This is a genomic window from Acetobacter suratthaniensis (assembly GCF_017377745.1).
Taxonomy (GTDB): Bacteria; Pseudomonadota; Alphaproteobacteria; order Acetobacterales; family Acetobacteraceae; genus Acetobacter; species Acetobacter suratthaniensis.
Genome location: NZ_JAFVMG010000001.1, coordinates 687,637 through 745,307, shown reverse-complemented (window position 1 = coordinate 745,307; position 57,671 = coordinate 687,637). Strand labels below are relative to the sequence as shown.

Below are 57,671 nucleotides of genomic sequence, written 5' to 3'. Positions count from 1 at the left end.
TTTGGAGTAAAGCTCGCTGGCCTGCTCCGCCAGCCGAGAGGGCAGGTTAAGTGGGCCGATCAGTGTCGTCGGGCCAACCCTGACTGTTTCTCCCGGTTTTGTGCCTTCGCAGTTACCGCCGCCTTCGGCACCCATATCAACAATAACGGCGCCGGGTTTCATGCCTGCAATCTGCTCGGCATCAATCAGACGGGGCGCCTTGCGACCGGGAACCGCCGCAGTGGTCACAATCAGGTCCGCCTTGGCGATGTGCTCGGTCAGTACTGCACGCACCTTGGCTTTTTCTTCCGCCGTCAGTTCACGGGCATAGCCTCCCTGACCGGTGGCATCCACGCCGGTATCGACAAATTTCGCACCGAGGGAGCGGGCCTCATCACGCGTTTCGGGGCGTACATCATACCCTTCGGTTATGGCCCCCAACCGGCGGGCGGTTGCCAAGGCCTGCAACCCGGCCACACCCAGCCCCATAACCAGAACCTGTGCAGCACGCAGGGAGCCCACGGCCGTTGTCATCATGGGCAGGATCTTGGGCATACTGACCGAACCAAGAAGCACGGCGTAATATCCGGCAAGCGTCGCCTGACTGGAGAGCGCATCCATAGCCTGTGCGCGGCTGATACGGGGCACCTGCTCCATGGCAAAGGTCGTAATTTTTCCGTCACGCAGCGTCTTGGTCAGTTCGACATTATTCCGACCGTACAGGAACGATACCAGAATAGCGCCGGGCTTCATGGCGCGCACGACATCAAGCGCTGGCGGTTCAACCGCCAGAACGATATCCGCGGCATTCAGCATAGCCGCCCGATCGGGCTGGATCGTCACATTCTGATAACTGGCATCAGGGTAGGAAGAAGCCTCTCCCGCGCCAGCCTCAAGCAGCAGGTCGCATCCCAGCTTGGCAATGCGCGGGACAACAGAGGGCACAAGGGCAACACGACGTTCCTGCGCTCCGCTTTCCTTGATAACGGCGACTTTTATACCCATGACGGTTTTCCTGTAGCAAATACATCAAGACGCAGTGGGCCATGCCATACGACAGGTTTTTTTCTTTTATTGCAGGCCACACTTTACTGATCACCCTGTCGCCCGGGCGCTGCCAGACACTGGCAAAATATCGGCAGGCCGACCTTGATATAAATCAACGAATACGGTTGCAGCCGGTTGCTCTGCTACAAACCCAAGGGTCATTATCACACGTAAGGGGTTACAGTTTTATGGCAGGCCCCACCGCTCAATATTGTGACATGACGTTATGCAGAACCTGCCTCATCGCCCTTGCGTGGCCTACGGGACAGTGCCAGAGTCATACAAAGCTGTAGACTACAAAGAATCCCAAGAAAAACGCTGCCGCTAAAAAAACCGTTCTTTAAGGAATAAACCATGTTCAGGCACATAAAGACTGTGTGCATTATCCTGGCTGCCCTGATTGTGGTCGGGTTGGGAATGTGGGGCGCTGAAATTCTGCTGGATAATTATAAGAACCAGCAATGGGATCAATTCATAGAGCAGGCCCATTGCCGGGTAATCGGTGAAAAACCCAAAGAAGGTTTCTTTTCTTCCGCCCAGACCATTTACAGATGCGATAACACAGGCATTTATTACCGTAACAAGCAATAATGCCTCTCCAACATAACTGAATCCGTGTTGACAGGCCCCATAGCGCAGGGCGTTAACTCACGCCTATGGGCCAGCTTTTTCCATCCAGATAACAACGGCACAGGCGTACTGTATGCGCCAGCCAACCGCTCCCCAGACTGCGCACCATATCCGTTTGCGCATGAGAGCCTACCCAAGCTGTCAGCTGCGTGCGCCGCTGCACGAAAAGGGCGGGGAGGATGCCGCGATCCTCTTCCGACAGCGGGGCAATCCGTTCATAACCATCAAGCCAGTGTTCCACCCATGCCGAAGCAGCGGGATGATGTTCTTCAAAACTGATAGCCGCTGCCAGATCGTGCATGTACCAACCTAAGCCACAATCATCAAAATCAATGATCCGCGTGCCGGATGGGTGCAGGATCAGGTTTGTCAGACGCAGGTCTGAATGGATCAGGCCATATCGTTCCCCCGCCATGCCGTAAGCTGCCAGCTCCTGCCCAGCCTGCTGCATGGCCTGAGCAATAATATGCCTGTCAGCAGCCGACAGGCCGGGGGTCTCCTGCCAGTTCCCCCAATGCCCTGCCGGCCCCACCATGGTTTCATGATCCCATACGAGCCGCCTGAACGGCTCTGGCCGAGACCAGTCACGACTATGCTGATGCAACCGGGCCGTGAGCGCCCCCAACTGCCGAAACGAAAGCGGATCAACGCAGGCGGTCGGGGTTTCCCCTTCAAGCCAATGGAAAAGCACAGCGTGTCTCTGGCTACCATCAGGGGCAGGCAGCGTCAGCACCCGATGCCCCTCGCAATCCATCACGGGCTGAGGCACAGGAATATCGGTATCGCGCTGCAAGGCTTCCAGCCAGGCCAGTTCACTTTCAATATCCACAAGCGCATGATAACCGGGACGATGAATACGCAGCGCATAACGCTGTGTCGCGGTTTCTACACGAAATGTAGCGTTTTCAGAACGTGTCACCAAGGTAATCTGCGCCCCGAAACACAACGGGTAACGCGCCATAGCCTGATGGGCCATATGCGTCAGGCTGCTATCATCCAACGGGTCTGCATGCAAAGAGGCCATGATGCCCCACGGGCTCCCTGTCTCATGATTTGAAGCACGAACAAAATCATTTGCTCTTGCCGGTCTTTTCAGCACAGTAGGCTAGGGTATACGCCCGTGACAAGGAAAGTTATTCCGGTTAAAAAACAAAAATCGGTAACCTGCCTAGATACTCCTGCTGCCTCTCTCTGGCACAAAAGGAAAAACTTCCCATGATTCCGCGTTCCACCATCATGGATACCAACAGTTTTCAGCCGGATAATGCGGCCTCACTGGATGACAAAACACGAGGCCTGATCAACCGGCGTTCAGTTCTGGGGGATGCTTACCGACTGTTCTACCGCACCCCGGTTCATCTGGTGCGGGGGCAGGGGCAATATCTGTGGGATGCCGATGGCACACAATATCTCGATGTTTACAATAACGTTGCCAGTCTCGGGCATTGCCACCCTGCGGTAGTCGCAGCCGTGCACGACCAGATGCAGGCGCTCAACACCCATACCCGCTATCTGCATGAGCGTATTCTGGATTATTCCGATGCTATTCTGGCCACCATGCCAGAGCAGATAGACCGCGTCATGTATATGTGCACTGGCTCCGAAGCCAATGATCTGGCCATTCGGATCGCCCGCGCCCATACGGGGGGAACCGGCCTTATCGTCACACGGGAAGCCTATCATGGCACCAGCGCCCTGACATCGGGCGCCTCACCTGCATTGGGGGGAGCGCAGCCTGTAGATGCCACAACATGGCTGGTGCCTGCGCCGGATGCTTATCGGGTTGATGAACCCGATACAGGCGCATGGTTTGCCGCACGCATTCAGGCCTGTATTGACGATATGGCCTCTAAAGGCGTGAAATTTGCCGGGTTTCTTGCGGATAGTATTTTTTCATCTGATGGGGTTCTGCCGGGAAAGCCCGGTTTTTTGCAGGCCGCGCTACAGACAGTCCACAGCAATGGCGGCGTTTTTATCGCTGATGAAGTGCAACCGGGTTTTGCCAGAACAGGTGAATCCTTCTGGGGCTTTGGCCGACACGGTCTTGTGCCCGATATTGTCACAACCGGAAAACCCATGGGCAATGGCATGCCGGTTTCCGGCCTGATGGCCAAAGCCTCAGTGCTGGCCTCCTTTAGCGCAAGCACACCATATTTCAATACATTCGGCGGCAATCCGGTTTCCATTGCTGCTGCACAGGCCGTGCTGAATGTGATCCATGATGAAAACCTTCTCGAACATAGCCGAAATGTCGGTCAAAGGCTCCTATCTGAACTCCGCGCCCTGCAGAGCAGACACTCTTGTATTGGAGATGTACGCGGGGCCGGTCTGTTTATCGGGCTGGAACTGGTAACCAACCGCCAGACAAAAGAACCTGCCCGCGCGCTGGCTTTAGATCTGATCGAAGCCCTGCGCAATGCGCACGTGCTGACATCCGTGGCCGGGCCATACGGCAATATTCTCAAACTACGCCCGCCGCTGGCTTTCCAAAATCATGACATAGACTGGCTGGTAGGCGCACTCGATCAGTGCCTGAGCCACCTGAACGCGTAACATAAAAAAAAGGCCGGGAGCCTCATGGGCTACCCGGCCTGCACGCCATCAGGGGCGATTATTTGGCGTAAATCTGATCGAAGATACCGCCATCGGCAAAATGTTTTTTCTGGACACTCTGCCATCCACCAAGGCTGGCAATATCGAACGTGTCCGTATGCGGGAAAGACGCAGCCGTTTCTGCCTTAACCGCCGGATCCACAGGCCGGAAGTAATGGCGAGCCCCGATATGCTGCCCCTCAGGAGAGAACAGGAAGTCCAGATACGCGCGCGCCACATCTGTTGTCCCATGCGCCTGAGCATTTTTGTCCACAACGGCCACAGGGGGTTCAGTCAGAATGGTTTTGGGGGGAACGACAATATCGAACTTGTCCGGCCCCAGTTCGCGCGTTGCCAGCAGGGCTTCGTTTTCCCATGCCAGCAGAACATCACCCAATCCACGCTGAACGAAGCTGTTGGTCGCCCCACGTGCACCGGTATCGAGCACAGGCACATGAGCATAGAGCGACTTCAGATATTCACGCGCCGTTGCTTCCGAGCCACCGGGCTGCTGCAACGCCCAGCCCCATGCCGCCAGATAATTCCACCGCGCCCCGCCTGAAGTCTTGGGGTTGGGGGTAATAACCTGCACATCGCCACGGATCAGATCGGGCCAGTCGTGAATGTTTTTGGGATTACCTTTGCGCACCAGAAAAACGATGGTGCTGGTATAGGGCGTTGAGTTATGTGGCAGGCGCTTCTGCCAGTCTGCCGCCAGCAGGCCTTTTTGCGCCAGAATGTCGATATCATAGGCAAGGCCCAATGTTACGACATCAGCCGGGGCACCATCCAGAACGGAACGGGCCTGCGCACCCGAACCACCATGAGAGGAGCGTACGCGCACCACATCGCCCGGGTGCTCCTGCGTCCAATGCGTGCTGAATGCCTTGCCAACATCAGCATAGAGTTCACGGGTGGGATCATAGGAAACATTCAGCAAGGAATAGGACGCTGCCTGAGCCTGACGCCCGACCAGACTGCCAGCGACCAACCCCGCGCCAAGCGCAAAACCACCACGGAAAACGGAACGACGTGTAATACCAGAAAACTGTGTCATGGGAGTATGCTCCACGAGAATGCGTTTACAAAAAATATTTTGGAAAGCAGGAACTCAGAAGGCGGCCTGCACACGCCCGACCACGGCATTGCCTGTCGTGCCGAACAGGTTGACGGTAGCCTTTGTATTGGGGTCACGAGAGATAATGAAACGCTGATAATCCAGCATGAAACGGAAATGACGGTTGGGGTACCAGTTCAGCCCGCCTTCCCATGTTGTCTGCTGGTTACCTGTCTCTCCATCACGCAGGTTGGTTACGCTCCAGCGACCGGAAAGCTCAAGCGCACCCCAGTGATTGTGGGCAGGATCAAAGTCGTACACCACACCCGGCGTCGTAAACGCGCCGATTTTTTCGTTATAGGCACGCGGGTTGCCAAGCAGCGTATAGTTTGCGGCAACATACCACCCGTCAAACCCGAAAGAGCGCAGCACCGATGGCGCCTCGACAGATGCGCCCTGCTGCACACCAATATGGTAGTATTCACTTTTAAGCAGGAAACGCTTCCAACGTAGCGCAAGCTGCGGCCCGGCAGCCCATATCTGCGAAACATTGGACAGGACGCCCGATGTCAGCAGACTGGTTTCACCCAAAGGAATATTCGTGTTGTCCGAAGCGGTATAACGACGTCCCTTGCTGCCGTTATTCACCTTAAAGGCCGCCGTGGCGCCGACCCCGGCAAACACATCAATATCCTTGGTGACATAAGGACGGCCGACAGCACGCACGACCGCACCGGTCTGGCTGTCGGTTATGGTGTTATCCTTGCTACGATCACCATATTTCTGGCCGGTGAAATAACCTGCAACCAGCCAGCGTTTTTCGTAATGTTCGCCACCAACACTGAATCGGCCTACACCACCAGCAATATTACGCACGAGGTCAACAATGGCCGGGCGCTCCAGAAACTCAAACGCCCCTGAACGCTCGGCACTTTCTTCTTCCATTCTGGGCTGGAAATAACCGATTGTCAGCGTGGTATGCCGCAGGCCTGTGTAATTGACGTTGGCTTCAAACAAGCTGGCTGAACCATCAAACGTGCTTGAACCGAAATCCGGGGTCACGTTGACGACCCAATCCTTATAACGCCATGAGAAATACAGGCGCAGTCGGCGGGCATTCTGGGTGAAATTATTGAAATTACCACCAGCGCGCGAGGGGCTCACACCCATGAAGCCACCAAAATCTTCCTGAGCCAACAAGCCGATGGAAAACGCATAGGCTTTGTCATCAGAGGCAATGGTCGGGCGTCCGTTCGGGAAACCGATCTGGATCCCGCCAACATGCACGCTTTCTTCCTTGGAGGACGCAGCCTTGAAGTCTTTCCATGACATGGCCGGGCCTTCGGGTACAGCAACACGGCTTTCCGCAAGGGTGCGTGGCCCCGTATGTACAGGCGCTGGTTCATTGAAAACCGGCTGAGGTTCATCAGCCCCCGCCACACGCAAATGCCGCGGCACATGCTTGTGCGGGGTTTCACTCACCGGACTGGTCTGTTCGTATTTGGCCACCCGGGACTGCAGGCGATGGATTTCGCTTCTCATGCTTTGCATTTCACGCCGCAAAGCAACCATTTCAGGGTCGCTCGAAGCCTGTGCGGAAACAGGAGAGAAAAAAAGAGCGGATGCGGCGCTACCCAAAAGCACACTGGAGCGGGAAAAAAGACGCATGGCGAGTTCTTTATGAATAGTGGTCTTTCGCCTGATCCATCAGGCATCATGAACCGTATTGTCTGACAATATCTTTCGCGGAAACTGTAGCTCCGCGTTAATCACCCAGCATATGGGCTCAGCGGCAACACATGCCCTGAACAAATGCCGGGGCAGGCTGGTGGCGCATAATCTGTGCGAACAGAATATCCATCTCCTGAATACTTCCTTAATTTTATGGCGCGAAACAGAGTGTGTTCGCCTGCCGTCCTGAGCGATTTCAATCACCCATGCCCGTGCAAGTCAATAATTTACGATGGAAATATGTGTCATTAATAATACGCGTTTATTGGGTGTATATAAAAAGACACACTTTTCTGGATGAGGGCATCCCGTAGGATGCGCATAAACCAGAGCAAACACCCAAAATCGACATTGGGTCGCACTTTAAATGCTCATAAAAAACGTAAATTATATGGCTATATATGACACTGCCCGGCTTATTCACGCAGCGAGCAGACGCACCTTGCCTGTTGCCACCAACTGATCCAGCGGGAGAGGGCGGCTCAACAAAAAGCCCTGTATTTCATCACAGCCTTCAGCTGCAAGAAAAGCAAACTGCTCTTCCGTTTCCACGCCTTCGGCCAGCACCGAAGCCTGCAAGCTATGGCCAAGGAAAATAACAGCGCGGATAATAGCTCTGTCCGTTTCGTTACTAAGAGCATTCTGCACAAACAGCTTGTCCAGCTTGATCCGGTCGAACACAATATCGCGGATCAACCCAAGGGATGAATGGCCGGTGCCATAATCATCTACGGCGATAGAAACACCCATATCCTTAAGTTCGTACAAAATGGCCCTGGCACGTGCCATATCTGTAAAAATAGCCGTTTCTGTCAGCTCAAGCTCCAGCCTTGATGCCGCAAGCCCGGTTGTTTCCAGCACCTCGCGCACCAGCCCCGGCAGATCATGATGATGAAACTGCTCGGCGGACACATTGACACTGATACGGTAAGGCTGCTCCCACTGGCTTGCAGCATGGCAGGCCGTGCGCAGCACCCACTCGCCGATTTCCTGTATCAGTCCGGTTTCTTCCGCGACGGGTATGAACACCACAGGCGAAATTGCGCCCAACATTGGGTGCTCCCAGCGCAAGAGCGCTTCAAACCCCACAATGGTTTTATCGCTAATCTGCTTTTGTGCTTGATAGCACAGGCTAAGCTGGTTGCGCGCAATAGCGTGGCGCAGTTCATCAACGATATTGAGCCTATGCCTGAGCGCCTGATCCATGGCGGGATCGTAATAGCAGACATCCTGCTGATCCGAACTTCTGGCACAGTTCATGGCCAGTTCGGCCCTGGTCAGCAGCGCATCCCGGCCGGGCGCACCATCAACCCAAAAAGCGACACCAAAATTGGCACCAACCGCAACACTACCACCCTGCAAGCGCACAGGGCGGGCCAGAACTCGGCGCATACGCGCCAGAAAATCCATAACGCCGCGCTGACTGGAAAACGAACAGCAGGCAAAAAACTTGTCGCCCCCGGCATGGGCTATAAATTCGCCCTTTTTTTCATCCATGCAGTGCCGCAGCCGCCGCCCTAACACGCGCAGGATTTCGTCGCCTACTGAATGGCCTCTGTCGTCATTAATCTCCTTGAACCGGTCAAGGTCGATCATGAGCAGCGCCTTGCGCCCGATAGGCTGCTGGCGGGTAGAAAGATTTTTTTCCATCCACTCCGAAAAAGCCTGCCGATTGGGCAGACCTGTCAGAGCATCTGTCAGGCAGCGCGGGGAAACCGGCAGCATAGCTCTGCGCCGGGTACGATGATGCAAACCAAAATAGGCTGCCCCGGATACGCAGGGCGAAAGCACCAGCCCTGCGATCGACAGCGCCTCAACTGGGTACACCATGTTTGCCATACTTTCAGTCGGGGTCGTATCGCTGCATTACGACCCGATTACACACAGGATGTGACTATACATAATACGCAAAATATTAAAATGGTATTTCCATTTTAAATAAAAATATTATCAATGCAGTGAACTTTTTTAATAAAATACTTATAAGTTATTTACTTTGCATTATGAGCTTTAAACTCATTGCATCAAAATATTTATTTGGTTTTTACGCTTTTTCAATTTTGTTTAGAAATAATTATCACACAGTCAACAAATCTATCTTCCAAGCCACGCCACCATTTTACAGATATGCCTCATACACTCTGACAACAGTCTTAAATCATATGCCGCCAAACGCTCTCGGAAAAAAACTTTAACAGTTTATGAAAATTTTCGGCAATTTTAAGGAAAATAGAGCGCTTGTAAATCAGCACTTTATAAAAAAGCATACCCGCAGGATCACATCCGTAAAAACGGGTTTCTATCATGACAATGGAAAGTGACAGGCGACTGTGCGCCCATCATCCAGCTTGCGCAAAACTGGAACGTTTGTGCCGCACGAGAGTTGCGCAACAGGGCAACGCTTATGAAAACGGCAACCTGCCTGCCTTACGGTAGGGCTAGGAACATCTCCCCCCAACAAAAGTGGACGCGGCGCCCCAACGACCGGGCGCGGCACAGCCTGCATCAAGGCGCGCGTATAAGGATGCGCAGGTCGATGCAAGACAACATCAGTCACCCCGGTTTCCACAATAGCTCCCAGATACATGACAGCCACATGCGTTGAAAGCTGGCGCACCACAGCCAGATCATGCGCAATAAAAAGATAGGTCAGTCCCAGTTGCTCACGCAGGTCTGCAAACAAATTCACAACCTGAGCCTGCACCGATACATCCAGCGCCGAGACCGGCTCATCCGCGACAAGCAGCCGGGGAGAGAGCGCCAGCGCCCTTGCGATATTGATGCGCTGGCGCTGCCCCCCAGAGAATTCATGCGGATAACGATTAAGGGCTACGAGAGGGAGCGCCACCAGATCCATCAGCTCGGACAGGCGCTCCGCAATCTCCGTTGCGGAACGCCGCTTCCCGTCCGGTCGGCGATGCACTTTTAACGGCTCCGCCAGAAGGTCTCCTACCCGCCGCCTCGGATTGAGAGAGGCATGAGAGTCCTGAAAAACCATTTGCATGCGCTGCCTTACAGGACGCAGCGCCGCCTCACCAACGTGGGTAATATCCTGACCTTCAAAAACAATCTGTCCGTCAGAGACATCCATCAACCGAAGCAGGCACCGCCCAAGCGTGGACTTTCCGCATCCTGATTCCCCTACCAACCCCAGCACTTCGCCAGCATGCACTGTCAGGGAAACACCATCCACCGCATGAACCTTGCGCCCATCCGCCAGCCCATAGGTTTTGACCAGATTATGTGCTGACAGCACTATGGCAGAAGGTGCCATATCAACGCGCACAGGTAACAGGGGAGGCCAACCCGCCACCGGACAAAATACAAGCCGCCAGATGCTCAGCCCCCACATCACGCAATGCCTGTGGCTGAGCGCAGATTGCCTGCGCAAAAGAGCATCGAGGCAGGAAAGCGCACCCTGCGGGCCGTTGTGCCGGAACGGGCGGCGCGCCAGCAATAGCAGGCAAGCGACAAGGCCGCTCCCCGCTCAACGGTGGAATAGAGGCCAGCAGGGCGGCTGTATAAGGATGTGCAGGACTGACAAACACATCCCGCGCCCGACCAGTTTCAGCAACCCGCCCCGCGTAAAAAACTGCAACCGAATCACAGGTTTCGGCTACAACGCCCATGTCATGGGTAATCATCAGCACTGAAGAACCATGCTCTTCACGCAGGCCACGAAGCAGGTCCAGTATCTGGGCCTGCACGGTTACATCCAGCGCGGTTGTCGGTTCATCAGCAATCAGAAGCTGCGGTTTGCAGGACAAGGCCATGGCAATCATGGCCCGCTGGCGTAGCCCCCCCGAAAGCTGATGAGGATAGCTATCCGCCGTTCTTTGCGGATCAGGCACGCCCATATCAGCCAGCAGCCCAAGCGTCCGTTGCCGCGCCTGCCTGCGCGGGAGCGCCTCATGTACCATGATCTGCTCATCAATCTGCCAGCCTACGGTATAGACCGGGGTAAAAGCCGTCATGGGGTCCTGAAACACCATGGCGATGGAACGCCCCCTCAATTTCCTGAAATGTCGGGGGGCAAGGCCAACCAGCTCCTGCCCCCGAAAACGGATAGAGCCTTCCACCCTCATACCGGGGCTATCGAGTAACCCCATGAGCGCCATGGCGGTAACCGATTTACCGCAGCCGGATTCACCCACCAGCCCCATGATCTCACGCTCATGCACCGCAAAGGAAACACGCTCCACCAGCGGCACAATCCGCCCACCAGCACGAAAGCCCACGCTGAGTTCACGCACATCCAGCAGGGGGCCACAATGCGCCATTAGATGGCAACCGGATCCAGCAACGGGATACCACAAAGCTTGGAGAGTGTCTGACGGTAAGTCTGAACCGAAGCGGGATACTGCACCCCACGAATAAGAGACAGACTGTGCAGCGCAGCAAAAAGATCAATGTCGTCATAGGACAGAACGCCATTAACCGCATTGGGGCTCTGCACAAGAGGGGCAAGCTCCTGCACCCAAGCTGTAAGGGCCGCCACCGCTTCCTCAGAGTTTTCCAGCACTGTAACAAAAGGTGCGGACGACTTTTCCTTATGAGTCAGGAAATAGGCGCGCGCTGCTGTCGTGGCAAACTCAGGGAAGGGAGCCATAGCCGCACGGGGCAGAAACTCCCGATAAAGCAGGCCACGCCCACGATCCATCCACGCTGCAACGGCTGCATTGCGTGCGCCAGTCAGAACCGGTGCGCCGCGTCCGTCGATCAACGCCACAATATCAAGGCTTTCGGGCATAAACTGTCCACCGGTCTGCAAAATAGGGACGACCTTTCGCCCCACCATGTCAACCGGAGCCTGCTCATCGTCATTCATCAGCACCACAAGCTGAACAGGGCTACCTTTCAGGCCAAAAATCATTCTGGCTTTAATGCAGAAAGGGCAATGCTCGTACACATAAAGCGTGTCCAATTTCCGTCTCCCATCTGCTGTCGTCTTTATTATACCCAGATAGCCTGTTTAGTGCGTTCCCTAACCTATCGCCAAGAGAGGATCGAACGCCGCAAACACCTGACGACGAAAAAACATACTGATGCGGGCAGGAATTAACGGCCAAAATCGGTCAGAAATTCGAGAAATTTTTTTAATGCGATGCTTTTCTTTTTGCGCGCCATGACCACGCCCACTTCCTTTTTTTCCACAAATTCTGGAATGGAAATAAACCTGATATTCTCGTGCCCGCTCAGGTTGGAAAAAAATGGAACAATCGCAACACCTGCCTCTTTGGCCACCATATCCAGAATGAGGCCGATCTCCTCTGTCTGGGCGATGTCATGCACTGTCAGGTTCTGCGCCTTAAGAAAAGCATCCACCTTATCCCCCGCAAAAGAGCGGCAGGCATAACGGATGAGCGGATAAGTCTGAAGAATGTGCCGCCAGGGCAGGGGGCCGGTGCTTTGCGGTACAGCAAGTACGTAGGGTTGTGCGTGCAGCAGACGCCACTCAAGATTTTGCATCAGATGCGCTTCTGGCCGCGCCATGATGGCCATATCAAGCCCGCCCTCCGCCAACCGTGCAAGCAGGGCCTGCTCCCGATCAACCGTGACGGAAAAATGGACTTCTGAAAAAACCTTTAGAAACTCCTCCATGGCCATTGCCAGCAGCGAGGCATAGCCCGCAGAGGCCACACCAATTTCGAGATCCCCCTTGATTGCCTCGTTCCGGGCAATATCGCGCATGCGCTCATACCGCGCGACAATCTCCCGCGCCTGCTCCATGGCAACAACACCGGCGCGGCTCAAACGGACAGAACGGCCCGTGCGCTCAAAAAGCGCGTAACCAAAATCCTGCTCCAGCCGCCGAATCTGCGCGCTGATGGCAGATTGTGTCAGTCCGATCCGCTCTGCGGTTGCCGCAAAATTTTCAAGCTGCCCGGCGACAAGGAAGGTACGAAGCTCGGTGATCATGAGGATGCTTTGTAAAAAAAATTTCACACAAAGAAAAAATTTCCATCTTAAGTATAATTTTTTAATAAATAATTCTCAATAAAAACTATTCGGAACAATACAATAAAATATTTTAGATTAAATTTATTTTTATTGTTATTTCTGAAGCAGATCGCGCGTTTGACTTCCATCAATCCGCATCCAACCACAGCATGGATAATACACAAAAAGCCACATCATCATCGTGAATATTGCGCACACCCAATATCTCAGCCACAAAAAAAATGCTCAATCAAACCTAAATGCGACATTACCGCACGGCATGCGACATAATGGTCGCATGTCGCAGCAAGTGCGATCAGCCGGGCAAAACATGAGAGAAAACCAAGGATTTCTGCCAAACAGCACTATTGTCATCGCGCGACCAAGAGAGAACCTTCTCGTTTCGTGATAAATTTACAACAACACGAAAAATAGCAGCCGATTTTTAGTCGTCCGATTAAAAAAACACCGAAAACCACGGTTTTCCCTCATTTCGACTGGCATCTTTGTGTTGCTGTTCCGAAACAAAACCGCTAGCGTTCAATTATCGGAGCACCCGAGCCAAATCTTGGAGAGAACCCCATTATTTGTTGAGAGAAGATTTTCTTTCAGCCTTTACGGGGCAACGCCAAAGCAAGGCAGAAGGTTCCTGGCCACACTCTGAAACCGGGAAAGGTTGATAAACGTGCATAAAGTTGTGAAGCAACAACGGAAACTGAAGCTGGCTCTTTGTATTGGCAGTCTGTTTACAGCCGTGCCATCCGCTGTCTTCGCGCAGATTCCCGATCAGCCTCTGAACGACGCTGAGCGCCCCATGGTGTCTCTCGCGCCGGCAGAACAGGACAAGATTGTGGAAGAGAAGGCTCAGACGGGCAACATCTTCAAGCGCAAGCCGGGTGCAAAGCACTCCTACTGGGACAACCTTGAAGGCCATTTGACAGTCGAAGCCGGTGTCACGGGCAACCCTTGGACCAGTTCAGGCCGCAACTTCGGGCAGTTCTATGCCGATCGCGCCAATACCGTAACCATGAACCAGATCATGGGATCTCTCTCCCACCCGGTGGAAGAGATCGGTCATGGCTATGGCATCGGTTTTGTGTTTGAAAGCATGTATGGTTCGGACGGTCGCTTCGATCCGACAATCGGCATGGCTTCGGGTGCGCTCAACGGCCTGTACCAGTGGGTGCCCACTCAGGCGCATATCGACTTCAAGCTGCCCTGGATTTTCAAAAACGGCATTGATGTCCAGATTGGTCAGATGTACGGCCTGATGGGCTCTGAAGGCACAGGCGCACTGACACGGCCCTTCTATACCTTCAACTATGCATCTGATTACATCGTACCGTTCGAAACGATCGGTATCGTTGCGACCATGCACCTGACCGACCACATGGACTGGATTTTGGGCATTGATGCCGGTAACTCCACGTCCTTTGGCCAGTCCGGCAACAACAACCGTCCCAAGGGTTACTTCGGCTTTGCCTGGAACAACCTGATGGATGGCAAGCTGAACATGCATATCATCGGTCACTTCGGGCCGCAGCAAAACAACAGCCTTGCGAAATATTCTCCCAGCTGTGGTGGCAACTCGGGCAATCTCGGCGTTATCCCAAGCTGCACCGTCAGCGCGGGGCTTGGTCCCGATGCGAATGGTTTGATGCAGTATAATGCAGACTTCCTGGCATCATATAAAATCAACGACAAAATGACCGTCACTGTTGATGGCACTTACCTGCATGATGATGCCTTGCGGGATGACGTTTATGGCGTCACCACTTACTTCGCTTATGACCTGAATCCGAACCTGACTTTCAATGCTCGTGGCGAAATTCTCCGTGACAATACGGGCGGCACGATTGTTGAATATTCGAGCTTCACCTCCTTCACACGAGCAATCTCGAACCAGCCTTATCCTTACTACGGCGCTGCACCGACAACATATGGCGAACTGACTGTGGGAGCGACCTATCGCCCCGACTTCATCAACCGTCACGTCTCGTTTGGTCAGTTCACATTCCGGCCGGAAATCCGTCTGGACAAGTCGCTCAATGGCACCCACCCGTTCAACCAGGCTCCGAGCGGTGGTTTCCAGCAGGGCGTTGTCAACAACGGTATGGATAACATGCTGTGGTTCAACGCCGATGCGATCTGGAACTTCTGATCAGGTCTCTCTGATCTGACGCCAGATAAAGTAATAAAGCCCGCTCCGGGAAACCGGAGCGGGCTTTATACTTTCCGCGCAGGGAACAAAAGGGCAGGGGTAATCCCTGCCCAAAAATGTCAGTCAGCCTGTAGGGCTTCGCGCTTCATTTCCAGTTCCAGCCAGCGCTCCTCACAATCCGCAAGCGAAGCTTCAGCCCCCTGCAACGCGGCGGTATATTGTTCAAAACGGGCAGGGTCGCGGCTATAGAGTGTTGCATCCTGTAGCTTCTCGCGCAGGTCCACAATCCGCCCTTCAAGCTGCGCCATTTCTTCCGGCAAGCGGTCCAGTGCGTACTGATCTTTATAACTCAGTTTTTTCGCGGCACTCCGTGAGGGCGCTCCCCCTTTAGGGCTGGCTACCGGTGCCACAACCGCTTCTGCTGTCAGGGGCTTCTGCTGCCGCTGCACAAGCATATCGCTGTAACCGCCAGCGTATTCGATCCATTCGCCGCCCCCTTCTGTCGCCACCACAGATGTCGCGACCCGATCAAGAAAGTCGCGATCATGGCTGACCAGCAGAACAGTGCCTTCGTAGGTGGACAACATATCCTGAAGGATATCGAGTGTTTCAAGATCGAGATCATTCGTTGGCTCATCCAGCACCAACAGACTGGAGGGCTTGGCCAGCGCACAAGCCAGCATAAGTCGGCCGCGCTCCCCACCCGAAAGAGCGCCGACTGGCGTGCGGGCCTGCTCTGGGCGGAACAGGAAGTCTTTCATATACCCGATGACATGCCGCTTTTCAGAGCCGACCTGCACCATGTCGCCACCGCCCTCAGTCAGCGTATCTGCCAGAGTGCGTGACGGGTCGAGCGCTCGGCGCTGCTGGTCGAGTGTCACCATTTCAAGCGATGGCCCGCGCATAATTTTTCCGCTATCGGGTTCTTCCTGCCCGGTCAGCAGGCGCAGCAGGGTTGTTTTTCCAGCGCCATTCGCCCCCACAATACCCAGCCGGTCGCCTCGGAGCACACGCAGGTCAAGATTGCGAACGACCTGTTTCTCGCCCCACGTCTTGTTAACTTCCTCAGCGACAGCCACAAGCTTGCTTGATGGGCCTGCCATCTGTGCGTTGAGCGTAATAGTGCCCGCTGCCCGCACGGTTTCACGCCGTGTCGCACGCAGGCCAGCCAGTTCGCGTACGCGCCGGACATTGCGCTTGCGTCGGGCGGTCACACCATAGCGCATCCAGTCTTCTTCACGCGCGATTTGCCGGTTGAGCTTGTGAGCATCACGCTCCTCCTGCTCCAGCAACTCCTCACGCCATGCTTCAAAACGGGCGAAGCCCTCATCCAGCCTGCGGCTGATACCGCGATCAAGCCAGATAACCGACCGCGATAGCGTGGCCAGCAGACGACGGTCATGACTGATGATAACCAGGGCCGTACCGAGTTCCAACAACTCACGCTCGAGCCATTCGATGCTGGGCATATCCAGATGGTTGGTTGGTTCATCCAGCAGCAGTACATCCGGAGCGGCAGCCAGCACCCCTGCAATAGCGCAACGGCGCACCTCACCACCCGAAAGGGTAGAGGTATTTTCCTGTCCGCTCAGCCCCAATGCCCCCAACATGGCCGTAGCCCGCCACTCCTGCTGAGGGTCGGCAATCTGCGCAAGCACATAATCAAGCGTCGTTGGGTGAGTGCTCAGGTCTGGTTCTTGTGGCAGGTAGCTGAGACGAGCCCCCGGTTGCAGGAACACCACACCTGAATCAGGCTGGATCTGCCCCGCGGCTATTTTAAGCAAGGTGGATTTGCCAGACCCGTTCCGCCCGACAAGACACAGCCTTTCACCCCGCCCGACGGCAAAGCCAGCTCCAGCAAGCAACGGCTTGCCGCCAAGGGTAAGGGAGATGTCCTGCAAGGACAGAAGAGGGGGTGCCGCCATGAAAGTATCGCCTGCCGGTAACGGGTTCTGTGACTACAAACCCGCCCGGCACCTGATGTTTCAGGCCTGGGTCAGGCTCGCACTGCTTACGGCCTGATAGGTCGCCACGGCAAGGGTCAGCGGATCAAAAGGCTTTGTTATGACAAAGCAGGGCTCCATGGTCTCGCCGGTCAGCAGACGCTCAGGATAGGCTGTTACATATATGACCGGCACTTCAAAACCGGTGGTAATTTCCATGACAGCAGCCATACCATCACCGCCGGGGCCGAGGTTGATATCAGCCAGAACCAGACCCGGTCGGGTCTTAAGAGCAATCTGCACCGCATCGGCCTGCGTGTGTGCAACACCAGCAACCTTATGCCCGCATTGCAGGACAAGCTGTTCGATATCCATGGCGATAATCGGCTCATCCTCGATAATCAGCACGGATGTCTGCACCCCTTTGTGCAGTTGGGCCTGAGCCTCATCCAGTTCGGCCCGAGCCGTGTCTGAAGAAATTTCCAACACCTGTGCTGCCACATCCACCGCAACTTCTTCCAGCGTAGTCAGAAGCAACAACTGGCGCTGACGTAAGGAAAGCGCGCTGGCATAGGGCGCCCGGGCGTGGGAGGCGGGCTCATATTGCCGTGAAATTGCCCAATAAAGCTGCTGCAGGGGGGAAAGCCCATCCATAGGCCGCTGCAGGGACAACCCGCGCAGGCTTTCCGCTACCAGCAGATCTCCTGCTGGCTGGCTACCCGTTAGCGCCCGCGCATAACGTCTGCCATAAGGGAGGGCCTGAATCAGGCCGTCTCGTAGCGACTCTGACATGGCGATTCTCCTGCTGCAAAGGGTCAAGACATTTATATTCGTTGACGCAATGATGACACGGCAAGCACTCTGCTGAAAGAGGTATCCGCTCTGACACATGACACCAACCCGCCATTTCCGCTGTCTTCACAGGCATTTCGGGCCGAACTTATGGCTCTTGTGCCTGCTTTGCGGGGCTTTGCACGCTTTTGCGCGCGCGATCCCGCTTTGGCGGACGATCTGGTGCAGGAAACGGTTTTGCGCGCCCTGTCGAACATGCACAGCTTCCAGCCCGGGCCTGACAGCAATATGCGGGGCTGGTGCTTCACGATCCTGCGTAACCTTTTTCTCCAACAGGTCCGGCGCGGAAAAAAAGAAACTGCGCTCCTTCAACATTATGCCCATGACGCCAACACGGCCACTCATGATGAAGGCGGACAGGCGGACAGCCTGAACGAACTCGAACAGCTTTTATGGCAACTCTCCCCCCTGTTGCGCGAGGCTCTGGTTCTGATTGGCGCACAGGAAATGACATACGCGCAGGCCGCAGCCATATGTGGTGTTGGAATCGGCACAATGAAAGCCCGCGTTTCGCGCGCACGGGCCACGCTACGCACCCTGCTGGATGAAACGCGACCGGGACAGGATAAAACGCTTACGGAGTAAGGAGGTGCGCCTCCGTTCAAAATATTTTTTTGCCGCATGTAACCTTTGCGCCGTGCCGGGCATTTCTTTTCCAGAAGGAACGAAATTCCGGAGAACACAACAATGTCGGATACCTTTCACGACCAGATCGTTAATATTCTGCCAAAGCTGCGCGTGCAGGCTCTGGCACTAACCCGCAACCGCGCCATGGCTGAAGATTTGGTGCAGGACGCTGTCTGCAATGCGCTTTCCGCACAGGCGAGCTTCATTCCCGGCACGAATTTTGGTGCATGGATGCACCGTATTCTCAGAAACCGCTTTATTTCAGACCTGCGCAAAAAGCGCGAAACAACCGATATTGATGATACGCCCCAGTCCCTGCTGGCCGTTGGTGCCCGGCATGATGACCGCCTGGCCCTGCAGGAGCTTGATGCCGCTCTGGCCCGGCTGCCTGATGACCAGCGCGAAGCGCTGGTGCTGGGCGTGCTGGAAGGCATGAGCTATCAGGAACTGGCCGAAATTTCGGGCTGCGCCGTAGGTACTGCCAAAAGCCGAGTGTTTCGCGCACGCCGCCAGCTTGAAACATGGCTGACAGCGGATTCGCCTGCTACGGGTCGACGTGAAAATGTGAAAAATATGGCGGGAAAAGGACTTCCTCGCGAAAAAAAATGCCTCAGCCCCGTGCGAAACGGACTGAAGCATGGCACACTTGAACAAAGCAGAACCGGCGCTGTAGCGGCGGGGATCTAACACCATGGCCAGAGCAGGGCTCCAAACCAGAGAAGTTGTGGCATTCTGCGCCCCGGGGGCGGGGTGGGGCAATTCGGCACCACCGGAAGAGCACAGGCTGGAGTTCAGGTTGAGAACACGCATGACAGACACGCCTCCCGCCCGAAAAACAAAAAAAAAGCAGGGCGATCAGGCCTTTGATGTCTGGCTCAAGCGTGGCCTGCACCAATTGTTTGATGATGTTGTGAATGAACCCATGCCGGAAGAACTGCTTCGCCTTATTCAGGAAGATCGCGAAAAGCAGGACTGAGGGTCTTTGAAATTTTTTCTATGCCTGTTCGTCGTCATCAGGCACTTCATGCAAAGTATGCTGGCGATGCCCGGACGGTTTTTTAGCACCACAAGCGCACGCATGCGCATGCTGATCTGTCTTTCCGCTATCCCGGTCATGGTTATCGCCTCCACGCTGGCGCTCCGTAATTACCGCGAACTCATGACCGGTAGTGCCCAGAGAGCTGTCGATGCCATTCAAAATCTGGATCAGCAGTTCCTGCATGATACAGACAGGCTACGCAGCGCACTGGAAACCATCGGCAACATGGATCTGACCCCCGATCAGATCGTGCATGCTCTGAAACTGGCCGAAACCATCAGCGGTCAGCGTTACTGCTCTCTTTCCATTCTGGATGAAGGCGGCAAGGTCATCGCCGCTGTAGCACCGCAGGGGCCGTCCTGCGCGGATGTCGGGCAACTTGCCCCACCGGGCACGGTACATGGCACCCTGCTTGAAGCCGTACAGAAAAGCGGCAACACGGAAGATAACGGCGCTTTTCTGCGGATTACTGTGCCCGCACAGTTTCTCGATGTGCCGGAATCTCATGGCTATCTGATGGGCATTATCCAGATTTCGCGCCCCAGCACCTATCTACGCAACAGTTCGGGGTGGGAGGTTTTCTCTGACAATGCCAACCCCGTACAGGCATGGCTGCTCATGCATAACGGGGAGCTGACGCCAGTCTGCACAGACTGTCGATGGGAAACACCACCACCCGATCTCGTCAGAACATTGCAGGAACAGCTCGAGATCAAGGGCCACGGCACGGTTTCCCTGTCCTCTCCCCAAGGGGGGTATGCGCTCGGCCCCATTGCCGGTGGGGCTGATATCCTGATCGCGACCCAGAGAACCCCTCTGGAAAAAGAAGCCCTGCGCAACATGGTATTCCAGATTGCAGCCATTCTGTTTGCTCTGGCTGCCGGTCTGGTCGGGGTTACTCTGGCAGCCAATATCGTGCTCGTCTGGCCGCTACGCAGGCTCACCTATTCTGTGCAGAAATGGCAGATGGAGGGAGTGTTTGATGCCCGCATAACCCGCAGCATGCCGCTTGAACTGCAAAGGCTTGGGCAGGCTTTCACCAGAGCAACGCGCAGGCTTTCCCGGCAGGAAAACCGCCTGAAGAAAGCCGTCGCGCATCAGGCGTTGCTGATGAAAGAAATCCACCACCGCGTCAAAAACAACCTTCAGATTGTTGCATCGCTGCTGAATTTGCAGGCCAACCAGATATCCAACCCCGAAGCGCGCGCGGAATTCGCCCTTGCGCGTGACCGAATTCGCGCTCTGGCTACGCTACACCGCACTCTTTACGCGGAAGATACGCTCACCAGCCTGAACATGGCGGTTTTTCTGAAGGAACTGTGTGAGCAGACCCTCCATATCGCAGGCGCGTATGAGGAAGGGCGGGTCACGCTCGATATCGCCTGTGATAATTTCTGGATGGACCCGGATCAGGCCGTTCCGCTGGCGCTCATTGTCACGGAACTGGTGACAAATGCCATAAAATACGCCTTCCCCGACAAGCGGCGCGGCACCATCACCATGCGCCTGCACCGTGATGAGCATCAAGTCACCCTCTATATAGGTGACGATGGCGTGGGTTTTGACCTGAATGAGGAATCTCGCTCTCAGGGGATTGGCCTGCGGTTGATCCAAGGGTTTGTGCGCCAGTTGCGTGGCGTCATGGATTATTCCGGCCGTGATGGCGTTCAGTTTACCCTGACCATCCCGATGAAAGAGGATGATAACGCCGCCGAGCATGACAGACCGTAGAGCCTGATCGTCTCTTTCATACCCCCTTTGCACCAGTTTATGACATTACGGACTGGTGAGGGCATATCGAGGGCGATATAAAGGCGGCCCATGAGTACTGAAAAAGCAGCATTACGCGGCTGGACACGCGCGCAGACACGGCTGGGCAAGGCTGCGGCGCGCCCCGTCGTCTGTTACGGGCTGCTCTCCAGCCTTACAGGCATTGGCCAAATCTGGTGTGTGGCTGTCATTCTGGCCCACGCCCTGACAGGCTGGCGCACAGGTGCGGCCACAGGGGCTTTCCCTGTCTGGCCTTTTGTCCTGTTTCCCGCTCTTGCCCTGACAAGAGCGCTCCTGACGATTCGAATGGACATCAGCGCCGCGCGTGCTGGCATAATAGCCCGCCGCCGCCTACGCGCCTCTGTTCTGGCCTCAGTGCTCACAGGTGGCCCGGCTCTTTTACGCCGCACGTCCAGCGGGGCTTTGGCCATGACCGTGGTTGACCGCATTGAAGCGCTGGACGGCTTCTTCGGTCACTGGATCCCGGCCTCCACATTATGGATTGCAACGCCTCTCGCCATTCTCGTGCCTGTCGGGCTCGTACAACCCCGTGCCGCCCTTGTGCTTGGCCTATGCGGGCTTGTTGTCCCGGTCGGGCAGGCTCTATTCGGCATTGGAGCCGCCGTGGCTTCACGCAATCAGTTTCTGGCCATGACGCGCCTCCAATCCCGTTTTCTTGACCGTGTTCGCGGCATTGCCACAATCGTACTGGCTGGCCGGGCGGAGGATGAAACCCGCAAGCTAGCGCAGGCTGCCGAGGAACTACGTGTCCGCACCATGAAAGTGCTGCGGGTTGCTTTCCTGTCCTCAGCCACGATCGACTGCGCCATGGTCACAGCCCTTATCCTGCTGGCTATCATGGAAGGCAGAATTGCCCTGAGCATGCAGGCACAGGGCTTTGCTCCGGGCTTTGAGCACAGCGTAACCGCCGGACTATTCGCGCTACTGGTGGTGCCGGAGTTCTTTGCCCCGTTGCGCGCGCTGGCGCTGGCCTATCAGGATCGCGCCCACGCCCAAGGTGCCGCATCCGCCATTCTTGACCTGCCAGAAGCCCGTGCCGTACCCGCGCCCGATGGTGCCCGCACAGTTCAGGCACATGGCATTATGCTGGCGTTTGATAATGTCAGCTTTACATGGGACCCCGCCCGAGGCCCAGCACTCCAGCATATCAGCTTTACTGTTCCGGCAGGAGAAACCCTTGTGCTGGCGGGGGCTTCCGGTTCGGGAAAATCCACCATCATGGAACTGCTGCTGGGCTTTATCGAACCTGATGAAGGCCGCATTTTGCTCAACGGCGCACCGCTGGCTACCATCGTACCGGATGCGCTCTCGCGCATGGTGTCATGGATCGGGCAACGGCCCGTGCTCTTTGCGGGTACCCTGCGCGACAATATTCTGTTCGCCCGGCCTGATGCCGATGAAGAATCTCTGAACGCTGCAATCCGCTCGGCATCGGTCGATACATTCCTCAAAGACCTGCCCGATGGACTTGAAACGCGCATAGGGGAGGGCGGTTTCGGCCTGTCTGGCGGTCAGGCCCAGCGGATCGCCATTGCCCGTGCCTATCTGAAAAATACACCTGTCCTGCTGCTCGATGAGCCAACGGCCCATCTTGATCCCGCCACCGAAAAGAACGTGTTTGAAAGCCTGCAGCGTCTGGCTGTCGGTCGTACGGTGGTGCTGGCTACGCATTCCGCCGTGGCGCATCTGTTCAAAGGGCGGCGGATAGACCTGCAGCACGGCCAAATCATTAACAGGCAGGGAGCATCCCGGGCATGAGCGCGGATACAAACAGCGCCCCGCGCACCAGATCGGCCCCACTTTCTGACCGTCAGGCCATCCTGAGCATTTTTCACCTCTGGCGCGGCCAGTCCATACGCCTGCTGATCGGCTGTGGCCTTGCCCTTATGGGCCTGCTATGCGCCCTGCTGCTCATGCGCGCATCGGGCCTGCGGTTGGCCGGTTGTGTGCTGGGTGAGCTGGTGGTCACCACAGTTTTGCTAAAATGGGTGGGTGCCGGGCGCGTGATCCTGCGCTATTCCGAACGGCTTTTTGCCCATGACGCCATGTTTCGCGCCCTTGCTGCGCTGCGCGTCTGGTTTTTCCGCTCTCTGGCGCGCGGAGCGGCTGCGGGGCTTGGGTTCCGACGCGCTGGCGACATGCTTTCTCGCCTTGTCTCTGATATTGGCACACTCGACGGACTTTATCTGCGGATTGTCATCCCATTTACCTGCGCCTGCCTGACACTTCCTGTGCTTGTTGTCATGATTGGCGGCAGCAGCCCCGCTCTTGCTAGCGTTATTGGCGTTCTATTTGCTTTCTGTGCCTTTGTCGTACCGTGGGCTGTCGCCCGTAGCGGGCGAGAGGGAGCGGCGCGCCTGACCCATGATCTGGCTCATTTGCGCATATCGGTTCTGGATCTGGTTTCCGGCCTGCGTGAAATTCGGGCCTTTGGCGCGGAAGGGCGTATGCTCGCCCATGTGCAGGCGGCTGATTCTTCCCTGCTCAAAAGCCAGATGGTGCAGGCCCGCCGTATGGCTTTGGCCAGCGCTGGAGCCTTTATTGCCTCCCAGCTCGCCACATTCCTTATCCTCCTCGCCATTGCGGGCATTATTTTCCCCATTTCTCCGCTCCGTGGGGTGGCTGCACTGTTTCTGACGGTTGCCGCCTTTGAGAGTGCTGCAACCCTGACACGAGCAGGCTTGCAGGCCGGTGCCATGGGAGCGGCCGCCCGCCGTGTTGTCGAAGTTGCAACAACAGCCCCCCCCATGCCTGCGGCGCAGCAACGCAAAAATGTACCACAGGGCACTGACATCCGTTTTGAGGGTATCCGGTTTCGCTGGAATGATGACAGGCCGTGGATTTTTGATGGCCTGACACTCGATATCCCGGCTGGTAGCCGGATTGCCCTGCTGGGGCCGTCCGGGGCAGGCAAGTCCAGTCTGGCTGCTCTGCTCCTGCGTGCCGCCACCCCACAGGCGGGCCATATCACCCTCGGCGGGGTGGATATCAGCCAGATTCACCCCGATGCACTGCGGGCGCAGATGGCATGGCTATCACAAGCCACCCATCTGTTTGATGACACGATCCGCGCCAACCTGTTGCTGGGCAGACCGGACGCATCGGAAGACGATCTCTGGAAAGCACTGGAACAGGCCGCCATTGCCGATGTCGTGCGGAACCTGCCTGAAGGGCTGGATACCTGGCTGGGAGAAGGCGGCCTGCGCCTGTCAGGCGGGCAGGGAAGGCGTATTGCACTCGCCCGTACTCTGCTGACCCGAGCCCCCATTCTGGTGCTGGATGAGCCCGCCACCGGTCTGGATGCCCAGACCGAGCAGGAGTTCCTGACCACGCTCAATGCTGTGACCGTTGGCCGCACAGTAATCCTGATCGCACACAGGCTGACCGGCGTTGAAAAACTCGACAGGATCTGGCGTCTTTCAGGCGGGCTTGCCAAAGCTGCCGTAGCCTAGGCCGGAATGTTGGACGACATCCCCCCTGCTTCAACCGAACCGGTTGACAATTTACCCGATTACTCCGGGCCGTGGCGTGATCGGTTTACCGATAAGACCCCACAGGAAGTTCTGCAGGCCGTTTTTGGTTTTCATGACTTCCGCAGCCTTCAGGCGCAGGCCGTGGACAGCGTCATGCGCGGTCATGACACGCTGGTACTCATGCCTACGGGGGGAGGCAAAAGCGTATGCTACCAGATACCCGCTTTGTGCCGCTCCGGCATGGGGCTGGTGATCTCGCCCCTGATCGCCCTGATGGATGATCAGGTTGCAGCCCTGCGCCAGTTGGGTCTGAAGGCAGCGGCCCTGCATTCCGAGCTTGAAGCCCATGAGGCCTCGCAAATCCGCGCGGACATGGCGACCGGCCGCTTGGATATTCTCTACATCTCGCCCGAACGCCTGCTCTCCTCTGGCACGCTGGACAGGCTGACGCGTATCCCGCTGTCTGTCATTGCTATTGACGAGGCCCATTGCATTTCAGCCTGGGGGCATGAGTTCAGGCCTGAATACCGTGCCCTGACAGCGCTTCCACGGCACTTTCCCGCCGTGCCACGCATTGCCCTGACGGCTACCGCCGATGAGCGGACGCGAGAAGATATTCTGACCGCGCTGGATATGCCGCAGGCCGAAATTCTGGTCTCCAGCTTTCACCGGCCCAACCTGAATATCGCAGCCCTACCCAAAGGCTCCGAGATTAAACAGCTTACGAGCGTGCTGGAACGCCATAGAGACGCAGCAAGCATCGTCTATTGCGGCAGTCGGGCCAGAACGGAGCGGATTGCGGCCTCCCTACAGGAAAAAGGCTGGGCCGCACTGGCCTATCATGCGGGGTTATCACCGCAGGAAAAACGGGCAGCCCTGCTCCGTTTCCGTTCAGGCGAACCGTTGGTTATCGTTGCCACCGTCGCTTTTGGCATGGGCATAGACCGCCCAGATGTAAGGTCTGTCATCCATCTGGACATGCCAGCATCGCCCGAAGCCTATTACCAGCAGATCGGGCGTGCCGGGCGTGATGGCCTGCCATCTGAAACCGTACTGCTTTACGGGGGCGAGGATATGGCCCGCGCCCGCTACTGGCTGGATCAGTCAGCAGCACCTGAGTCTGAAAAACGCATCATGAGCGCGCGGCTTGAAGCCATGATTGCCCTGACCGAAACCACCGGTTGCCGCACACGGGCCTTGCTGCACTGCTTTGGCGAAGAACTGGAACAGCCCTGCGGCCATTGCGACAACTGCCTCCACCCGGTTCTGACTTTCGACGGCACAGAAGCCGCCCGCAAGCTCCTGTCCGCCGTTTACCGGACAGGAGAATGCTTTGGCGCACTGCATGTTATCAGTGTGCTGCGGGGCCGGATGACAGAAGGCGTGCAAAAACATGGACATGACAAGCTCTCGGTCTGGGGCATCGGCCAGAAAGAGAGCGAAACCTACTGGCGCAGCATCACCCGTCAGCTCATTGCCAGAGGGGCGCTGAAAACCGAAGGACGGTTTGGTGGGCTGACCCTCAACCAGCCTGTCGCCCGGCCTATCCTGCGCGGAGAAGAAGCCATCCACCTCAGGGCCGATCCCCTGCGCCCGACAGCCGAACAGAATACCCGGCGCACGGGTGGCGCGGGCGATGGCCCCGAGCTTGAACCGGAAAGCCAGGCCCTGTTCAACGCCCTGCGCAAATGGCGCCGGGAAGAAGCTCAGGAACAGGAAATTCCGCCTTATGTCATTTTCCACGATTCCGTCCTGCGGGACATCGCAATGGAAAAACCGCAGGATCTTGATATGCTGGGCGACATAAAAGGGGTCGGGCGCTCCAAACTCGAACGCTATGGCGAGGCCGTGCTGGACGTCCTTGCCATGCATGGGCTGTAACAGCAGTCCACTATGGACGCATCAGGCCAAACCCCTTATCTGATAGGTTTCTAACGTTTCACGCCTCGTCGGGAAATGCTCTGGGCACCAGCCTAAGGAAAGGGTGTCATCATCATGCGTTGTCCCTTCTGCGGACACCACGACAGTCAGGTTAAAGACAGCCGCCCGAACGAGGAAGGCTCGGCCATCCGGCGCAGGCGGGCCTGCCTTTCCTGCGGGCAGCGTTTCAGCACGGTTGAACGCGTACAGCTTCGCGAACTTGTTATCGTCAAACATGACGGCCGCCGAACTCCGTTCGAACGCGAAAAGCTCGTACGCTCGATCCGCATCGCCCTGCGTAAACGCCCGGTTTCGGAAGAGCAGATCGAACAGATTGTTACCGGCATTGTCCGCCAGCTTGAAGCCAGCGGCGAAACCGAAGTCACGACTGCGCAAGTAGGGGAACTGGCCATGGATGCCCTCAAGGAAGTTGACAGTGTCGGGTATGTCCGCTTCGCCAGCGTTTACAGGGATTTTCGTGAGGCGCGGGATTTCTCGGAAATTCTCAACCTGATGGAAACCCATCCGCAGCATGATGCAGAAAAAAGCTAGACCTTGCGGCATAAAAGCGTCATGAAACGCACCCACGCGGCAGGAGAGACGGATGACAGGATTACAAGATCAACCACGGCTGACACCAGCCAGCAGGCCACGCACCGCCGCGCGGCTGGCGGCTGTACAGGCACTGTTCCAGATTGAACAGAATGGTGATCGTCCCGATAGTGTCATCGAACAGTTTCTGCTGCACCGGTTCGGCACAACGCTTGACGGTTCAAGCTATGATGATGGCTGCATTCCCGAAGCGGATACGCGCCTGTTCAACACGATTGTACGCGATACGGTCTCAGCCCACACCAGCCTGACCCAGACCATCAGCGAAACGCTGCCGGCTACATGGCCTATCGAACGGCTTGACCCCGTCCTGCGCGCCCTGCTGATGGCCGCCATTGCGGAAGCCCGCTCCGGCGATGCCCCCGCAGCAGTGCTGATCAACGAATACATGGATGTTGCGCACGGCTTCTTTTCAGGAGACGAGCCACGCCTGATCAATGGCGTGCTGGATACGGTCTTCAAGCAGATGAACGCGGCAGACGGTCATGACACAACAGCGGACAGCCAGCCTGACTGACCTCCCCGGAGAGTTCAGTTTTATCCGCCGTTGCTTCGCGGGGCTAGCTGGCCCCGCCGCCCTTGATCTGCGCGACGATGCCGCGCTGTTCACCCCACCACAGGGGCGTGAACTGGTCATGGCGGCCGATGCAATGGTCGAAAATGTGCATTTCCTCTCTTCAGACCCACCGGATACGATCGGCGGCAAGCTACTGCGCTGCAACCTGTCGGATCTGGCGGCCATGGGTGCACGGCCTGAAGGCTGGCTGCTGACACTGGCGCGCCCTCCGCACATTACCGATGCGTGGTTTGAAGCATTCAGTCGCGGCCTGAAAGCCGATCAGGAGCGGTTTGGCCTGACCCTCATGGGGGGGGACACCACATCCACAAAAGGACCACTGGTTCTTTCCCTGACCATCATCGGTTCTGTCATTCCGGGGCAGGCCATCCAGCGGCGCGGCGCGCAGGCTGGAGATGGGCTGTGGGTTACGGGCACAATTGGCGATGGCGCCCTCGGCCTACAGGCATTGCTCGGCAAGCTGGCTGATCCCGACGGGGTGCTGGCGCGGCGCTACCATACCCCCGAACCCCGTATTGGCCTGCCGCTTTACGGCTTGGCTTCAGCCGCCATGGATGTTTCTGACGGGCTGGTGCAGGATGCGGGACATCTGGCACGCGAAAACGGGCTGACCGTTACAATCCGGGCGGCGGATGTACCGCTCTCCCATGCTGCACGCGCAACCGGCCAGACATGGCGCGAAACCTGCCTGACTGGTGGGGATGATTACGAAATTCTGATGGCGATTCCGCCCGAGCACGAACCAGCACTCCTTAAGAGCGGCTGCGTGCAGACACCACATGGGCCGGTTACCCTAACCCGCATTGGCGCATTTAGCGCACCAGATCACGGGCAATCAGGCGTTCAGGTTATTGATGAGGAAGGCGTTCCCGTGGCTTTCAGCCGGGGAGGGTGGAGCCACCTTTAGTAGGTGGCTCCGATAGTTCCCGCGACGATCCGTTCAGGCGAGCAGCTTTTCATACATACGATGACGCTTGTACGGCTGCGGCGCAATCCGCTCGATAAGGGCGCGCAGGCCCTCATGGCTTTCCAGCACCCAACCCAGTTCAATCGTACGATAGGGCAGGGCATGACCACGACGCATCAGCTCGTCAATAATCAGAACTGGCAGCATGGCCCGTAGCGCCGTGCCAAGATACTTCTTACGCACGCCCAGCAGCACAACGCGGGCCGACGAGAATTCATGCCGAGCAACACGGGTGGCGAGTTGCAGCCAGCCAAAAGGCGAAGGCGAGCCGCCCAGATCGCCCGCAACATCAAACATGTTGGGCACAACCAGTGCGATAGCCGCAGGCTCTCCATCCACTTCGGCCAGAACATACTGCTCTGAACGCAAAATAGGCTTGAGCGCCTTGAGCAGACCCTGCACTTCACGCTGGGTCAATGGTACGTTGCCCCACGTATCAGACCACGCATCGTTATAGATATCGCGCAGGATTTCGGCATCTTCATTAATATGGTCCATCCGCAGACCACGCATGCGGATATTGCCCATCCGGTCACGCAGGCGCGGGGGGAGCTGGTTGGCCTGCTCCGCCGCCGGGCCGGTTTCCATCCGATAGGACAGAAGATCCATAGCGCGAGCATAGCCCGCCTTTTCCACCGCATCACCCAGCATGGCCGGGTGCCAGGGCGTGCTGATCATGGGAATTTCGTTCTGACCTTCGACCATGATACCGGACTGCCCGTTGCTATTCAGGGTCCACGGCCCACGAATACGCTCGACCTGCCGCGTTTTCAGCCATGCTTCTGCCGCCTGAAGAAGAGGGGCAACACAATCAGGATCAACCGTGTCCAACGCGCCAAAAAAGCCGGTACGCGGGCCGGGCTGACGCAGCACCAGCGCATCGATCTGAGCGGAAATACGCCCGACCGGCACGCCATTGCGCCAAGCCAGAAAATAACAGCCAAAGCCATGATCATAAAACGCCGATTTGCGGGGGGAGAGCAGATCACGCTCTTCCATATCCAGCGGCGGCACGTAACCGGGCAGGCCATCGTAAAGGCGGCGCGGAAGCTTTATAAAGGTCGAAAGCTGACGAGATCCCGAAACAGGAGATACGGTGATCTGAATCGGGGAAGACATTGCCACTCCGTCATCTGCGGGTAAAAACCTCAGGGGTGATGCCTTATTCCGCCTCGATGGGAAAGGAAAAAATATTGAAATCCGATACAACTGCGCCTTATGCCCCCCGTGTTATCCTGATTACCGGTGCCTCTGGCGGCATTGGGGCAGAGCTTGCACACCACTATGCGGCCCCCGGCCGCACGCTGCTTTTATGGGGGCGCAACGGCCAGAAACTGGCTGACCTTGCAGCACAGTGCCGTAGCATGGGGGCGAGCGTTCAAACCCGACAGGTGGATTTGTGTGATGGGCAGGCGGCTTTAAACGCCTATCGCGCGGATGATGCTGCCAGCACACCAGATCTGGTTATTCTGGGAGCCGGTCTTTCCGACATTCAAACCCCGGACACCACAACGGAAGACCCAGAAAAAGTTCTGCAACTGGCTCAGGTCAATTATTCTACGCCTGTCGCTCTGGCTACGGCTGCGGCACAGGGCATGGCGCAGCGTGGGGGCGGGCGTATCGCGCTGTTCGGTTCTGTTGCGGCGTTTTATGAACTGCCTTTCGCGGCTTCGTATAGCAGTTCCAAGTCAGGGCTGGCCTTTTTTGCCAAAGCCGCCGGACTGGGCTGGCGGCAGCATGAGATTGCTGTCACGCTGCTTGCCCCGGGGTTTGTCGATACCCCCATGAGCCAGCGCCTTGAAGGCCCACGGCCTTTCCTTGTGTCCCCCAAAAAAGCAGCCAGGCTTTGCGCCCGTGCGATCGAACGCAAACTTCCTGTCTATGTTTTCCCATGGCCGTTCCGTGTTCTGGAAGTGCTGACACGGCTGGTGCCGCAAAGCCTACGTGAACGTATCCTGCTTGGACTGGCCGTAGGGCAGAAAGACCGGGCCTGAACAGCCACCCCGCTGCGCGCGATATTATCTTGGGTCGCGCGCGCTTTCCTGCGCCTCACGAACATATTGGGCGTCCTGTGCAGGCGGACGACCAAACATACGCCGATACTCGCGACTGAACTGCGAGGGGCTTTCATACCCGACGGCAAAAGCGGCCTCGGCCGCATCAATATGCTCGCTCACCATACGCCGCCGCGCTTCCTGCAAGCGCCGCTGCGTGCGGTATTGTAGCGGGCTCATATTGGTGGCCGCCCTAAAATGCCGGTGAAATGTGGAAAGACTCATACCCGCTATCCCCGCCACACTGGCAATGTCAAAGGGTTCGGAATAATGCTGTGACATCCAGTGTATGGCACGGTTGATCTGCGAAAGTGCGCTGCCAGCGGTTGCGATCTGCTTGAGGGCGCAGCCCTGATCGCCCTGCAAAATACGATACAGCAATTCACGCATGATCATGGGTTTAAGGATGGAAATATCCTCTGGCTGATCCAGAAGGCGCAGCAGGCGCAGCAGCGGGTCGGTAATATTGCTGTTGAGCGGACTGAGCCCCATACCCATGATACAGGCCTGATACGGGTCAACCTGCCTGTCATTAACAACCAGAAGCAGTTCCGCAATCTGGGCCGGGTCAAGCGCCAGACACAGGGCCAGATATGGCATTTCGGGGGTCGCCTGCGTAATACAGCCCGCAACTGGCAGATCGACAGCGGTCACCAGATAATGGCTGGCATCGTAATCGAACACCTTGTCGCGCAACATGACCTGCTGACGCCCCTGCACGATCACGTACACCTGCGGTTCTGAAACAAAGGTCAGCGGCTCGCTTACGGCCTCGGCACTATACAGGGTCAGTTCAGGAATAGCGGTCGCCACCCGATGCTGGTGACAGTGTCGCCGGACAAGAGACTGCAACGCGCCCAGATTATCCATCATGTTCCGCCTACTGTGGCATGGCCTGACAGGCGCCATCCATGCAATTGCCTGAATCGCGCATATCTTCACGCCACAGATACAATAAGGCAACGGCGTGGCGTAAAATCAAACGGATTTTACCACAAAAAACTCTCCTGCGTGACAGGATCAGGCAATAACGGGACAGAATTTGCCATACCGTATCCGGCGTGAGTATCGCATGCTGCCACTACGTTATACCAAGACGGAGCAAAACAGCATGGCTTACGCCACAACAAACCCCTACACAGGCGAAACCCTCAAGGTTTTTCCCGATGCGACCGATCAGGAAGTGCAGGCCGCCCTTGATGGTGCTTATGCCGCGTTTCTGAACTGGCGTGAGACCTCCTTCGCTGAACGCGCGAAGATCATGACGGCAGCAGCCACCATCCTGCGTGACAATCTGGATGACTATGCACGCCTGCTCACCCTCGAAATGGGCAAGCTGCTGACCGAAGCCCGTGCAGAAGTGATCCTGTCGGCTGAAATCTTCGAATACTATGCCGAGCATGCCGAGCGTCTGCTGAAAAGCGAAGCCCTGCCGGTCAAAAACCCCGAAGAAGGCAAGGCCGTGCTGGTGCATGAGCCGCAGGGCATTGTTCTGGCTATCGAGCCATGGAACTTCCCATACTACCAGATCGCCCGTATCATCGCGCCGCAGCTTTCCGCTGGTAATACGGTTCTTCTCAAGCATGCGTCCAACGTGCCGCAGTGCGCTGCCATTTTCGATGACCTGATGAAAAAAGCTGGTCTGCCGGATGGCGCGTTCCGCAACCTCTACCTCGCCCGCCACCATACGGAAACCGTGCTGAACGACCCCCGCGTGTGCGGTGTGGCGCTGACCGGCTCCGAAGGCGCTGGCTCCATCGTTGCGGCAACGGCTGGCAAGGCTCTGAAAAAGGCCACCATGGAACTCGGTGGGGCAGATGCCTTCATCGTTCTGGAAGACGCCGACCTTGAAAAAGCCGTCAAGTGGGCCGTGTTCGGCCGCCACTGGAACGCCGGGCAGGTGTGCGTTTCCGCCAAGCGTCTGATCGTGGCTGACGCCATCTATGATCGCTTTGTGGAACTGTACAAGAAAGGCGTTGCCGAACTGCGTGCAGGTGACCCGCTGTCCCCCGAAACCACGCTGGCACCACTTTCCTCTCAGAAAGCTGCAGACGATCTGCGTAATCAGGTGGAAGAAGCCCGCAAGCTGGGCGCTACGGTTGAAGTTATCGGTGCGCCAGTGCCCGAAAAGGGTTCGTTCTTCCAGCCGCTGCTGGTGACCGGGCTTGAAAACAACGCGGCGCGTCACTGGGAGTTCTTCGGCCCCGTTACCCAGCTTTACCGGGCCAAGAGCGAGGAAGATGCCATCCGAATCGCCAATGATTCGCCCTACGGCCTTGGCGGCTCTGTCTTCACTCGTGATACCGAGCGCGGCGTGGCCGTTGCACGGCGCATCTATACCGGCATGGTGTTCATCAACCATCCCACCATGGTCAAGGCAGACCTGCCGTTCGGCGGCGTGGCCCGCTCCGGGCATGGCCGTGAACTGATCGGACTTGGTATCAAGGAGTTCGTCAATCACAAGCTGATCGACGTTGTGGATATCGACGCACCGTTCTGAGCTTTACGCTCAGAAGGCCGCCCCTCTCCGGGGCGGCCTTTTTTATTACCATCACCCACATGGCGGAAAACCGCGTAGAAATACGGCCACAGAGCGAGTGCGCCTGAGGTGCTGTTACACTTAAGATTTCTGGAAGAATGTTTTATGCACTGTCGTGCCTGCCACTTTGGGCAAAACCATTTTCATGAAGAAAATGGAGGTCCGGGCGGGAATCGAACCCACATACGCGGATTTGCAGTCCGCTACATCACCATTCTGCCACCGGACCATCGGTGCAGTCCGTGCCTTATCCACTGTTCCGCCTGATTGGTCAAGACGTTGTGTTGTGCGTTTTTTTTTCCATTATGTCACATAGTCGTTGATTCATGCCGCCCACCGGGGTTGGATGAAATAGCGAAAACCAGAAGGGGCCGCCCATGACGTTACCCGCCGCCACAAGGATTGACCCAACCGCCAGCACGCAGGAATGGGACGAGGCGCGTAACCTGATGGTGGATGATCAGCTCCGCCCCTCTGAAATCAGCAATCCACGCATTCTCAAAGCCATGCGCCTTTTTGCCCGGGAGGCCTGCGTTCCCCCCGCTCATCAGGCTCTGGCCTATGCCGATGTCAGCTTGCCATTGGGTGAGGGCAGGGTGCTGCTGCAACCGCTGGTTACGGCACGGCTCCTGCAGGCAGCCAATCCGCTACCCGGCCAGCATGCTCTGGTTATCGGGGCAGGCACGGGTTACAGCGCAGCACTTCTGGCATCGCTAGGCCTTACGGTCACAGCCTTGGAATCGGATACTCTCCTTTGCCAACAGGGGCAGCAGGTCTGCGCCGCAACCCCTTCCATTCACTGGATCTGCGGCCCCATGCCGCTAGGGGACGAAAGCCGCGCACCCTATGACCTGATCTATTTCGATGGTGCCGTACCCACTCTGCCAGCATTTTGCCATACGCAGCTTGCCGCTGGTGGCCGTGTGGTCGGGTTGATCCACAAGGCGGGCGATCTGTCTGAACTGTTTGTCGCCACACCGGCACCAGATGGAACAAATGGTTTTATCCTCACCCGTCTTTCAGAAGCCAGATGCCCGCTTCTTCCCGAATTTGTTCCGCCCCGCAGCTTTGCCCTTTAACGGGGTCTCCGCACCAGCGCGTCTGAAACATTGTACGGGAGGGTGACAAGCCCCGCGCTCTCACGGTAAAAGAGCAATAATCCTGTTCGGGTGCAGGCGGCTGTTTCCGTAGCCTGACACAACAGGCGCATTACAGGGGCAGGAACGTTGTGGACATACCCATTAAGCTGGGCGTGTCCTATACGTCCCGGCGCGAGAATGACAGTCCTGCATGGCGGGGCAGTATATGCCTGCCGCCTTTTTTACGTGGCTTATGGTTGGATGAAGATGCTCAACAAGACCTTTGAACCCGCTCAGACCGAAAAACGCCTTTACGACCTATGGGAAAGCCGCAAGGCGTTTTCGGCACAGCCGGGCAGCGACAGGCAGCCCTTCACCATCATGATCCCCCCGCCCAATGTGACCGGCACCCTGCATATGGGCCATGCCCTGACCATGACGCTGCAGGATACGCTCATCCGCTGGAAACGCATGCAGGGTTTTGATACGCTCTGGCAGCCGGGCACCGACCACGCGGGCATTGCCACGCAAATGGTGGTGGAGCGCGCAGTCGGAGCGGAAGGCTCTTCCCGACAGGCAATGGGCCGCGAAGCCTTTGTTGAACGCGTATGGAAATGGAAAGAAGAGTCCGGCGGTGGCATTACCCGCCAGCTCCGCAGGCTGGGCGCTTCGCTCGACTGGCCGCGTGAGCGCTTTACCATGGACGAAGGTCTGTCACGCTCGGTGCGCGAGGTTTTTGTCAGCCTGTTCCGCGATGGTCTGATTTACCGTGACCGCCGTCTGGTCAACTGGGACCCCGTGTTCCGCTCCGCCATTTCCGACCTTGAGGTGGAAAGCAAGGATGTCGCAGGCAATCTGTGGTATATCCGCTACCCGGTGGATGGTCTGGACGATGTCACCATTACCGTTGCCACCACCCGCCCGGAAACCATGCTGGGCGATACGGCCGTGGCCGTTCACCCTGAAGACGAACGCTACAAGGCGCTGATCGGTCGCTTTGTGCGCCTGCCGCTGACCGGCCGCCTGATCCCGATCGTAGCGGATGAGCATTCAGACCCCGAAAAGGGCAGCGGTGCGGTCAAGATCACCCCGGCTCATGACTTCAATGACTTCGAGGTGGGCCGCCGTCACGCGTTGCCCATGCTCTCGATTCTGGACGATCAGGCCCGCGTCATGCTCGATGAAATCGAGGCGGAACTGAGCGCACAGGACGGTCTGGCCGACCCGGCCTTCGTGCGCTCCCTCTCCGGCCTGCCGCGTGAAGAAGCCCGCAAGGCAATCGTAGCCAAACTGGAAGAAACCGGCTGGCTGGAAAAAATCGAACCACACCGCCATCAGGTTCCCCATGCGGAACGCGGTGGAGCCGTCATCGAACCGCGCCTGACAACGCAGTGGTACTGCGATGCCGGCAAACTGGCTGGCCCGGCGATGGAAGCCGTCACCTCCGGCAAAACTGAATTTGTCCCCAAACAGTGGGAAAATACTTTTTTCGCGTGGATGCGTGACATCCAGCCCTGGTGCATTTCCCGTCAGCTCTGGTGGGGGCACCGCATTCCCGCCTGGTATGGCCCGGATGAGCATGTTTTTGTCGCGCATGACGAGGCCGAGGCCCAAAAGCTGGCCACCCAGCACTACGGCGAAGCACAGCCCCTGCGGCGGGATGAAGACGTGCTGGACACGTGGTTCTCTTCTGCCCTGTGGCCGTTCTCCACTCTCGGCTGGCCCGAGAAAACTCCCGAACTCAACCGCTACTACCCGACCGATGTGCTGGTAACGGGTTTTGACATCATCTTCTTCTGGGTTGCCCGGATGATGATGATGGGCCAGCATTTCATGCAAGACGTGCCGTTCCGGCATGTTTTCATCCACGGTCTTGTGCGCGACGAGCACGGCCAGAAAATGTCCAAAAGCAAAGGCAACGGCATTGATCCGCTTGAGCTGATCGATGATTACGGCGCTGATGCGATGCGCTTTACCATCTGCGCTCTCACGGGTATCGGGCGCGATGTCAAACTCGGCCGCAAGCGGGTGGAAGACTACCGTGCGTTCATGACCAAGCTGTGGAATGCCGCACGCTTTTGCGAAATGAACAAGGTAGCCCCGCTGCCCGGTTTCGACCCGCACACCGTACGCTCGCCCCTTGGCCGCTGGATTATTGCCGAAGCCGAAGCCGCCATTATCGAAGCCACAAACGCGCTTGAAACCTATCGTTTTGATGAATACGCCCAGACCAGCTACCGCTTTGTCTGGAACCGTTTCTGCGACTGGTTCCTTGAATTTGCCAAGCCGGTCTTCAACTCTGACAATGCCGAAGAAGCCGCCGAAATCCGGGCTGTAGCAGCCCATGTTCTGGGCATGATCCTGCGCCTGCTCCAGCCTGTCGTGCCATTTATTACTGACACGCTGTGGCACGCATTCGGCTTTGGCGAAGAAGGCAGCCTGATCAACGCCCCGTGGCCGCTGCCCCCGCAGCCGCTTGAGGCACAGGATGCCCAGCGCGAATGTGACCATATCATTCGTCTGATCACGGAAATCCGTACGGTTCGTTCGGAAATGAACATTCCGCCGTCTCTCATGGCGCCCGTTCTGTTTAAGGATGCCAGCGCAGAAACAATGGATCGCGTTACCCGCTGGTCGGATTCCGTCAGTCGCATGGCGCGTATTTCTGAAATTACGACCCTCGCGGGAGAAATCCCCAATGGGGCAGCCCAGATGATCGTAGACGAAGCGACCCTTATTCTGCCGCTTGAAGGGCTGATTGATCTGGGTGTGGAAAAAGCCCGCCTGACAAAAGATCTGGCCAAGGCTGAAGATGAAGCCTCCAAAACCGAGAAAAAGCTCGGCAATGAGAATTTCGTCAGCCGTGCCAAACCCGAAATCGTGCAGGAAATGCGCGAAAGGCTGGAAACCCAGCAGGGCGAGTGTGTTCGCCTGCGTGCAGCACTGGCGCGGATCGGCTGAACTGCGCACAACCTTCCATCACACAGGGCGTTAACCATTACGCCCTGCGCGATGGAACAGGAGTGATCATGATGGAAACGGCAGTTCTGGGTGGTGGGTGCTTCTGGTGTCTGGAGGCCGCTTTTCAGGGGCTGAAAGGGCTGAAAAGCGTTACCCCCGGCTACGCAGGCGGCAGCGTAGAACACCCGACCTACGAACAGGTCTGTTCAGGGCAGACTGGCCATGCCGAAGTCATCCGGCTGGAATGGGACCCGGCCATTCTTTCCTTTGAAACGCTGCTGCGCCTGTTCTTTGTCGTGCATGATCCCACAACCCTGAACAGGCAGGGCAATGATGTTGGCACACAGTATCGTTCCGTCATTTTCTATCAGACCGCCGAGCAGGAACAGGCGGCGCGTACAGTCATGGACGAAATAACCCGCGATAACCTATGGGGGCGGCCACCTGTTACAGCCATTATGCCTGCCACTACATTCTGGCCTGCGGAAGAAAAACACCACAATTACTACGCCCGCAATCCACAGGCCGGTTACTGTCAGGTGGTTATCGCCCCCAAGGTCGCCAAGGCCCGCACCGTATTCGGCGCCCTGTTCCGCTAGACCCGCCTTACCTTCCGTCAGCCGACGGGTGGCTATTCCCCGGCGTCATCCTCGAGGAAAAAGCGGTCGCTTTCCTCATCATAATCAAACAGTTCAGCAAAACGCGCCCAGCCGATAATGGTCTGTAGGGTCTGCCGTGCATAATCAGGCGACATGCAGGCCTCCAACTCATCCCGGAAACGTTCGGCCTTAACGGCATGGCTTGGCCGTTCATCCAGCGTCGAGCAGATTGTTTTGACCAGCGGTACATAATGCCGCAACGCATGGCCCATAATGGCCTTGCGTTCCTCCAGATCGCTCAGAACAAAATGCACACCCTCATTGGTCAGCAGAATGTCGCCGTCTTCCAGTTCTGCCAGAGCCAGAAGCTCCAGTGATTCGCCCAAGGGAAACAAATCATCCAGTTCAAGCTGAAGTTTTTCAGCCAGCACTGGCAAATCGGCCCGCCCATTCAGGGGGGAGGCCGCCAGCGCCTCCATCATCCCGATCATCATGGTGATAGAAACCGGTACCAGCGCGCGGAAAGATGGTGCCAGTGTGACAGCCTGTCCACCGCCAGCCAGATCCGCTTCGGAAATAATAGGCGCCCGCTGCGTCATCAACGCATAGATATGGTCGACCAACTGGCGAAAAGCGGGGTCTTCGCGGTTACGGGGGTGCGCGAAGGGAACATGCAGCACATGCGCCACCCGCCCCGGATTGGATGACGCAATCACGATGCGGTCGCACATCAGAACTGCTTCTTCGATATTATGCGTCACAATCAGCATGCTCTGGACTGGCAGCTTTTTTTCCGACCACAGCTCGATCAGATCCGTGCGCAGGTTTTCGGCCGTCAGGACATCAAGGGCGGAAAAAGGCTCATCCATCAACAGCAGGGCAGGGCGCACCACCAGCGCACGGGCCAGCCCGACACGCTGCTGCATGCCGCCCGACAGTTCCTTGGGCCATGCGTTTTCATACCCACCCAGCCCGATAAGGCTGATCGCGTTTTCGACCAGCACATCGCGCTCTGCCGCAGGCACACCATTGGCGTCCAGCCCAAGGGCTACATTTTCTTCAACCGTCATCCATGGGAACAGGGCGAAAGACTGAAACACAACGGCAATTTCGTTAATGGGGCCGTTTAGCTTCTGCCCCTTCCACAGCACCTCGCCCGAGGTCGGGGGGAGCAGGCCCGCCAGAATACGCAAAAGAGTCGATTTACCAGAGCCGGAACGCCCTAAAAGCCCTACGATTTCCCCCGCATGGAGCGACAGGTTTACATCGTCCAGCACCTGCACGTCTGCTGCGCTGTCCTTATGGTAAAACTGCCTGACATGCCGGGCTTCCGCCAGAACCGTTCCTTCTGGCATGGCATGGCTGGGTTGGGTCAGAAACTCCATGGCATGTACGATCCGGTCAGTTGAGTTTGAGGCGCCGCGCCGCGAAATCGGACAACGGCCGCCAGAACAGTGTGTTCAGCAGCATGACCAGCACGCACATGATAACCGTGCCAAGCCCAATCTGGTTAATGTCGCCCCGCAGGGTTGCCTGAGCAATATAGGCTCCCAGCCCATGTGCTACGAGCGTCACGTTACCCCATTCTGCCATTTCAGAAGCAATGGCCGCGTTCCATGCTCCCCCGGCTGCGGCAACCGCCCCAACCAGATAATAGGGCATGATACCGGGCAGCAGAACCTTGCGCCACCAGAACCAGCCACGCACGTTCAGGCTCCGGCAGACTTCCAGCAATTCCGCCGGAAGGGATGAAGCCCCGGCAATGACATTGAACAGAATATACCACTGAGCCCCCAAAATCATGAGCGGGGTCAGCCACACATCCGGCACCAGATTAAAATGGACAATGCCCACCACAAAAACGGGGAAGAACAGGTTTGCCGGGAACGCCGCGCAATATTGTGCCGCCAGTTGTGCCCGCCGCGCCCGCACAGGGTCGAGCCCCAGCCACACGCCCAGCGGCACCCAGATAACCGAAGCCAGAACCAGCATGCTCATGACCCGCAGCATGGTAATGCCACCCAGCATGAACACATGGCCCACTTCCGACATTGCGTAGGTTTCGTATGTATAACGGCCAACAAGAAACAGAGCGGCAAGGAAAACCGTCCCCAGAAAACTCCGCCACAACCAATCCGAAGCGACATGGCCTGTGGGCGAGGGGGGAGAGGTCACCCCGACAGGGCGTCCGAGCTTGAGATAGCTGACTTTCCGGGCGGCAAGAAACAGGGCATCCCCAAATGTACGGATCAGCCGTGTGCGGCGCAAAAATCGCAAAAACCATGGCTCGACAACCTGCACACCCGCATCTGCTCCCCCCAGCCGGAAGCGCGTAGCCCATGCGGCCAGAGGACGAAACAGAAGCTGATCATACAGCAAGATCACCCCCATCATGGCCGCGATAGCCGCCCCGATGGCCGCGATGTCTTTCTGGTCGATCGCCCGCCCCACATAGGAGCCAATGCCCGGCAGCACGACTTCGGTGCTCCCCACGGATATGCTTTCGGAATACACAACCATGAACCAGCCACCCGCCATGGACATCATGGCGTTCCACACCAGCGAGGGCACCGCACAGGGCACATCCAGTCGCCAGAACTTCTGCCACGATGTCAGCCCAAAGCAACGCGCTGCTTCATCAAGCTCGGATGGCACCGTGCGCAGGCTCTGATACATGCCCAAGGTCATGTTCCATGCCTGACTGGTGAATATGGTAAAAATGGCCGCAAGCTCTCCTCCCAGAATACGCCCGGGAAACAGAGCAAGGAAGAACGTGACCGTAAACGCCAGAAAGCCGAGGATTGGCACAGATTGCAACACATCCAGCAAAGGGATGAGCACCTGCCGTGCCCGCGCGCTCCGCGCCGCCAGCGTTGCGTAACAGAAAGTAAAAACCAGCGACACACCCAAAGCGGCAAACATACGCAATGTCGTGCGCAGCGCGTAGCCGGGTAGGTAACTGAACTCAAGGTGAACAGGGGTCGCCGTTACAGCTGCCAGCGGGCCAAGCATATGGCGCACAGCAGCCCCTGCGGCAATCGCGCAGGCCGCCACACAGACAAGCAGCAGAACATCCGCACTGTTTACGTAACGCTGGGCCAGCGACGAAAACAGCTCCGGTTGTGATGGAAAACCCTGCTGCCGGTCATTCATGAAGTGCGCGTTCCCGTACTGCCAAACCCACCTGCGCCGCGTGTGGTTTTATCCAGGCTGGCGCATTCGCTCCAGATAGCCCGCACAACAGGAGCAACCACCCCTTGGGCAATCCGCATACCGCGCTCTACTATAAAAGGCTCCGCGCCGGCATTGATGACAATAATACCAATTTCTCCACGGTAATCCTCGTCAATCGTACCCGGAGCGTTGGGCAGGACAATACCGTGCTTGAGCGCTAGCCCCGAGCGCGGGCGCACCTGAAGTTCATAACCCGCTGGCAGGGCGATTTTCAGCCCTGTGGGCACCAGAGCGCGAGCACCCGGCTCGATCACCACCGTCTGCTCCACGGCAGCCAGAAAATCCATGCCTGCCGCCCCTGCAGTCGCATACCCATGAGACAGGCGCTGAACCTGCACACGCACGTTGTTTCCTGTGCCGGTCACATTGTTGCCGGAAAGAGGCATAACTGATCGTTCCTGTTATTCATAAAATTTCATAGAGGCCGGGCCGGGCGGGCAGACCACCAGCGCGCCACCCGTTCAGCCAGTTGCGCGGCCACTTCCTGCTTGCTCATACGGGGCCATGTTTCCGTGCCATCTGGGGTAATCAGCAGGACTTCGTTCTCTTCCCCCCCCATGATACCGGTCTGGGGGCTGACATCATTGGCTACCAGCCAATCACAGCCTTTGCGCAGGCGCTTGGCCTGTGCATGCGCTTCAACAGTTTCCGTCTCGGCAGCAAAACCTATGACCAGCCCCGGTCTGGCCGTTGCATGGCCGCAAAGCTGGGCAAGAATATCTGGATTGGGCACTAGTGTCAGAGCGGGAGCGCGCATATCGGCGGTTTTCTTGATTTTCTGACTGGCCTCCGTTTCCGGTCGCCAGTCCGCCACAGCGGCCGTACACACGGCAACATCGCAAGGCAGGGCCTGCATGACATGAGCCTGCATTTCCTGCGCCGTCTCGCACCGCACAAGGCGGATAGCCGCAGGTGCTGCAAGCGTAACTGGCCCACTAACCAGCGTTACATCCGCCCCCAGCGCAGCCAGTGCCTGAGCTATGGCGTAACCCTGACGACCAGATGACCGATTGGCCAGATAACGCACCGGGTCGAGTGGTTCATGCGTGGGGCCAGCCGTCACCAGCGCACGCAGCCCTGAAAGAGGGCCATTTTCGCGCGCCGCGCGCAGGAAAAAGGCCAACACCGCATCCCGTATGGCTACGGGTGAGGGCAGGCGGCCTGCGCCAAATTCACCGCACGCCATGTCTCCCGTGTCGGGCGGAAGGACTTCCACCCCGCGCTCGGCCAGTAGCGCCATGTTATGGCGGGTTGCGGGGTGCTCCCACATCCTGACATTCATGGCAGGGGCCACCATAACCGGGGCATCTGTCGCCAGCAGCAGCGTGCTGGCCAGATCCTCAGCCAGCCCGCCAGCCATCCGGGCCAGCAAATTGGCCGATGCCGGACAAACCAACACCAGATCCGCCCAGCGGGACAGAGCGATATGCCCCATTTCCTGCTCTTCTGTCAGGGAAAACAGATCCTGCGCAACGGCAGCTCCCGTCAGCGCCTGAAGGGTCAGCGGGGTAACGAACTGTCCGCCCCCCTTGCTCAGCACACAGCGTACCCGCATGCCCTCGGCCTGAAGCAGGCGGATCAGTTCAGGAGCCTTGTAGGCGGCAATACTGCCGCTGATAACAAGCAGAACGGAACGGGGCATATCAGGCCGTGTCATGGGCTGTCAGATACGCCAGCCTGAGTGGATGGCCGCAATCCCGCCGGAAAGCGACTGATACCGTACATGGGACAGCCCGGCCTCGCGGAACATGCTCGCCAGTGTCTCCTGATCGGGGAACATGCGAATGCTTTCAGCCAGATACTGATAGCTTTCCCTGTCCTTCGCGACCATACCGCCCATGGCAGGCAGCACCTTGAAGGACCACGCATCGTAAATGGGTGCCAGTGCCGCCACCTGCACCTTGGAGAACTCCAGACACATGAAACGCCCACCGGGGCGCAGAACACGCCGGGCCTCGCGTATAACGGCCATTTTGTCGGTGCAGTTGCGCAGGCCGAAAGCAATGGATACCCGGTCCACCGACATATCGCGCAGGGGAATGGCTTCAGCATCCACCACGCAGAAAGACAGATCGGACACAAGACCCTGATTAATGGCCCGGTCACGCCCAACGGACAGCATGCTGTTGTTAATGTCGGTCATGATGGCGGGGCCGCCACCGCCTTTAAGCCACCCAAAGGTGATGTCACCCGTGCCGCCAGCCAGATCAAGCAGGCGCAGGCCGGGTTGCGGACCCAGTTCGGTCACGAAAATCCGCTTCCAGACCCGGTGAATACCGAGGGACATGATGTCGTTCATCACATCGTACTTACCAGCAACGCTGTCAAACACGGAGCGAACGAGGTTTTTCTTCTCTTCCTTCCTGACGGAGCGGAAGCCAAAATCTGTTTCTTCCGGCGTTACGTCGGCAGAAACAGGGGAGGGCGCATGAGTGTTGTCGGTCATGGGTTTCCTCTATACCCTGCTTTGCAGCCATGCCGGAACTCCCTGAAGTCGAAACGGTGATGCGCGGCATGTCCAATGCGCTGCAAAACCGTGTCATCCATCACGCCACCGTCCATCGTCATGACCTGAGATGGCGGATTCCCGCCAATTTTTCGCAAACAGTCAGCGGTCGCTGCATTCTGGGCTTCCGACGACGGGGAAAGTATATTCTTGTCCGCCTATCGGGCGAGGTGTCGATCCTGCTGCATCTGGGCATGTCCGGTAAGATCGTTCTCGATTCTGAATCCACCCCCGCACCACACGAGCATGTGACCTTTCTCATGCGTGAGGGAGACCGTGTCGCTTATGTCGATCCCCGCCGCTTTGGTGCGCTGGGTCTCGTTGAAACCGCCGTTGAAGATACACACCCCCTGCTACGCGGCATGGGGCCGGAGCCTCTGGGGCCAGATTTCACTACCACAGCCCTGCTGAACGCCTGCGCAGGCCGCAAAGCTCCCCTCAAATCCGTGCTGCTGGACCAGAAAATCGTCGCGGGTCTCGGCAACATCTACGTAGCCGAAGCCCTATATCGGGCAGACCTGCACCCAGCATGCCCCGCGCAAGCCCTGACACGCCCTGCGGCGGGCAGGTTGGTCAAGGCCATCCGTGCTGTCCTGCACGAAGCCGTGGAGGCTGGCGGCTCCAGCCTGCGCGATTATGTCCGCCCGGAAGGAGATATGGGGTATTTCCAGCACGCATGGCGGGTATACGGACGGGAAGGCGAACCCTGCCCACGTTGCCCCGGCCCACCTGCCTGCGCAGGCGTTCAGCGTATGACCCAATCAGGACGTTCGAGCTTTTACTGCCCGCTCCATCAGAAAAACGGATGAAAGTGCCCGCAGACACCGAACGTGCTTGACGTGACATGCCTGCCTGCATTACAGACCCGCTTACTCTTGTGGCCGACATGTTGGCCGCCTTCTTTTATATCAGTGCTGGACAGAACAGAAACACATGGCGAACATCGCTTCGGCGCGTAAGCGCATCCGGCAGACCGCGAAGCGGACTGCACGCAACACGGCCCGCAAATCCCGCATGCGTACCTTCATCAAGAAGGTCGAAACAGCAATTGCTGCTGGCGATCACGACGGCGCACGTGAAGCCCTGCGCGTTGCTCAGCCTGAAATCCAGCGCGCTGCCACCAAGGGTGTCGTTCATCACAACACCGTGGCTCGCAAGATTTCCCGCCTGTCCGCTCGCGTGAAGGCTCTGGCAACCGCCTGAGACCTCACGGCGGGCCAAAAGGCCGGCACGCTTGAGATGCACAGCAAAGCCGAATCATCGCCAGATGATTCGGCTTTGTTTTTTCTCCAGCACCCCAGAGCGAATTCCCCCGCAAGGGTTAGTTTTTCGTTGCCGGGCAGGACGCTGCCGCCTATTCTGGTCGAATGTTTTTTCGGTTGCGGAGGCAGACCGCGCTGGCATCGCCGCGCTGGCATATAGCCCCCATAAACCGCTGACCTGAACACCGCGCCGCAACCGGCGCGTTCTATCACCTTTGAATACGCGCGTGATTCGCGCCCCTTAACCGCTCGGGAGCAAAAATGACAATCGGGGTGGACGATGACGAAAGCGCCTTTTCCGGACTGCACAATGGTGAAGGACTTGAGGAATCGTGGCTGCGTATCTGCGCCCGGCTGAAGGATGAGGTCGGTGAAGTCGAATACCGGACCTGGCTGACAAAAATTGCCCTTGGCCCTGTCGATGATGACGAAATCACGCTGCTGCTACCGACCCGCTTCCTGCGCGACTGGGTGCGCAGCCAGTATGGCGATCGGCTGAGTGACCTGTGGCATCAGGAAGTCCCCTTCCTGCGCCGGGTTGAGCTACAGGTTGCCCGCGCAGGCGACCCCGTAGCCCCCACACCGCCAGCAAGCCGTCCCAGCGCTCCTGTTCAGGCCGAAGAAAGCGCCCCTACGCGCCCGGCTGTACCCGATAGAAACAGCGATCTGGTAACCGCGCTCGACAGCCGTTTTACCTTTGATACCTTCGTGGTGGGCAAGCCAAATGAGTTCGCCTATGCCTGTGCGCGACGCGTGGCGGAAAAACCCTCCAGTGCCGGGTTCAATCCACTGTTCCTTTACGGCGGGGTCGGGCTGGGCAAAACGCATCTGATGCACGCGATTGGCTCGGAACTCCTCAAGACCGGGCAGGTTTCTGTGGCCTATATGTCGGCCGAGAAATTCATGTACCGCTTCATCGCGGCAATCCGCTCGCAATCAACCATCGAATTCAAGGAGCAGCTTCGCTCCGTTGACGTGCTGATGATTGATGACCTCCAGTTCCTCATCGGCAAGGACAACACGCAGGAAGAATTCTTCCACACGTTTAACGCGCTGGTAGATGCTGGACGCCAGATTGTCGTATCCGCCGACAAATCGCCTTCAGACCTTTCAGGGCTGGAAGATCGTCTGCGCACACGTCTGGGCTGCGGCATGGTAGCGGATATTCACGCTACAACCTTCGAACTGCGTATTTCCATTCTTGAATCCAAGGCCGCCACATCCGGGGTGGTCGTGCCTGCCAAGGTTCTGGAATTCCTGGCGCACAAGATCACATCCAACGTGCGCGAACTCGAAGGTGCACTCAACCGGTTGATCGCGCATGCTAACCTGTTCGGTCGTCCGGTCACACTCGAAGCGACGCAGGATGTTCTTCATGACATTCTCAAAGCGCATGACCGGCGCGTCACCATTGAAGAAATCCAGAAAAAAGTCGCCGAGCACTGGAATATCCGCCTGACGGACATGTCCTCCGCCCGACGCGCACGCAATGTCGCCCGCCCGCGTCAGGTGGCCATGTATCTGGCCAAGCAGCTCACCAGCCGCTCCCTGCCTGAAATCGGTCGCAAATTCGGCAATCGTGACCATACAACCGTCATGCACGCTGTCAGCCGGGTAAGCGAACTGATGGAACGCGATGCCGCCTTCGCTGAAGATGTGGAACTGCTGCGCAGGATGCTTGAAAGCTGAAAAAACATAACCCCCTCAGGGGGATTGACTGATTATTGCCGACTGTTACTTTTTTATGGGATGATGCCGCGCCCCCGGCCAAGGGGGGCGCCCATGTGCAGGGAACGAGAACCAGATGAAATTTTCGGCGGAGCGCGCAACGCTGCTCAAGGCATTGGCCCATATCCAGAGCGTCGCAGAAAAGCGCAACACCATTCCCATTCTGGCCAATGTCCTGATTCAGGCGGCACAAGGGCGGCTCAGCCTTAAAGCGACGGATATGGAAATCGAGGTTGTGGAACACGTCCCGGCCGATGTCAGCCGGGAAGGGGCCACCACCGCTCCTGCTGCCGTTCTGTACGAAATCGTACGCAAGCTGCCCGATGGCGTTGCTGTTGAGCTGGATCAGAGCGGTGAAGACGGTCAGCTTCATCTGCGTGCCGGCCGCTACGCCACGCGCCTGAACGTACTGGGTGTAGATGATTTTCCGTCCATGGGCGCGGGAGACTTCCCTCATAGCTTCAATCTCGCATCTGCTACCCTGCGCAGCCTGATTGACCGCACGCGCTTTGCCATTTCGACCGAAGAAACCCGTTACTACCTGAACGGCATTTACCTGCATGCAGCCGATGTGGATGGCGAAGCCCTGCTACGCGCGGTCGCAACCGATGGCCATCGTCTGGCCCGTGTGCAGGCTCCCTTACCCGCAGGGGCTGCGGGTATCCCGGGGGTTATCATCCCGCGCAAGACCGTAAGCGAACTGCGTAAGCTCATTGATGAAGCGCCGGAAGAAATTGCTGTAGCCCTGTCGGAAACCCGCATCCAGTTCACGGTCGGGGCGGTTGTCCTCACCTCCAAGCTGATTGACGGCACATTCCCCGAATACGAGCGTGTCATCCCGCGCAACAACAACCGCGTGCTGCGGGTAGGTAAAAAAGACTTCTCCGATGCCGTAGCGCGTGTGGCCGCTATTAGTCAGGAGCGTTCTCGCCCCGTCAAACTTGCACTTGAACCCGGCCTTCTGACCCTTTCCGCCTCCAGCGCCGAGCAGGGCGTCGCCAAGGAAGAGCTGGACGACAGCCGCATAGCCTACACGGCCGAAGCACTAGAAATCGGCTTTCAGGCCCGCTACCTCAATGATGTAACCGATCAGGTTGAAAAGGAAGTGGAGTTCGTTTTCGCGGATAGCGCTTCCCCCACCATCGTGCGGGATGTAGACAGCCCTGCGGCTCTTTACGTGCTCATGCCCATGCGCGTGTGAGCTTCTGACAACGCATAATACCCTACCTTACATGACCGCCAGCCCATTCCTTTACCATGCGTGGGCTGGCGTGTTTGTATTAGAGCACCGCAGAAAAGCTGGGCCATGCCACGGCTCCTGAAGCTTACGCTCACGCAGTTCCGTAATTACGAACGCCTGATCTGGCAGCCCGACAACCCGCTTCTGGTGCTGACCGGCACAAATGGCAGCGGCAAGACCAACCTGCTGGAAGCCATCTCCCTACTCTCACCCGGACGCGGATTGCGCGCTGCCCCTCTGGCCCAGCTTGGCCGTAATGGCAGCGAGGCATGGGGTATTTCCGCCAGTTTTGAAATTGACGGTTGTCCGGTTGAAATTGGCACCGGCACGCAGCCGGGGGCAGAGGGTGCGCGCCGCAGCTTCCTGCTCAATGGCCGACAGAGCCGCAGTACCGCCGGGTGGGAAGAAACGCCATCCGCCGTATGGATTACCCCGCAGATGGATCGCCTGTTCAGCGAGGGAACATCTGGTCGCAGGCGCTTTCTGGATCGGCTGGTTATTGCTGTCACGCCGCAGCATGCCCGTGAACTGGCGGCTTATGACCGCGCCATGAGCCAACGCAACCGCTTGCTGCAAACCCGCTTTACCGAGCAATCGTGGCTGAGCGCACTGGAAGCCACCATGGCGCAGCATGCCGTAGCCGTGGCCGCCGCGCGTAATGATGTGGTGCATCTGCTCTCCCATTACGCCAGCACGGCACTGGGCGCTTTCCCCGCCATACAGGTGCGCATGGACTGCCCCGTAAGCGACAAGCTACTGCAACAGCCCGCCCTAGCGGTAGAAGAGTGGTTGCGCGCCCGGCTGGAAAGCCTGCGAGAACAAGACCGCATACGCGGCCGCACGACATTTGGCACGCACCGCAGCGACTTCCTGCTGGCCGATTTTCAGTCGGGCCAACAGGCCGCCCTTGCCAGCACAGGCCAGCAGAAAGCCCTGTTGCTGGGGGTTATTCTGGCACATGCCCGTCTGGTTGAAGACCGCCGCAATGCCGCCCCCCTTATGCTGCTGGATGAACCACTCGTGCATCTTGATGCGGGCCGACGCGAAACCCTGCTGGAAAGCGTGCGGACATTCCGCACAACGGTCATTCTGACCGGCACCGATGCAGAGCCATTTGCCAGCCTGAAATCACAGGCCCGTTTCTGCGTTCTGCAACAGAGCGCTTTTTTGCCATCCTGAACAAAAACACGCCGTATATGCTGGTCGCCACTGACTGCGCGCGGTATAAGATTTGGCAGGTTTCTGTTCTTTCCTTACGGAGCGTACCGTTCTTATGTCAGATGTCTCTCAGCCCATGCCAGTAGCAGTTTCGGACGATTATGATGCTGCCTCGATCTCCGTGCTGAAGGGGCTGGATGCGGTTCGTAAGCGTCCGGGCATGTATATCGGAGACACGGACGATGGCTCCGGCCTGCACCACATGGCCTTTGAAATCATTGATAACGCCGTGGATGAAGCACAGGCAGGCTTTGCCTCCCGCTGTGTTCTGACACTGAACGCCGATGGCAGCGTGAGCGTGCGTGACAACGGCCGCGGCATCCCCACCGACATGCACCCCGAAGAAGGGATTAGCGCTGCGGAAGTAGTGCTGACCCGCCTGCATGCGGGCGGCAAGTTCAACCAGAACTCCTACAAGGTTTCCGGCGGTCTGCACGGTGTGGGCGCTGCTGTGGTCAACGCCCTGTCCGAATGGATGGATGTGCGGATCTGGCGTAATGGACAGGAACATTTCATTCGCTTCACCCACGGTGAGCGCGTAGCCCCACTGGAAACGCTGGGCGCATCCAGCGAAGAAACCGGCACGGAAGTTACCTTCAAACCCAGTGGCGAGACCTTTCCGCGCACCGAGTTCGATTTTGCCATACTGGAACGCCGCCTGCGCGAGCTGGCTTTTCTGAATTCGGGGCTTGAAATCATCCTGCGGGACGCACGGGGCGCCACCGTACGAGAGGAAATTTTCCATTATGAGGGTGGGCTGGAAGCGTTCGTGAACTGGCTCGACCGTTCGCGCACATCGCTGATTACGCCGCCCGTTACTGGCAGTCTGGAAAACCCCGAAAACGGCATCAAGGTGGAATTCGCTCTGAGCTGGAACGACAGCTTTCACGAAACCATGCTGTGCTTTACCAATAATATCCCCCAGCGCGATGGTGGCGCCCATCTGGCCGGGTTCCGGCAGGCTCTGACCCGCGTGGTCGGAAAATATGCCGAAAGCCTTGCCAAAAAAGATGCGCAGTCCCTGCAGGGCGAGGACATGCGTGAAGGTCTGACAGCCGTGTTATCGGTCAAGGTGCCGGACCCCAAATTCTCGTCACAGACCAAGGACAAGCTGGTTTCTTCCGAGGTTCAGCCGGTGGTGCATGCTGCTGTGGCGGATATTATCGGCCACTGGTTTGAAACCCATCCCAAGGAAGCCAAGACCGTCATCTCCAAGGTGCTGGACGCCGCTTCAGCCCGTGAAGCGGCTCGTAAGGCCCGCGAACTCACCCGCCGCAAAGGCGTGCTGGATGTGTCCTCCCTACCGGGAAAACTGGCTGACTGTCAGGCGCGTGACCCCTCCAAAGCCGAACTTTTTCTGGTTGAGGGTGATTCCGCAGGCGGCACGGCCAAACAGGGCCGTGACAGACGCTTTCAGGCTATTCTTCCCCTCAAGGGCAAGATCCTGAATGTGGAAAGAGCCCGTTTTGACAGAATGCTCGGCTCGGCGGAAATCGGCACCCTGATTACAGCACTGGGTACAGGCATTGGCCGAGGCGAGCCAGAGCAGGGCGGTTTTTCCATTGAAAAACTGCGCTACCATCGCATCGTCATCATGACCGACGCTGACGTGGATGGCTCTCATATCCGCACGCTGTTGCTGACTTTCTTTTTCCGCCAGATGCCCGAACTCATTGAGCGCGGCTATCTGTATATCGCCCAGCCACCACTCTACCGCGCCAAACGCGGCAATGATGAAACCTATCTGAAGGATGATGCCGCCCTTGAGCGCTACCTGCTCGACAAGGCGCTTAACGGGTTCAGCTTCATCTACTCAAACGGACGCACGGTTGCCGGCGATACGCTTGAAGCCGATATTCCCTTTATCCGGCAGGCCAGTCAGGTCATCCACCGCCTTGCAGGCCGTATCCCGGCCTGGATTGTGGAACAGGCCGCACTGGCTGGTGCGCTCAACGCCGATCTTTCCATCCTGCAAGCCCGTGTCCCCACTCTGCAGGAACGGCTTGATACAGCCTCCCCTGAGGGTGAAAAAGGCTGGAAAGTCACTGCCAATACTGACGGGCTTGAACTGGCCCGCAATGTGCGTGGTGTTGGTGAAATGTATCGCATCGACCCGACAGCCCTCGCCAGTGCCGATGCCCGCTGGCTGAGTGCACAAAGCACCAGACTACATGAAGACTTTGCCAATGGCGTACGCCTGAAGTCTGAAACGGCCGAGCACGTTCTGGCTGGCCCCGCCGAACTCTTTACCCGCCTGCTGACACAGGGCCGACGCGGTCTGGCGATCAACCGCTTCAAAGGGTTGGGCGAAATGAACGATGAGCAGCTTTGGGAAACCACGCTTGACCCATCCATGCGCACCCTGCTGCAGGTTCGCGTTGGCGATCTGGAAGAAGCCGGGGATGTCTTTACGACCCTGATGGGCGATGTTGTGGAACCGCGTCGCGACTTTATCGTCGGCAATGCGCTCAAGGTTGCCAATCTGGACGTTTAAAATAAAAAAAGCCCGCCTTTTGATACAAAGGCGGGCTTTAAAGACCGTGATATGGGCATGTACCCAAAAAATATGAACGCTTCAGGTCTGGCTTTTGATCAGATCATCAATCTGTTTGAAACGTTTCAGATAGCCGGGCATATCTGCGAGTGGCAGCATGTTCGGCCCATCACTCGGAGCATGATCCGGGTTCTGATGCGTTTCGATAAATAATGCCGCTACACCAACGGCCAGCGCGGCCCGCGCAACAACCGGCGCAAATTCACGCTGTCCGCCCGAAGCTCCGCCCAGTCCACCCGGCTGCTGCACGGAGTGCGTTCCGTCAAACACAACCGGGTAGCCATCTCGCGCCATAATCGGCAGACCGCGCATGTCATTAACCAGCGTGTTGTAACCAAAGCTTGTGCCGCGCTCGCACAGCATGATGTTGCGATTGCCTGTTGCCGCAATTTTTGCAGCAACGTGGGTCATGTCCCACGGGGCGAGAAACTGACCTTTTTTGACATTGATGACAGCACCGGTTTCACCCGCCGCAACCAGTAGGTCAGTCTGCCTGCACAGGAAGGCAGGAATCTGTAACACATCAACAGCCTGCGCAACCTGTGCGCATTGCTCTGGTGCATGAACATCCGTCAGCACCGGAATGCCATATGTTTCGCGCACACGGGCCAGAATATCTAGCCCATCACGCAAACCAATCCCGCGCTGGCTGTTCAGGCTGGTACGATTGGCCTTGTCGTAGGAGCTTTTATAGATCAGCCCGATCCCAAGGCTTTCGCACTGTTCTTTTAAGGCTGCTGCTGTTTCCAGCGCATGTGCTGCCGATTCAATCTGACAGGGGCCAGCGATCAGCACAAAAGGCTGATCGTTGCCAATCAGCAGATTGCCGACCTTGACGGGCTGAGCAGCAGCGACTGTCATACCAGACGCGCCTTGTTAAGAGCAGCCCCCACAAAACCAGCAAACAGCGGATGCGGTGCAAACGGACGCGATTTCAGCTCAGGATGATACTGCACGGCCACAAACCACGGATGATCGGTATATTCGATCACCTCGGGCAAAATCCCGTCTGGCGACAGGCCGGAGAACTTCAGCCCGGTTTTTTCAAGCTGCTCACGATAATGGATGTTCACCTCATAGCGGTGACGGTGACGCTCACGAATAGCCGTCACCCCATATACTTCTGCGGCCCGTGTGCCTGCGATCAGAGTGGCCGGGTATGCCCCCAGACGCATGGTGCCGCCCAGTTCACCACCTTCGCTACGGCGCAGGCGCTCGTTACCACGAGCCCATTCGGTCATCAGGCCGACAAGAGGTTCATCCGTGCGCCCAAACTCGGTGGAAGAGGCATCCGGCAGGCCCGCAAGATTTCTGGCGCATTCAATAACCGCCATCTGCATACCAAAGCAGATACCAAGGAACGGAATACCCTTTTCACGCGCAAAGCGTATGGCCTCGATCTTGCCCTGCGAACCACGCTCGCCAAAACCACCAGGCACCAGAATACCGTTGATATCGGCCAGCGTGTCTTCAAGAAGGGAAGGGTTTTTCTCGATTTTCTCAGAATCAATCCACTGCAGGGTCACCTTCACCCGGTGGGCAATGCCCCCGTGCAGGAGAGCTTCGTTCAGCGATTTGTAGCTATCGAGTAGCGCCGTGTATTTGCCAACAACGGCAATACGCACTTCGCTTTCAGGATGGCGGATCGCATCGACAACACGGCGCCAGTTTTCGAGATCCGGCTCGTCCTGATACGGCAGGCCGAAATAGCGCAGCACCTCGTTATCCATGCCTTCAGCATGGTAGGAGAGGGGGCAGGCATAAATCGTATCCACATCACGTGCGGCAATAACCGCCTCGGGCCTCACGTTACAGAAGCTCGCAATCTTACGCCGCTCGGTGGGGGGAATGGGCCTGTCACAGCGGCAAAGCAGAATTTGCGGCTGGATCCCCACATTCTGCAATTCCTTGACCGAATGCTGCGTGGGTTTGGTTTTCAGCTCACCAGCCGATGCAATCCACGGCAGCAACGTCAGATGCACGACCATGGTCTGATCAGTGCCCAGATCATTACGGAGCTGACGGATAGCCTCAAGGAAGGGTAGACTTTCAATATCGCCTACCGTGCCACCGATCTCGACCAGAACAAAGTCCAGATCATCGGTATTGGCAACGACAATGTCCTTGATCGCATCGGTAATATGGGGAATGACCTGCACGGTCGCCCCCAGATAATCACCCCGGCGCTCACGCATGATCACATCGGAATAGATCCGCCCGGTGGTGGTATTATCCTCCTTGCTGGCGTTCACTCCGGTAAAACGCTCGTAATGCCCCAGATCCAGATCGGTTTCGGCGCCGTCTTCCGTCACGAACACTTCACCATGCTGGTAAGGGCTCATGGTGCCGGGGTCCACGTTCAGGTAGGGATCAAGCTTACGCAGCCGCACTTTATAGCCGCGCGCCTGAAGCAGGGCGCCCAGTGCTGCGGATGCAATCCCTTTTCCCAGAGAGGACACCACGCCACCGGTAATAAAGACAAAGCGTGTCATGAGCGAACTTCCTACACGGACAGGAGTGGGTGGATAATGGCAAACAAGGTTGGGCCCCCACATGCACCAAGGCACGCGGAGACCAGAACCGATAGACTATACTCCACCCGTGCCAGCAGGTGGAGCACCGGAACAAGCCTTCAGGGCTTGGGCGTTGCCGGCGCGGGCTGCGGAGCGGAAACAGCGCCTTGCGGCGGCTGGGCCAGAATGTCATGGCCGACACCACTGACGCCACCACGATAGAGAAGGGCGAGGGTAAGAGACAGCAGCATGAACAGGCCAGCTAGAACGGCCGTGGTACGGGTGAGCAGGTTGGCTGTGCCACGACCGGACATGAAAGCCCCCATGCCCTGGCTGCTGCCAATGCCCAGACCGCCCCCTTCGCTGCGCTGAATCAGCACAACGCCAATCAGAGCTACAGTGACACAGAAATGCAGGATCAGCAGGGCTGTAGTCATATCAGGTTCCAGATCAGTGCAGCGGGTCAGGAGGCCGAAGCCGCGCCCACAATGGAAAGAAACGCATCCGCGTCCAGGCTGGCACCGCCAACCAGAGCGCCCGCCACCTCGGGAATGGACAGGATGGACGGCGCGTTCCCCGCGTTTACGGACCCTCCATACAGGATTTTGACAGCTTTTCCAGTCTCTCCGAACTGACGAATCAGCTCAGCACGCAAGAAAGCCATTGTCTGGGCGATCTGCTCCTCTGTCGCGGCACGCCCCGAACCAATGGCCCAGATCGGCTCATACGCCACAACACCGCCAAAACCTTCGGGCAAAGAGCCTTCAATCTGCCAGCCCAGAACATCTTCATGCTGCCCGGCATCACGCTGTTCGGCGGTTTCACCAATACAGATGACAGGCACCAGCCCGGCACGGATGGCCGCGACAGCCTTCTCCCGCACGGTCTCATCAAGCTCGGCATGCCCCTGCCGCCGCTCGGAATGGCCCAGAATAACATGCCCAACACCCAGATCAGCCAGCATGGCCGCCGAGACATCACCCGTATAGGCGCCGCTAACCGCCTGATGGCAGTCCTGCGCACCCAGACCAATAGGGGAGGCGGCAAGCTTGTCAGCCACGGGGGCGAGTTGCGTAAAGGGCGGGCAGATCACCACATCAGCGCTACCTTGCGGCAAGCGGTCAACAAGGCTTGCTACCAGCGCCTGCGCGGCCTGGCGTGTGCCATTCATCTTCCAGTTGCCGACGATCATCTGCCTGCTCATACCCTGCTCCCCATCACGCGTTAATTTCAGCCATATCCATCGTTATGTCCGCCTGTAGCGTGCGTGCAAATGCGCGTCTTTGCACGCAGGACATCCCTGACAGAACAGGCCGGAAACCACAACCGCCATATCCTGCGCCACGGTTATGGCTGGTCAAGCGCCACGCCTGCGCTTATGGTGCCGCGCCTGAATATGATAATGGCATAGTGTTTGACAAGCGGCGGATACTTACGGCGATGATTTCCTACCTGCGGCGAGTTTTTGTTGAATCGTGGTTGGGTCGTGTGACCGCCGCCTTTGTCTTTATAGCCTTTGTTGGCTGGGGCGTGGGCGATGTCATCAGCCATACGGGCGAAGGGCAGGATGTAGCTGCCCGTGTCGGGAAGCAGACCGTAACGGCGGGCTCGCTTGCCTCCGCGTTGCAGGCTGAACTGCCTGCGGCCGCGCGTCAGGCTGGTGTAAACGATCCTTCGCAGCTTTCCCCCATCATGCGTCGTCAGATGACGTTGCAGATTCTCCAGCGCCTGACCGGCCGGGCCGAGGTGCTGGAAGCCGCACGCACAATGGGGCTGATTGTTCCTAATACAGCCGTGCGCGACGAAATCTTCTCGCTCCCCAATTTTAAAGGGTCTAACGGTCAGTTTGACCGCGCCATTTTCAACGCCACCCTGCGCGAGCGCCAACTCACAGAAGAGCACGTTATCCAGCTTGTCCGTGATGATCTGACTGTGCGGGCGGTGCTGCTCCCCATGACCGAAGGGGCAAGCGTACCGGACACCATGCTACAGCGCTTTATTGCCTTTGGCGCCCGCACACATGTGGTAGATTTCATCCGCATACCGTTTGCCGCACAGCCAACACCGGCCACACCAGATGAAACCGTGCTGCGCCGGTATTACGCCAATCATCCGTGGATGTTCCGCGTGCCAGAAATGCGCCATGCCCGCATTGTCGTTCTGTCGCCCCAGACCATAGCCGATACCCTGACGCTGGATGAAAACCGGATCCGGCAGATTTATGATGAGCCAACCAGCCGTTTCAATACGCCTGAAACGCGCGATGTGCAGCTCATTACCTTCCCCTCTCAGGAACAGGCGCAAAGCGTCAGCACGGCATGGCAGGCGTCAGGCGACTGGGCTGCCGCGCAAAAAGCAGCCGGTGGAGCAGCCTCGGCGGATATGCCGGGCACTCGCGCGGCCGCCATTCCGTCCGAAACCCTGCGCAAAGCCGTTTTTAGCGCTCAGGCAGGGACTGTCAGCGCTCCGCTCAAGACCGAATCTGGCTGGGCCGTTTTTCGTGTATCGAACATCAAACCGGCAGCTCAGGTCGTTCCTTACGAAACCGCTCGCGGGCAAATTCTTGATGAATACCGCAAGGCCGTTAGCGATTCAGCTATCAGCGAGCGTTTGCGCCCCCTACAGGATGCGATTGCCGCCAAAGGGCTGGACGCCATTCCCGATACGCTGGGGGCTGCCGCCATTTCTGGCACGCTCAGCGCGCAGGGCCTGACCCCAGATGGCACACCCGCACCGATTCCAGCCGCTGGCGGCGTGCGTGAGGCGATCATCCACCAGATTTTCACCCAGAAAGAAGGGGCACCCCCCTTCCTGACCCAAGGGCCTGGCAATAGCTGGTTCGCTGTTGTGGTGGACACGATCAAGCCATCCTCCCCCCTCAGCTTTGAAAACGCGCGCGAGCAGGTTCTCGCCGCATGGCAGGCAGAAAACCGGCGCCATGCGGCTGATCTGGCTGCAACGGGTCTCTACACCGCAGCAAAAACCAAGGGCGCTCTGGGGACAACCGCAATCGCTGGGGCGCAGACCACGCGCGGTGCCTCTTTCGCTCTAGCAGCACCCAACAAAAATATTCCGGCCGAACTCATGACCGCTCTGCCCACCCTGAAACCGGGGCAGGCGTTCATGGCCGAGGATGACAAAGCCTTTTTTGTTGCCGTGGTTACACGCGTATTCGTTCCGAACCCACCAGCCCCCGAGCAGGCCATCAGCAAGCTTCGCGCCGGCCTTTCACAAGCCGTGGGGGAA

The 57,671-nt window shown here is 57.5% G+C and carries 47 protein-coding genes and 1 tRNA gene (2 of these 48 only partly in view); 25 read left to right on the top strand and 23 right to left on the bottom strand.

What is annotated here, in order from left to right; genetic code table 11:
- Positions 1–984 carry the 5' portion of an NAD(P) transhydrogenase subunit alpha gene (locus J2D75_RS03500; RefSeq protein ID WP_207852696.1) on the bottom strand. 204 nt of this gene lie to the left of the window's left edge, so the window shows 984 of its 1,188 coding nt (coding positions 1–984); the start codon lies at positions 982–984; its stop codon lies off the left edge, out of view.
- A gap of 396 nt (positions 985–1,380) precedes the next feature.
- Between J2D75_RS03500 and J2D75_RS03495 the strand changes: the two genes are divergently transcribed.
- A complete protein-coding gene (locus tag J2D75_RS03495) occupies positions 1,381–1,617 on the top strand; it encodes a hypothetical protein (protein WP_207852694.1) in 237 nt (78 codons plus the stop codon).
- Between the two features lie 52 nt (positions 1,618–1,669).
- Here J2D75_RS03495 and J2D75_RS03490 read toward each other — a convergent pair whose 3' ends face one another.
- Positions 1,670–2,680 (bottom strand): phosphotransferase enzyme family protein, encoded by a 1,011-nt coding sequence (locus J2D75_RS03490; RefSeq protein WP_207852692.1) that lies wholly within the window; start codon positions 2,678–2,680, stop codon positions 1,670–1,672.
- Between the two features lie 191 nt (positions 2,681–2,871).
- On the opposite strand from J2D75_RS03490, the gene J2D75_RS03485 reads away from it, so the two are divergent.
- On the top strand, positions 2,872–4,209 hold the full coding sequence (locus J2D75_RS03485; protein WP_243428407.1) for an aspartate aminotransferase family protein: 1,338 nt from the start codon (positions 2,872–2,874) through the stop codon (positions 4,207–4,209).
- A gap of 58 nt (positions 4,210–4,267) precedes the next feature.
- On the opposite strand, the gene J2D75_RS03480 is transcribed toward J2D75_RS03485, so the two are convergent.
- From J2D75_RS03480 to J2D75_RS03450, 7 genes are all read right to left on the bottom strand, one after another.
- A complete protein-coding gene (locus J2D75_RS03480) occupies positions 4,268–5,305 on the bottom strand; it encodes a sulfate ABC transporter substrate-binding protein (protein WP_207852690.1) in 1,038 nt (345 codons plus the stop codon).
- Between the two features lie 54 nt (positions 5,306–5,359).
- Positions 5,360–6,973, bottom strand: a complete 1,614-nt coding sequence (locus J2D75_RS03475; RefSeq protein ID WP_207852688.1) for an OprO/OprP family phosphate-selective porin — start codon at positions 6,971–6,973, stop codon at positions 5,360–5,362.
- Between the two features lie 483 nt (positions 6,974–7,456).
- Positions 7,457–8,866 (bottom strand): putative bifunctional diguanylate cyclase/phosphodiesterase, encoded by a 1,410-nt coding sequence (locus J2D75_RS03470; protein ID WP_207852686.1) that lies wholly within the window; start codon positions 8,864–8,866, stop codon positions 7,457–7,459.
- A gap of 472 nt (positions 8,867–9,338) precedes the next feature.
- Positions 9,339–10,310, bottom strand: a complete 972-nt coding sequence (locus J2D75_RS03465) for an ABC transporter ATP-binding protein (RefSeq protein WP_207852684.1) — start codon at positions 10,308–10,310, stop codon at positions 9,339–9,341.
- Between the two features lies 1 nt (position 10,311).
- Positions 10,312–11,316: an ABC transporter ATP-binding protein gene (locus J2D75_RS03460; RefSeq protein ID WP_207852682.1), complete on the bottom strand. Its 1,005-nt coding sequence runs from the start codon at positions 11,314–11,316 to the stop codon at positions 10,312–10,314.
- Entirely contained in the window at positions 11,316–11,960 is a 645-nt protein-coding gene (grxB, locus tag J2D75_RS03455; protein ID WP_207852680.1) for a glutaredoxin 2, read from the bottom strand. Before grxB ends, J2D75_RS03460 begins: the two co-directional genes overlap by 1 nt.
- A gap of 134 nt (positions 11,961–12,094) precedes the next feature.
- Positions 12,095–12,955 carry a LysR family transcriptional regulator gene (locus J2D75_RS03450; RefSeq protein ID WP_207852678.1) on the bottom strand — a complete coding sequence of 287 codons (861 nt, stop codon included), beginning with the start codon at positions 12,953–12,955 and terminating at the stop codon, positions 12,095–12,097.
- A gap of 754 nt (positions 12,956–13,709) precedes the next feature.
- Between J2D75_RS03450 and J2D75_RS03445 the strand changes: the two genes are divergently transcribed.
- Positions 13,710–15,137, top strand: a complete 1,428-nt coding sequence (locus tag J2D75_RS03445) for an outer membrane beta-barrel protein (protein WP_408736733.1) — start codon at positions 13,710–13,712, stop codon at positions 15,135–15,137.
- A gap of 119 nt (positions 15,138–15,256) precedes the next feature.
- Here the strand turns inward: J2D75_RS03445 and J2D75_RS03440 are convergent, their stop codons facing one another.
- Both J2D75_RS03440 and J2D75_RS03435 read right to left on the bottom strand, forming a co-directional pair.
- Positions 15,257–17,062 (bottom strand): ABC-F family ATP-binding cassette domain-containing protein, encoded by a 1,806-nt coding sequence (locus tag J2D75_RS03440; RefSeq protein WP_207852676.1) that lies wholly within the window; start codon positions 17,060–17,062, stop codon positions 15,257–15,259.
- A 60-nt stretch (positions 17,063–17,122) separates the two neighbouring features.
- A complete protein-coding gene (locus J2D75_RS03435) occupies positions 17,123–17,872 on the bottom strand; it encodes a PhyR family response regulator anti-anti-sigma factor (RefSeq protein WP_207852674.1) in 750 nt (249 codons plus the stop codon).
- A gap of 150 nt (positions 17,873–18,022) precedes the next feature.
- On the opposite strand from J2D75_RS03435, the gene J2D75_RS03430 reads away from it, so the two are divergent.
- The 10 genes from J2D75_RS03430 (at position 18,023) to thiL (ending at position 28,878) form a co-directional block, all read left to right on the top strand.
- Complete coding sequence (locus J2D75_RS03430; RefSeq protein ID WP_207852673.1) at positions 18,023–18,517, top strand: sigma-70 family RNA polymerase sigma factor; 495 nt, start codon at positions 18,023–18,025, stop codon at positions 18,515–18,517.
- 102 nt (positions 18,518–18,619) lie between these two features.
- The gene (locus J2D75_RS03425) at positions 18,620–19,246 is read left to right on the top strand and encodes a sigma-70 family RNA polymerase sigma factor (RefSeq protein ID WP_207852671.1); all 627 of its coding nucleotides are present in this window, start codon (positions 18,620–18,622) and stop codon (positions 19,244–19,246) included.
- 121 nt (positions 19,247–19,367) lie between these two features.
- Positions 19,368–19,535, top strand: a complete 168-nt coding sequence (locus tag J2D75_RS03420; RefSeq protein ID WP_207852669.1) for a hypothetical protein — start codon at positions 19,368–19,370, stop codon at positions 19,533–19,535.
- A 102-nt stretch (positions 19,536–19,637) separates the two neighbouring features.
- Complete coding sequence (locus J2D75_RS03415) at positions 19,638–21,329, top strand: histidine kinase dimerization/phosphoacceptor domain -containing protein (RefSeq protein WP_207852909.1); 1,692 nt, start codon at positions 19,638–19,640, stop codon at positions 21,327–21,329.
- 90 nt (positions 21,330–21,419) lie between these two features.
- The gene (gene cydD, locus J2D75_RS03410; RefSeq protein WP_207852667.1) at positions 21,420–23,147 is read left to right on the top strand and encodes a thiol reductant ABC exporter subunit CydD; all 1,728 of its coding nucleotides are present in this window, start codon (positions 21,420–21,422) and stop codon (positions 23,145–23,147) included.
- Positions 23,144–24,841, top strand: a complete 1,698-nt coding sequence (gene cydC, locus J2D75_RS03405) for a thiol reductant ABC exporter subunit CydC (RefSeq protein ID WP_207852665.1) — start codon at positions 23,144–23,146, stop codon at positions 24,839–24,841. Before cydD ends, cydC begins: the two co-directional genes overlap by 4 nt.
- A gap of 6 nt (positions 24,842–24,847) precedes the next feature.
- The gene (gene recQ, locus J2D75_RS03400; RefSeq protein ID WP_207852663.1) at positions 24,848–26,743 is read left to right on the top strand and encodes a DNA helicase RecQ; all 1,896 of its coding nucleotides are present in this window, start codon (positions 24,848–24,850) and stop codon (positions 26,741–26,743) included.
- Between the two features lie 114 nt (positions 26,744–26,857).
- Positions 26,858–27,334 (top strand): transcriptional regulator NrdR, encoded by a 477-nt coding sequence (gene nrdR, locus J2D75_RS03395; protein WP_207852661.1) that lies wholly within the window; start codon positions 26,858–26,860, stop codon positions 27,332–27,334.
- 52 nt (positions 27,335–27,386) lie between these two features.
- On the top strand, positions 27,387–27,911 hold the full coding sequence (gene nusB / locus J2D75_RS03390; RefSeq protein ID WP_207852659.1) for a transcription antitermination factor NusB: 525 nt from the start codon (positions 27,387–27,389) through the stop codon (positions 27,909–27,911).
- Positions 27,880–28,878, top strand: coding sequence for a thiamine-phosphate kinase (gene thiL, locus J2D75_RS03385; protein WP_207852657.1), 999 nt, complete (start codon positions 27,880–27,882; stop codon positions 28,876–28,878). Before nusB ends, thiL begins: the two co-directional genes overlap by 32 nt.
- 33 nt (positions 28,879–28,911) lie before the next feature.
- On the opposite strand, the gene J2D75_RS03380 is transcribed toward thiL, so the two are convergent.
- On the bottom strand, positions 28,912–30,057 hold the full coding sequence (locus tag J2D75_RS03380; protein WP_207852655.1) for a GNAT family N-acetyltransferase: 1,146 nt from the start codon (positions 30,055–30,057) through the stop codon (positions 28,912–28,914).
- Between the two features lie 74 nt (positions 30,058–30,131).
- On the opposite strand from J2D75_RS03380, the gene J2D75_RS03375 reads away from it, so the two are divergent.
- Positions 30,132–30,932: an SDR family NAD(P)-dependent oxidoreductase gene (locus J2D75_RS03375; RefSeq protein ID WP_243428405.1), complete on the top strand. Its 801-nt coding sequence runs from the start codon at positions 30,132–30,134 to the stop codon at positions 30,930–30,932.
- Positions 30,933–30,956: 24 nt separating this feature from the next.
- On the opposite strand, the gene J2D75_RS03370 is transcribed toward J2D75_RS03375, so the two are convergent.
- Positions 30,957–31,865, bottom strand: a complete 909-nt coding sequence (locus J2D75_RS03370; protein WP_207852653.1) for an AraC family transcriptional regulator — start codon at positions 31,863–31,865, stop codon at positions 30,957–30,959.
- A gap of 238 nt (positions 31,866–32,103) precedes the next feature.
- Between J2D75_RS03370 and J2D75_RS03365 the strand changes: the two genes are divergently transcribed.
- On the top strand, positions 32,104–33,492 hold the full coding sequence (locus J2D75_RS03365; RefSeq protein ID WP_207852651.1) for an NAD-dependent succinate-semialdehyde dehydrogenase: 1,389 nt from the start codon (positions 32,104–32,106) through the stop codon (positions 33,490–33,492).
- A gap of 194 nt (positions 33,493–33,686) precedes the next feature.
- Here the strand turns inward: J2D75_RS03365 and J2D75_RS03360 are convergent.
- Positions 33,687–33,760: transfer RNA gene (locus J2D75_RS03360), tRNA-Cys, on the bottom strand.
- 148 nt (positions 33,761–33,908) lie between these two features.
- Here J2D75_RS03360 and J2D75_RS03355 point away from each other — a divergent pair.
- The 3 genes from J2D75_RS03355 to msrA all read left to right on the top strand — a co-directional run bounded on the left by J2D75_RS03355 (position 33,909) and on the right by msrA (position 38,170).
- Complete coding sequence (locus J2D75_RS03355) at positions 33,909–34,610, top strand: protein-L-isoaspartate O-methyltransferase family protein (RefSeq protein ID WP_207852649.1); 702 nt, start codon at positions 33,909–33,911, stop codon at positions 34,608–34,610.
- Between the two features lie 267 nt (positions 34,611–34,877).
- Positions 34,878–37,571 (top strand): valine--tRNA ligase, encoded by a 2,694-nt coding sequence (locus J2D75_RS03350; RefSeq protein WP_207852906.1) that lies wholly within the window; start codon positions 34,878–34,880, stop codon positions 37,569–37,571.
- 71 nt (positions 37,572–37,642) lie between these two features.
- Complete coding sequence (gene msrA / locus J2D75_RS03345; RefSeq protein WP_207852894.1) at positions 37,643–38,170, top strand: peptide-methionine (S)-S-oxide reductase MsrA; 528 nt, start codon at positions 37,643–37,645, stop codon at positions 38,168–38,170.
- A 32-nt stretch (positions 38,171–38,202) separates the two neighbouring features.
- On the opposite strand, the gene J2D75_RS03340 is transcribed toward msrA, so the two are convergent.
- Genes J2D75_RS03340 through J2D75_RS03320 form a run of 5 tightly spaced genes read right to left on the bottom strand, consistent with a single transcriptional unit; the run spans position 38,203 to position 43,850 of the window.
- Positions 38,203–39,525, bottom strand: coding sequence for an ABC transporter ATP-binding protein (locus tag J2D75_RS03340; protein ID WP_243428470.1), 1,323 nt, complete (start codon positions 39,523–39,525; stop codon positions 38,203–38,205).
- Between the two features lie 46 nt (positions 39,526–39,571).
- A complete protein-coding gene (locus tag J2D75_RS03335; protein WP_207852645.1) occupies positions 39,572–41,323 on the bottom strand; it encodes an ABC transporter permease in 1,752 nt (583 codons plus the stop codon).
- Entirely contained in the window at positions 41,320–41,790 is a 471-nt protein-coding gene (gene dut, locus J2D75_RS03330) for a dUTP diphosphatase (RefSeq protein ID WP_207852643.1), read from the bottom strand. Before dut ends, J2D75_RS03335 begins: the two co-directional genes overlap by 4 nt.
- Positions 41,791–41,819: 29 nt before the next feature.
- Positions 41,820–43,061 carry a bifunctional phosphopantothenoylcysteine decarboxylase/phosphopantothenate--cysteine ligase CoaBC gene (coaBC, locus tag J2D75_RS03325; protein ID WP_207852641.1) on the bottom strand — a complete coding sequence of 414 codons (1,242 nt, stop codon included), beginning with the start codon at positions 43,059–43,061 and terminating at the stop codon, positions 41,820–41,822.
- A 6-nt stretch (positions 43,062–43,067) separates the two neighbouring features.
- Entirely contained in the window at positions 43,068–43,850 is a 783-nt protein-coding gene (locus J2D75_RS03320) for a class I SAM-dependent methyltransferase (protein WP_207852639.1), read from the bottom strand.
- Positions 43,851–43,879: 29 nt separating this feature from the next.
- On the opposite strand from J2D75_RS03320, the gene mutM reads away from it, so the two are divergent.
- From mutM to gyrB, 6 genes are all read left to right on the top strand, one after another.
- A complete protein-coding gene (mutM, locus tag J2D75_RS03315; protein WP_207852637.1) occupies positions 43,880–44,719 on the top strand; it encodes a bifunctional DNA-formamidopyrimidine glycosylase/DNA-(apurinic or apyrimidinic site) lyase in 840 nt (279 codons plus the stop codon).
- A gap of 124 nt (positions 44,720–44,843) precedes the next feature.
- Positions 44,844–45,113 (top strand): 30S ribosomal protein S20, encoded by a 270-nt coding sequence (gene rpsT / locus J2D75_RS03310; RefSeq protein ID WP_207852635.1) that lies wholly within the window; start codon positions 44,844–44,846, stop codon positions 45,111–45,113.
- A gap of 320 nt (positions 45,114–45,433) precedes the next feature.
- Positions 45,434–46,861: a chromosomal replication initiator protein DnaA gene (gene dnaA / locus J2D75_RS03305; protein ID WP_207852632.1), complete on the top strand. Its 1,428-nt coding sequence runs from the start codon at positions 45,434–45,436 to the stop codon at positions 46,859–46,861.
- A 115-nt stretch (positions 46,862–46,976) separates the two neighbouring features.
- Complete coding sequence (gene dnaN / locus J2D75_RS03300) at positions 46,977–48,101, top strand: DNA polymerase III subunit beta (RefSeq protein WP_207852630.1); 1,125 nt, start codon at positions 46,977–46,979, stop codon at positions 48,099–48,101.
- A gap of 105 nt (positions 48,102–48,206) precedes the next feature.
- Positions 48,207–49,319 carry a DNA replication/repair protein RecF gene (recF, locus tag J2D75_RS03295; protein ID WP_207852628.1) on the top strand — a complete coding sequence of 371 codons (1,113 nt, stop codon included), beginning with the start codon at positions 48,207–48,209 and terminating at the stop codon, positions 49,317–49,319.
- 94 nt (positions 49,320–49,413) lie between these two features.
- Positions 49,414–51,852, top strand: a complete 2,439-nt coding sequence (gyrB, locus tag J2D75_RS03290) for a DNA topoisomerase (ATP-hydrolyzing) subunit B (RefSeq protein WP_207852624.1) — start codon at positions 49,414–49,416, stop codon at positions 51,850–51,852.
- Between the two features lie 81 nt (positions 51,853–51,933).
- On the opposite strand, the gene kdsA is transcribed toward gyrB, so the two are convergent.
- From kdsA to tpiA, 4 genes are all read right to left on the bottom strand, one after another.
- A complete protein-coding gene (gene kdsA / locus J2D75_RS03285; RefSeq protein ID WP_207852622.1) occupies positions 51,934–52,773 on the bottom strand; it encodes a 3-deoxy-8-phosphooctulonate synthase in 840 nt (279 codons plus the stop codon).
- A complete protein-coding gene (locus J2D75_RS03280; protein WP_207852620.1) occupies positions 52,770–54,404 on the bottom strand; it encodes a CTP synthase in 1,635 nt (544 codons plus the stop codon). Before J2D75_RS03280 ends, kdsA begins: the two co-directional genes overlap by 4 nt.
- A gap of 140 nt (positions 54,405–54,544) precedes the next feature.
- On the bottom strand, positions 54,545–54,862 hold the full coding sequence (secG, locus tag J2D75_RS03275; RefSeq protein ID WP_207852618.1) for a preprotein translocase subunit SecG: 318 nt from the start codon (positions 54,860–54,862) through the stop codon (positions 54,545–54,547).
- Positions 54,863–54,888: 26 nt separating this feature from the next.
- On the bottom strand, positions 54,889–55,629 hold the full coding sequence (gene tpiA / locus J2D75_RS03270) for a triose-phosphate isomerase (protein ID WP_207852617.1): 741 nt from the start codon (positions 55,627–55,629) through the stop codon (positions 54,889–54,891).
- A gap of 236 nt (positions 55,630–55,865) precedes the next feature.
- Here tpiA and J2D75_RS03265 point away from each other — a divergent pair, with 236 nt between their 5' ends.
- Positions 55,866–57,671 carry the 5' portion of a peptidylprolyl isomerase gene (locus J2D75_RS03265; RefSeq protein ID WP_207852615.1) on the top strand. Its footprint extends 114 nt past the window's final position, so 1,806 of the gene's 1,920 nt are visible here — the first part of the coding sequence; its start codon is at positions 55,866–55,868; its stop codon lies beyond the right edge, outside the window.

Coding starts and splice junctions, on each gene's coding strand:
- J2D75_RS03495 (WP_207852694.1), top strand. CDS start 1,381: ATGTTCAGGCACATAAAGACTGTGTGCATTATCCTGGCTGCCCTGATT.
- J2D75_RS03490 (WP_207852692.1), bottom strand. CDS start 2,680: ATGGCCTCTTTGCATGCAGACCCGTTGGATGATAGCAGCCTGACGCAT.
- J2D75_RS03485 (WP_243428407.1), top strand. CDS start 2,872: ATGATTCCGCGTTCCACCATCATGGATACCAACAGTTTTCAGCCGGAT.
- J2D75_RS03480 (WP_207852690.1), bottom strand. CDS start 5,305: ATGACACAGTTTTCTGGTATTACACGTCGTTCCGTTTTCCGTGGTGGT.
- J2D75_RS03475 (WP_207852688.1), bottom strand. CDS start 6,973: ATGCGTCTTTTTTCCCGCTCCAGTGTGCTTTTGGGTAGCGCCGCATCC.
- J2D75_RS03470 (WP_207852686.1), bottom strand. CDS start 8,866: ATGGTGTACCCAGTTGAGGCGCTGTCGATCGCAGGGCTGGTGCTTTCG.
- J2D75_RS03465 (WP_207852684.1), bottom strand. CDS start 10,310: ATGGCACCTTCTGCCATAGTGCTGTCAGCACATAATCTGGTCAAAACC.
- J2D75_RS03460 (WP_207852682.1), bottom strand. CDS start 11,316: ATGGCGCATTGTGGCCCCCTGCTGGATGTGCGTGAACTCAGCGTGGGC.
- J2D75_RS03450 (WP_207852678.1), bottom strand. CDS start 12,955: ATGATCACCGAGCTTCGTACCTTCCTTGTCGCCGGGCAGCTTGAAAAT.
- J2D75_RS03440 (WP_207852676.1), bottom strand. CDS start 17,062: ATGGCGGCACCCCCTCTTCTGTCCTTGCAGGACATCTCCCTTACCCTT.
- J2D75_RS03435 (WP_207852674.1), bottom strand. CDS start 17,872: ATGTCAGAGTCGCTACGAGACGGCCTGATTCAGGCCCTCCCTTATGGC.
- J2D75_RS03430 (WP_207852673.1), top strand. CDS start 18,023: ATGGCTCTTGTGCCTGCTTTGCGGGGCTTTGCACGCTTTTGCGCGCGC.
- J2D75_RS03425 (WP_207852671.1), top strand. CDS start 18,620: ATGTCGGATACCTTTCACGACCAGATCGTTAATATTCTGCCAAAGCTG.
- J2D75_RS03420 (WP_207852669.1), top strand. CDS start 19,368: ATGACAGACACGCCTCCCGCCCGAAAAACAAAAAAAAAGCAGGGCGAT.
- J2D75_RS03415 (WP_207852909.1), top strand. CDS start 19,638: ATGCGCATGCTGATCTGTCTTTCCGCTATCCCGGTCATGGTTATCGCC.
- cydD (WP_207852667.1), top strand. CDS start 21,420: ATGAGTACTGAAAAAGCAGCATTACGCGGCTGGACACGCGCGCAGACA.
- cydC (WP_207852665.1), top strand. CDS start 23,144: ATGAGCGCGGATACAAACAGCGCCCCGCGCACCAGATCGGCCCCACTT.
- recQ (WP_207852663.1), top strand. CDS start 24,848: ATGTTGGACGACATCCCCCCTGCTTCAACCGAACCGGTTGACAATTTA.
- nrdR (WP_207852661.1), top strand. CDS start 26,858: ATGCGTTGTCCCTTCTGCGGACACCACGACAGTCAGGTTAAAGACAGC.
- nusB (WP_207852659.1), top strand. CDS start 27,387: ATGACAGGATTACAAGATCAACCACGGCTGACACCAGCCAGCAGGCCA.
- thiL (WP_207852657.1), top strand. CDS start 27,880: ATGACACAACAGCGGACAGCCAGCCTGACTGACCTCCCCGGAGAGTTC.
- J2D75_RS03380 (WP_207852655.1), bottom strand. CDS start 30,057: ATGTCTTCCCCGATTCAGATCACCGTATCTCCTGTTTCGGGATCTCGT.
- J2D75_RS03370 (WP_207852653.1), bottom strand. CDS start 31,865: ATGATGGATAATCTGGGCGCGTTGCAGTCTCTTGTCCGGCGACACTGT.
- J2D75_RS03365 (WP_207852651.1), top strand. CDS start 32,104: ATGGCTTACGCCACAACAAACCCCTACACAGGCGAAACCCTCAAGGTT.
- J2D75_RS03355 (WP_207852649.1), top strand. CDS start 33,909: ATGACGTTACCCGCCGCCACAAGGATTGACCCAACCGCCAGCACGCAG.
- J2D75_RS03350 (WP_207852906.1), top strand. CDS start 34,878: ATGCTCAACAAGACCTTTGAACCCGCTCAGACCGAAAAACGCCTTTAC.
- msrA (WP_207852894.1), top strand. CDS start 37,643: ATGGAAACGGCAGTTCTGGGTGGTGGGTGCTTCTGGTGTCTGGAGGCC.
- J2D75_RS03340 (WP_243428470.1), bottom strand. CDS start 39,525: ATGCCAGAAGGAACGGTTCTGGCGGAAGCCCGGCATGTCAGGCAGTTT.
- J2D75_RS03335 (WP_207852645.1), bottom strand. CDS start 41,323: ATGAATGACCGGCAGCAGGGTTTTCCATCACAACCGGAGCTGTTTTCG.
- dut (WP_207852643.1), bottom strand. CDS start 41,790: ATGCCTCTTTCCGGCAACAATGTGACCGGCACAGGAAACAACGTGCGT.
- coaBC (WP_207852641.1), bottom strand. CDS start 43,061: ATGACACGGCCTGATATGCCCCGTTCCGTTCTGCTTGTTATCAGCGGC.
- J2D75_RS03320 (WP_207852639.1), bottom strand. CDS start 43,850: ATGACCGACAACACTCATGCGCCCTCCCCTGTTTCTGCCGACGTAACG.
- mutM (WP_207852637.1), top strand. CDS start 43,880: ATGCCGGAACTCCCTGAAGTCGAAACGGTGATGCGCGGCATGTCCAAT.
- rpsT (WP_207852635.1), top strand. CDS start 44,844: ATGGCGAACATCGCTTCGGCGCGTAAGCGCATCCGGCAGACCGCGAAG.
- dnaA (WP_207852632.1), top strand. CDS start 45,434: ATGACAATCGGGGTGGACGATGACGAAAGCGCCTTTTCCGGACTGCAC.
- dnaN (WP_207852630.1), top strand. CDS start 46,977: ATGAAATTTTCGGCGGAGCGCGCAACGCTGCTCAAGGCATTGGCCCAT.
- recF (WP_207852628.1), top strand. CDS start 48,207: ATGCCACGGCTCCTGAAGCTTACGCTCACGCAGTTCCGTAATTACGAA.
- gyrB (WP_207852624.1), top strand. CDS start 49,414: ATGTCAGATGTCTCTCAGCCCATGCCAGTAGCAGTTTCGGACGATTAT.
- kdsA (WP_207852622.1), bottom strand. CDS start 52,773: ATGACAGTCGCTGCTGCTCAGCCCGTCAAGGTCGGCAATCTGCTGATT.
- J2D75_RS03280 (WP_207852620.1), bottom strand. CDS start 54,404: ATGACACGCTTTGTCTTTATTACCGGTGGCGTGGTGTCCTCTCTGGGA.
- secG (WP_207852618.1), bottom strand. CDS start 54,862: ATGACTACAGCCCTGCTGATCCTGCATTTCTGTGTCACTGTAGCTCTG.
- tpiA (WP_207852617.1), bottom strand. CDS start 55,629: ATGAGCAGGCAGATGATCGTCGGCAACTGGAAGATGAATGGCACACGC.